Annotated in this window: 57 protein-coding genes; 36 read left to right on the top strand and 21 right to left on the bottom strand. The window is 51.9% G+C overall.

Annotated elements, in window-relative coordinates; all coding sequences use genetic code 11:
- Positions 1-426: 426 nt before the first annotated feature.
- Genes PsW64_RS13415 through PsW64_RS13405 form a run of 3 tightly spaced genes read left to right on the top strand, consistent with a single transcriptional unit; the run spans position 427 to position 2,344 of the window.
- A complete protein-coding gene (locus tag PsW64_RS13415; protein WP_063303932.1) occupies positions 427-1,158 on the top strand; it encodes an energy-coupling factor ABC transporter ATP-binding protein in 732 nt (243 codons plus the stop codon).
- The gene (locus PsW64_RS13410; RefSeq protein ID WP_063303931.1) at positions 1,155-1,772 is read left to right on the top strand and encodes an energy-coupling factor transporter transmembrane component T family protein; all 618 of its coding nucleotides are present in this window, start codon (positions 1,155-1,157) and stop codon (positions 1,770-1,772) included. Before PsW64_RS13415 ends, PsW64_RS13410 begins: the two co-directional genes overlap by 4 nt.
- 5 nt (positions 1,773-1,777) lie before the next feature.
- Complete coding sequence (locus tag PsW64_RS13405) at positions 1,778-2,344, top strand: biotin transporter BioY (RefSeq protein ID WP_063303930.1); 567 nt, start codon at positions 1,778-1,780, stop codon at positions 2,342-2,344.
- Between the two features lie 99 nt (positions 2,345-2,443).
- Here PsW64_RS13405 and PsW64_RS13400 read toward each other — a convergent pair whose 3' ends face one another.
- Both PsW64_RS13400 and PsW64_RS13395 read right to left on the bottom strand, forming a co-directional pair.
- Positions 2,444-3,652 carry an ROK family protein gene (locus tag PsW64_RS13400; RefSeq protein WP_057460836.1) on the bottom strand — a complete coding sequence of 403 codons (1,209 nt, stop codon included), beginning with the start codon at positions 3,650-3,652 and terminating at the stop codon, positions 2,444-2,446.
- 198 nt (positions 3,653-3,850) lie between these two features.
- Complete coding sequence (locus PsW64_RS13395) at positions 3,851-5,089, bottom strand: MFS transporter (protein WP_063290400.1); 1,239 nt, start codon at positions 5,087-5,089, stop codon at positions 3,851-3,853.
- A 129-nt stretch (positions 5,090-5,218) separates the two neighbouring features.
- Here PsW64_RS13395 and PsW64_RS13390 point away from each other — a divergent pair, with 129 nt between their 5' ends.
- The 4 genes from PsW64_RS13390 to PsW64_RS13380 all read left to right on the top strand — a co-directional run bounded on the left by PsW64_RS13390 (position 5,219) and on the right by PsW64_RS13380 (position 7,950).
- The gene (locus PsW64_RS13390) at positions 5,219-6,487 is read left to right on the top strand and encodes an SLC13 family permease (RefSeq protein ID WP_063303929.1); all 1,269 of its coding nucleotides are present in this window, start codon (positions 5,219-5,221) and stop codon (positions 6,485-6,487) included.
- A gap of 215 nt (positions 6,488-6,702) precedes the next feature.
- A complete protein-coding gene (locus PsW64_RS27615) occupies positions 6,703-6,840 on the top strand; it encodes a hypothetical protein (protein WP_193757803.1) in 138 nt (45 codons plus the stop codon).
- Between the two features lie 30 nt (positions 6,841-6,870).
- A complete protein-coding gene (locus tag PsW64_RS13385; protein ID WP_063291818.1) occupies positions 6,871-7,467 on the top strand; it encodes a hypothetical protein in 597 nt (198 codons plus the stop codon).
- 69 nt (positions 7,468-7,536) lie between these two features.
- Positions 7,537-7,950 carry a hypothetical protein gene (locus tag PsW64_RS13380; RefSeq protein ID WP_063291817.1) on the top strand — a complete coding sequence of 138 codons (414 nt, stop codon included), beginning with the start codon at positions 7,537-7,539 and terminating at the stop codon, positions 7,948-7,950.
- Between the two features lie 75 nt (positions 7,951-8,025).
- Here the strand turns inward: PsW64_RS13380 and hppD are convergent, their stop codons facing one another.
- Positions 8,026-9,138 (bottom strand): 4-hydroxyphenylpyruvate dioxygenase, encoded by a 1,113-nt coding sequence (gene hppD, locus PsW64_RS13375; RefSeq protein ID WP_063303928.1) that lies wholly within the window; start codon positions 9,136-9,138, stop codon positions 8,026-8,028.
- 233 nt (positions 9,139-9,371) lie between these two features.
- Here hppD and PsW64_RS13370 point away from each other — a divergent pair, with 233 nt between their 5' ends.
- From PsW64_RS13370 to PsW64_RS13350, 5 genes are all read left to right on the top strand, one after another.
- Positions 9,372-9,836: an Lrp/AsnC family transcriptional regulator gene (locus tag PsW64_RS13370; protein ID WP_063291815.1), complete on the top strand. Its 465-nt coding sequence runs from the start codon at positions 9,372-9,374 to the stop codon at positions 9,834-9,836.
- Positions 9,837-10,022: 186 nt separating this feature from the next.
- On the top strand, positions 10,023-10,805 hold the full coding sequence (locus PsW64_RS13365; RefSeq protein ID WP_063300306.1) for a tellurite resistance TerB family protein: 783 nt from the start codon (positions 10,023-10,025) through the stop codon (positions 10,803-10,805).
- Positions 10,806-10,890: 85 nt separating this feature from the next.
- Entirely contained in the window at positions 10,891-11,358 is a 468-nt protein-coding gene (locus tag PsW64_RS13360) for a DUF1203 domain-containing protein (RefSeq protein ID WP_063303927.1), read from the top strand.
- A gap of 83 nt (positions 11,359-11,441) precedes the next feature.
- Positions 11,442-13,052: a GMC family oxidoreductase gene (locus PsW64_RS13355; protein WP_063303926.1), complete on the top strand. Its 1,611-nt coding sequence runs from the start codon at positions 11,442-11,444 to the stop codon at positions 13,050-13,052.
- A 29-nt stretch (positions 13,053-13,081) separates the two neighbouring features.
- Positions 13,082-13,720 carry a VOC family protein gene (locus tag PsW64_RS13350; protein ID WP_063303925.1) on the top strand — a complete coding sequence of 213 codons (639 nt, stop codon included), beginning with the start codon at positions 13,082-13,084 and terminating at the stop codon, positions 13,718-13,720.
- A gap of 128 nt (positions 13,721-13,848) precedes the next feature.
- On the opposite strand, the gene PsW64_RS13345 is transcribed toward PsW64_RS13350, so the two are convergent.
- The gene (locus PsW64_RS13345; RefSeq protein WP_063303924.1) at positions 13,849-14,535 is read right to left on the bottom strand and encodes a helix-turn-helix transcriptional regulator; all 687 of its coding nucleotides are present in this window, start codon (positions 14,533-14,535) and stop codon (positions 13,849-13,851) included.
- Positions 14,536-14,679: 144 nt separating this feature from the next.
- Between PsW64_RS13345 and PsW64_RS13340 the strand changes: the two genes are divergently transcribed.
- Entirely contained in the window at positions 14,680-15,168 is a 489-nt protein-coding gene (locus tag PsW64_RS13340) for a RidA family protein (RefSeq protein ID WP_153042374.1), read from the top strand.
- Between the two features lie 170 nt (positions 15,169-15,338).
- Here the strand turns inward: PsW64_RS13340 and PsW64_RS13335 are convergent, their stop codons facing one another.
- From PsW64_RS13335 to PsW64_RS13325, 3 genes are read right to left on the bottom strand one after another with little or no spacing between them, the layout of a single operon-like run.
- Positions 15,339-15,740: a GFA family protein gene (locus PsW64_RS13335; RefSeq protein ID WP_063303922.1), complete on the bottom strand. Its 402-nt coding sequence runs from the start codon at positions 15,738-15,740 to the stop codon at positions 15,339-15,341.
- On the bottom strand, positions 15,737-16,201 hold the full coding sequence (locus tag PsW64_RS13330; RefSeq protein WP_063303921.1) for an SRPBCC family protein: 465 nt from the start codon (positions 16,199-16,201) through the stop codon (positions 15,737-15,739). Before PsW64_RS13330 ends, PsW64_RS13335 begins: the two co-directional genes overlap by 4 nt.
- Positions 16,185-16,520 carry an ArsR/SmtB family transcription factor gene (locus PsW64_RS13325; protein WP_063303920.1) on the bottom strand — a complete coding sequence of 112 codons (336 nt, stop codon included), beginning with the start codon at positions 16,518-16,520 and terminating at the stop codon, positions 16,185-16,187. Before PsW64_RS13325 ends, PsW64_RS13330 begins: the two co-directional genes overlap by 17 nt.
- A gap of 174 nt (positions 16,521-16,694) precedes the next feature.
- Here PsW64_RS13325 and modA point away from each other — a divergent pair, with 174 nt between their 5' ends.
- From modA to PsW64_RS13260, 13 genes are all read left to right on the top strand, one after another.
- Positions 16,695-17,480 (top strand): molybdate ABC transporter substrate-binding protein, encoded by a 786-nt coding sequence (gene modA / locus PsW64_RS13320; RefSeq protein WP_063303919.1) that lies wholly within the window; start codon positions 16,695-16,697, stop codon positions 17,478-17,480.
- Positions 17,477-18,181 carry a molybdate ABC transporter permease subunit gene (gene modB / locus PsW64_RS13315; protein ID WP_063303918.1) on the top strand — a complete coding sequence of 235 codons (705 nt, stop codon included), beginning with the start codon at positions 17,477-17,479 and terminating at the stop codon, positions 18,179-18,181. The genes modA and modB overlap by 4 nt, the downstream gene beginning before the upstream one ends.
- Entirely contained in the window at positions 18,174-19,241 is a 1,068-nt protein-coding gene (gene modC, locus PsW64_RS13310; RefSeq protein WP_063303917.1) for a molybdenum ABC transporter ATP-binding protein, read from the top strand. The genes modB and modC overlap by 8 nt, the downstream gene beginning before the upstream one ends.
- Positions 19,242-19,334: 93 nt before the next feature.
- The gene (locus PsW64_RS13305) at positions 19,335-21,164 is read left to right on the top strand and encodes a sensor histidine kinase (RefSeq protein WP_063303916.1); all 1,830 of its coding nucleotides are present in this window, start codon (positions 19,335-19,337) and stop codon (positions 21,162-21,164) included.
- A 1-nt stretch (position 21,165) separates the two neighbouring features.
- On the top strand, positions 21,166-22,533 hold the full coding sequence (locus tag PsW64_RS13300) for a sigma-54-dependent transcriptional regulator (protein ID WP_063303915.1): 1,368 nt from the start codon (positions 21,166-21,168) through the stop codon (positions 22,531-22,533).
- 179 nt (positions 22,534-22,712) lie between these two features.
- Complete coding sequence (locus PsW64_RS13295; RefSeq protein WP_063303914.1) at positions 22,713-23,714, top strand: DctP family TRAP transporter solute-binding subunit; 1,002 nt, start codon at positions 22,713-22,715, stop codon at positions 23,712-23,714.
- A gap of 121 nt (positions 23,715-23,835) precedes the next feature.
- A complete protein-coding gene (locus tag PsW64_RS13290) occupies positions 23,836-24,468 on the top strand; it encodes a TRAP transporter small permease (protein ID WP_063290431.1) in 633 nt (210 codons plus the stop codon).
- Positions 24,469-24,473: 5 nt separating this feature from the next.
- On the top strand, positions 24,474-25,874 hold the full coding sequence (locus PsW64_RS13285) for a TRAP transporter large permease (protein ID WP_057460816.1): 1,401 nt from the start codon (positions 24,474-24,476) through the stop codon (positions 25,872-25,874).
- A 152-nt stretch (positions 25,875-26,026) separates the two neighbouring features.
- A complete protein-coding gene (locus PsW64_RS13280) occupies positions 26,027-27,040 on the top strand; it encodes a DctP family TRAP transporter solute-binding subunit (protein WP_063303913.1) in 1,014 nt (337 codons plus the stop codon).
- 82 nt (positions 27,041-27,122) lie between these two features.
- Positions 27,123-28,307, top strand: a complete 1,185-nt coding sequence (locus PsW64_RS13275) for a citrate/2-methylcitrate synthase (protein WP_063303912.1) — start codon at positions 27,123-27,125, stop codon at positions 28,305-28,307.
- A gap of 346 nt (positions 28,308-28,653) precedes the next feature.
- Entirely contained in the window at positions 28,654-29,586 is a 933-nt protein-coding gene (locus PsW64_RS13270; protein ID WP_063291799.1) for a LysR substrate-binding domain-containing protein, read from the top strand.
- A 331-nt stretch (positions 29,587-29,917) separates the two neighbouring features.
- Positions 29,918-31,564: a U32 family peptidase gene (locus PsW64_RS13265; RefSeq protein WP_063303911.1), complete on the top strand. Its 1,647-nt coding sequence runs from the start codon at positions 29,918-29,920 to the stop codon at positions 31,562-31,564.
- Positions 31,565-31,912: 348 nt separating this feature from the next.
- Entirely contained in the window at positions 31,913-33,292 is a 1,380-nt protein-coding gene (locus PsW64_RS13260; protein WP_063303910.1) for a methyl-accepting chemotaxis protein, read from the top strand.
- Between the two features lie 140 nt (positions 33,293-33,432).
- Here the strand turns inward: PsW64_RS13260 and PsW64_RS13255 are convergent, their stop codons facing one another.
- On the bottom strand, positions 33,433-34,515 hold the full coding sequence (locus PsW64_RS13255; RefSeq protein WP_063303909.1) for a MaoC family dehydratase: 1,083 nt from the start codon (positions 34,513-34,515) through the stop codon (positions 33,433-33,435).
- Positions 34,516-35,047: 532 nt separating this feature from the next.
- Between PsW64_RS13255 and PsW64_RS13250 the strand changes: the two genes are divergently transcribed.
- The 3 genes from PsW64_RS13250 (at position 35,048) to PsW64_RS13240 (ending at position 36,559) form a co-directional block, all read left to right on the top strand.
- Positions 35,048-35,239: a hypothetical protein gene (locus tag PsW64_RS13250; protein ID WP_057460807.1), complete on the top strand. Its 192-nt coding sequence runs from the start codon at positions 35,048-35,050 to the stop codon at positions 35,237-35,239.
- Between the two features lie 109 nt (positions 35,240-35,348).
- The gene (locus PsW64_RS13245; RefSeq protein ID WP_063303908.1) at positions 35,349-35,732 is read left to right on the top strand and encodes a RidA family protein; all 384 of its coding nucleotides are present in this window, start codon (positions 35,349-35,351) and stop codon (positions 35,730-35,732) included.
- Positions 35,733-35,881: 149 nt separating this feature from the next.
- Positions 35,882-36,559: a carbonic anhydrase gene (locus tag PsW64_RS13240; RefSeq protein WP_063303907.1), complete on the top strand. Its 678-nt coding sequence runs from the start codon at positions 35,882-35,884 to the stop codon at positions 36,557-36,559.
- Between the two features lie 63 nt (positions 36,560-36,622).
- On the opposite strand, the gene PsW64_RS13235 is transcribed toward PsW64_RS13240, so the two are convergent.
- From PsW64_RS13235 to PsW64_RS13220, 4 genes are all read right to left on the bottom strand, one after another.
- Positions 36,623-38,062, bottom strand: coding sequence for an APC family permease (locus tag PsW64_RS13235; protein WP_063303906.1), 1,440 nt, complete (start codon positions 38,060-38,062; stop codon positions 36,623-36,625).
- Complete coding sequence (locus PsW64_RS13230; RefSeq protein WP_063303905.1) at positions 38,062-39,492, bottom strand: amino acid permease; 1,431 nt, start codon at positions 39,490-39,492, stop codon at positions 38,062-38,064. Before PsW64_RS13230 ends, PsW64_RS13235 begins: the two co-directional genes overlap by 1 nt.
- Before the next feature lie 119 nt (positions 39,493-39,611).
- Positions 39,612-39,947, bottom strand: a complete 336-nt coding sequence (locus PsW64_RS13225; protein ID WP_063303904.1) for a VOC family protein — start codon at positions 39,945-39,947, stop codon at positions 39,612-39,614.
- On the bottom strand, positions 39,944-40,285 hold the full coding sequence (locus tag PsW64_RS13220) for a winged helix-turn-helix transcriptional regulator (RefSeq protein ID WP_063303903.1): 342 nt from the start codon (positions 40,283-40,285) through the stop codon (positions 39,944-39,946). Before PsW64_RS13220 ends, PsW64_RS13225 begins: the two co-directional genes overlap by 4 nt.
- An 82-nt stretch (positions 40,286-40,367) precedes the next feature.
- Between PsW64_RS13220 and PsW64_RS13215 the strand changes: the two genes are divergently transcribed.
- Positions 40,368-41,258: a DMT family transporter gene (locus tag PsW64_RS13215; RefSeq protein WP_063303902.1), complete on the top strand. Its 891-nt coding sequence runs from the start codon at positions 40,368-40,370 to the stop codon at positions 41,256-41,258.
- 47 nt (positions 41,259-41,305) lie between these two features.
- Here the strand turns inward: PsW64_RS13215 and PsW64_RS13210 are convergent, their stop codons facing one another.
- The 3 genes from PsW64_RS13210 to PsW64_RS13200 all read right to left on the bottom strand — a co-directional run bounded on the left by PsW64_RS13210 (position 41,306) and on the right by PsW64_RS13200 (position 45,179).
- On the bottom strand, positions 41,306-43,123 hold the full coding sequence (locus tag PsW64_RS13210; RefSeq protein WP_063303901.1) for a hypothetical protein: 1,818 nt from the start codon (positions 43,121-43,123) through the stop codon (positions 41,306-41,308).
- Entirely contained in the window at positions 43,120-43,599 is a 480-nt protein-coding gene (locus PsW64_RS13205; protein WP_063303900.1) for a type III secretion system chaperone, read from the bottom strand. Before PsW64_RS13205 ends, PsW64_RS13210 begins: the two co-directional genes overlap by 4 nt.
- 200 nt (positions 43,600-43,799) lie before the next feature.
- A complete protein-coding gene (locus PsW64_RS13200; RefSeq protein ID WP_063303899.1) occupies positions 43,800-45,179 on the bottom strand; it encodes an MATE family efflux transporter in 1,380 nt (459 codons plus the stop codon).
- A 305-nt stretch (positions 45,180-45,484) separates the two neighbouring features.
- Between PsW64_RS13200 and PsW64_RS13195 the strand changes: the two genes are divergently transcribed.
- The gene (locus PsW64_RS13195; RefSeq protein WP_063303898.1) at positions 45,485-45,880 is read left to right on the top strand and encodes a VOC family protein; all 396 of its coding nucleotides are present in this window, start codon (positions 45,485-45,487) and stop codon (positions 45,878-45,880) included.
- Between the two features lie 12 nt (positions 45,881-45,892).
- On the opposite strand, the gene PsW64_RS13190 is transcribed toward PsW64_RS13195, so the two are convergent.
- Entirely contained in the window at positions 45,893-46,816 is a 924-nt protein-coding gene (locus PsW64_RS13190; protein WP_082831106.1) for an NAD-dependent epimerase/dehydratase family protein, read from the bottom strand.
- A gap of 189 nt (positions 46,817-47,005) precedes the next feature.
- Here PsW64_RS13190 and leuB point away from each other — a divergent pair, with 189 nt between their 5' ends.
- A complete protein-coding gene (gene leuB / locus PsW64_RS13185) occupies positions 47,006-48,127 on the top strand; it encodes a 3-isopropylmalate dehydrogenase (protein WP_063291788.1) in 1,122 nt (373 codons plus the stop codon).
- 62 nt (positions 48,128-48,189) lie between these two features.
- Here the strand turns inward: leuB and PsW64_RS13180 are convergent, their stop codons facing one another.
- A complete protein-coding gene (locus PsW64_RS13180) occupies positions 48,190-49,314 on the bottom strand; it encodes a linear amide C-N hydrolase (protein WP_063303897.1) in 1,125 nt (374 codons plus the stop codon).
- A 217-nt stretch (positions 49,315-49,531) separates the two neighbouring features.
- On the opposite strand from PsW64_RS13180, the gene PsW64_RS13175 reads away from it, so the two are divergent.
- Positions 49,532-49,948 carry a hypothetical protein gene (locus PsW64_RS13175; protein ID WP_063290359.1) on the top strand — a complete coding sequence of 139 codons (417 nt, stop codon included), beginning with the start codon at positions 49,532-49,534 and terminating at the stop codon, positions 49,946-49,948.
- Between the two features lie 73 nt (positions 49,949-50,021).
- On the top strand, positions 50,022-50,516 hold the full coding sequence (locus PsW64_RS13170) for a hypothetical protein (protein ID WP_063303896.1): 495 nt from the start codon (positions 50,022-50,024) through the stop codon (positions 50,514-50,516).
- A gap of 18 nt (positions 50,517-50,534) precedes the next feature.
- Here PsW64_RS13170 and PsW64_RS13165 read toward each other — a convergent pair whose 3' ends face one another.
- The 3 genes from PsW64_RS13165 to PsW64_RS13155 all read right to left on the bottom strand — a co-directional run bounded on the left by PsW64_RS13165 (position 50,535) and on the right by PsW64_RS13155 (position 52,573).
- On the bottom strand, positions 50,535-51,044 hold the full coding sequence (locus PsW64_RS13165; RefSeq protein ID WP_063303895.1) for a GNAT family N-acetyltransferase: 510 nt from the start codon (positions 51,042-51,044) through the stop codon (positions 50,535-50,537).
- 70 nt (positions 51,045-51,114) lie between these two features.
- Positions 51,115-51,612, bottom strand: coding sequence for a hypothetical protein (locus PsW64_RS13160; protein ID WP_208980767.1), 498 nt, complete (start codon positions 51,610-51,612; stop codon positions 51,115-51,117).
- Positions 51,613-51,811: 199 nt separating this feature from the next.
- Positions 51,812-52,573: a L,D-transpeptidase family protein gene (locus tag PsW64_RS13155; RefSeq protein ID WP_153042372.1), complete on the bottom strand. Its 762-nt coding sequence runs from the start codon at positions 52,571-52,573 to the stop codon at positions 51,812-51,814.
- Positions 52,574-52,636: 63 nt separating this feature from the next.
- On the opposite strand from PsW64_RS13155, the gene PsW64_RS13150 reads away from it, so the two are divergent.
- Positions 52,637-53,347, top strand: a complete 711-nt coding sequence (locus PsW64_RS13150; RefSeq protein WP_063303893.1) for a 2-phosphosulfolactate phosphatase — start codon at positions 52,637-52,639, stop codon at positions 53,345-53,347.
- A gap of 44 nt (positions 53,348-53,391) precedes the next feature.
- On the opposite strand, the gene PsW64_RS13145 is transcribed toward PsW64_RS13150, so the two are convergent.
- Positions 53,392-54,096, bottom strand: a complete 705-nt coding sequence (locus tag PsW64_RS13145; protein WP_057465111.1) for a DUF7424 family protein — start codon at positions 54,094-54,096, stop codon at positions 53,392-53,394.
- Between the two features lie 612 nt (positions 54,097-54,708).
- Between PsW64_RS13145 and PsW64_RS13140 the strand changes: the two genes are divergently transcribed.
- Positions 54,709-55,746, top strand: coding sequence for an aspartate-semialdehyde dehydrogenase (locus PsW64_RS13140; RefSeq protein WP_057465112.1), 1,038 nt, complete (start codon positions 54,709-54,711; stop codon positions 55,744-55,746).
- Positions 55,747-55,959: the final 213 nt, after the last annotated feature.

The following is a 55,959-nucleotide window of genomic DNA, read 5'->3' as shown; positions in this document are numbered from 1 at the left end:
AGAGTTATGATTTCCTGCATGTTCTTCAATTGAACTCCAATACGAGCAATATAGCATGCAACCTGATATCGCATCAGCGCACTAGCTGCGATTGACCGCTTTGTCCGCGTTTAAGCCCTCGTCAGTATGAAATTTTATTATTGAGTTTGAGAGCTTATTCCTCTCCCTCAAATGCAGGAGATGGAAACAGGTTCCGGTAGGCATCCAGACCGGCATTTGCGTCTTTTTCAATTGATCTGCGTTTTGGTTCCAATGGTTGGCAACAAGGGTATTGGTGAACTGCTTTGCTGAAAAGGTTGCGGACATGACACATAGGACCAGGCTTACCGAGCTGTGATGGTCAGCCCTGATCTCTTAGATTTCCGTGGTGTTGGCATGCTGCATTGTGTATAGGAGTGCAACTCCTTTGGCAGGTGATATTGCGGCGTGAACGACACTTCAAAAACAATCAATTTTGACCATGTTTCCATTGAACGGAGCGGTTCGACGATCATTCGTGACCTGTCTGTTGCGCTGCCGGATCAGCGGGTTGGGATTATTGGTCGGAACGGGTCTGGTAAGTCTACGCTTGTGCGCAGCCTGAATGGTTTGCTGCCGGTGAGTGCTGGATCTTTGCTGGTTCATGGTGTTTCTGCTGAGGAAGGGGCCAAGAAGCTGGCACGAGTGACGGGGTTTGTGTTCCAGAATCCGGACCATCAGCTGATCTTTCCGACCGCTCTGGAAGAGCTGAGCTTTGGCCTGCGCCAGATTGGGGTGGGCAAAGCGGATGCAAAGGTACAGAGCCTCGCGCTGTTGAGAGACCATGGCATTGAGCAGCTGGGAGAGCGTCCGGTTCATGAGCTTTCTGAAGGTCAAAAGCAGCTGATCTGTATTTTGGCCGTGCTCATCATGGAGCCGAAACTGCTGGTGTTGGATGAGCCGTTTTCCAGTCTGGATTTGCGGACACGAGTGGCACTGCGGCGGAAGCTGGAGAAGCTGGATCAGCAGATCCTCTTTGTCAGCCATGAGCTGGATGCGCTGAGTGACTATGACAAAGTGCTCTGGATTGAAGACGGTAAGCTCAAGCAGTTTGGTGTGCCTGCGGATGTGCTGGCAGACTATCAGGCGCATGAGCTTTCTGGCGTGGACCTTCATTTTGAAGGGGTAGCGCGCGCATGATCTCCCTTTACATGGCGGGCAACAGTTGGGCGCATAAGCTTCCTGCCAGAGTGAAGCTGATCTTTTTGTTTGTGCTGAGCCTGCTGATTATCCCGTTCAATACGCTTTGGTTCTCTGCTGCACTGCTGGTGTTTGTAGTGGTGCTTTATGCAACGCTTGGCCGGCAGGGGCTGGAGAAGGTGAAGGTGGTTCGCCCACTGCTCTGGATGATGGGGATCATCTTTCTGGTGCATGTGTTTTTAGGCGATATTGAGCAGGGCATCATTGCTGTGTTGCGTCTATTGGCGATGGTGCTCCTTGCCAACTTTATTAGTATAACAACGCATATGGAGGCCTTGATGGATGCGGTTGAACCGTTGTTCCGGCCTCTGCGTGTGTTTGGCATCTCCCCAAGACGCGTCTCGCTGGCAGTCGCTTTGGTTATCCGGTTTGTTCCGGTGCTGCTCGCGGTTTATGCGTCGCTGCAAGAAGCGTATAAAGCCAGAACAGCCCACGCCAACAGCTGGCGCTTGCTTGCCCCATTTGCGTTACACGCGATTAAAATGACAGATCATGTTGCCGAAGCTTTGACAGCCCGAGGTGGGGCTGACGGCTTTGACCGTGATAAGAAATAGATAGGATGACTATGTCTAGCGATCGTTCTCTTGTTCAGATTGCATTTTATGCGGCGCTGATTGCTGCTCTGGGTTTGGTGCCCAAGATTGAGCTGGGTCTTGCTGGCGGAATTCCAATTACTGCACAGTCGCTTGGTGTGATGCTGGCTGGCATGATGCTTGGTCCGGTGCGTGGTGGGCTTGCGGTTGCTTTGCTGCTGTTTCTGGTGGCGCTTGGCCTGCCGTTTCTGGCTGGTGGCCGTGGTGGCATTGGCGTGTTTTATGGCGCGACAGCTGGCTATCTGGCAGGCTACTTTGTTGGCGCGATTGTCACTGGTGCGATCATGAAAGCCATGCGCAACATGAACGTGGTGTTTGGTGCGGTTGTATCTGGCGTCGTTGGCGGCATTGTTGTGGTGCATGCGCTCGGTGTGCCGGTGCTGGCTTACAAAGCTGGTATGACCATGGAGAAAGCCATCATGGTTGGCAGCTTGCCGTTTCTTCCGGGTGACCTGATCAAGGTTGCTCTTGCTGCTGTTGTTGCGCACACAATTGCACGCGGCTTGCCTTCTGCAATGCTGTCCCGCAACTAAGCGTGCTCACGCGAGTTTTGAGAAAGCCGGTTCCTTTGGGGCCGGCTTTTTCGTGTGCACGCTTATCCGAAAACCGGAGCCACTGTTCGGGAGTACGCCTTAATGGATCAGTGCCTCGTCCAGGTGCTTCAGGGCTTTGATGAGCAGGCCCTGGAGGATGAAGTCTTCGTCCCATGGCAGTACTTCAAGGTTCACTGAATCCAGCAGAGGCGCTAGCAGGCCGCTTTCCAGACCCTTATTCATGCCGTGCTTGAAAAGGTCGTAGGCTTGCATGGCTTTGCCGGTGAGGACGATGCGGCTTGGGTCCAGCAATGAGATTGTGCGGGCGAGGCTGACGCCCAATGCAAAACCTGCATCTGTGAAGACCTTTTGCGCCTGCGCTTCACCTATGCGGGCTCTGGCGCGTAGGTTCTGAATGTACTCCGGTCCGTAGAACATGGCGGAGGGAGAGGTTTCCTTGGGCAGCTTCTGGGCTTCACGGTAGAGCGCATAGTCGGCGATGTAGGCTTCCAGACAGCCCTTCTTGCCACATCTGCATGCCGCTCCTTCTGGCGTAAAGGGGGAGTGGCCGTATTCAGCGGCGGCTCCGGTTTCGCCACGGTAGAGCGCGTTTTTGATGAAGATGCCCATGCCAACGCCGCGGTCGATATACACTACGACAAAATTGCCGCTGTATTTCTCAGCGTCCTGCCGGTGCAGGGCTTCGGCGATCATGTTGGTGTCGTTGTAAAGCGTGCAGGTGATGCCGAGGGTTTTGGAGAGCTTGGCCGTGAGTTCCACCTGTCGCTCTGCGATGGTGGGTGACCAGATGATGGAGCCGTTGCGTTTGCCGACGATGCCTTGCGTTGCCACGGTGATTTCCATGACGCTGCGGGCGCGAAGGGGCTCTGTTTTCATCAGCGCTTTAATGTGGCGGGCGAGCAGAGCGATGAATGCTTCGCCGCCCATATCGGAGGATTCCACCATGAACTTGGCTTCGGCATGCTGGTGGCCGGTATAGTCCACCAGAGCAAGCGAAACGCGGTCTACCGAGAGCTTGACCGTGACCACATGGGCGACATCATCACGCAGACGCAGATAGGTGCGCGGGCGGCCACGGGTGTTGGCATCCGGATTGGGTTGCTCTTCCACCTCTGTGATCAGACCGCGATCCTTCAGATCTGCGGTGATGGAGGTGACGGCGGCTAGAGAAAGACCTGTTAACCGGCCAAGGTCGACACGGGCCAGAGTGGTATGACGCCGCAACGTGGACAACACCACGAACCGGTTTTGGCGACGAACCTGCTCTCTACTGGCTTTTTCGATCATTCGAGTACTGGCCTGCACTGTGTGTTCAAAACATGTCCGCGTTCATTTGTATTCACGCCTTAGGCCCTGAACATTTGTTTTCTAGCGCATTCTTTTATCTGCGAGATAAGCATAAGTATTTGAGGACCAGTAAATAAAGAGAGTAATCGTATAAATCAGCGTTTTCACCCGAAAGTTGAGATGACCTAATCGTAAGTCCTAGCTCGTTTGTTGAGGTGCTGTTCCGTCATCTTCATCTGTTTGAGCCGGCAAAGTTTCCGGCATCAGGAACAGGTACATGGTGCCGCCAATGAAGGCCAGAACCGCAAGGGTGATGAAGGCGGGAGAATAGCCGAAAAACTGGACGATTTCTTCAGCAAGCAGGTTGGATGCAGCCGAACCAATGCCAACCACGGCGGCGAGGGCGCCTTGCACCAGATTGAAGCGGCCTGTGCCTCGGGTCAGATCCGCAGCGATGAGCAGGATAATCACGCCGAAGATGCCGTTGGCGATGCCATCCAGTGACTGCACGGAGATGAGTGCGACGGGGTCTTCCAGCCACATGAACAGCATGCCACGAATGGGCAGAATGAAGAAGGCGAGCAGGAAGAGTGGCTTGCGGCCCCATATATCGGCTCTGGCAGCGCAGATGATGGACATGATGGTCATCCAGAACTGTGCCACGACGATGCAGGTTGCCGCGAAGGCGACGCCGATGTTGACGTTGGAATTGACTGAGAGCTTCTGCCCGACCAGCGGCAGCATGGCAGCATTGGCGAAATGGAACATGAACACGCAGAGCACCAGTGTGAGCAGGCGTTTGTCTGCCAGGATGGTGCTGACGGTGGACGGTTCATCGCCATCGTTGGGAGTGTGGTGCAAGCCGCCTCGGGCTGCGTTGTGGTTGATGGCCGAGCCGCTGACCATGCCGATGCTGATGGCCATGCCGACGGCCATGAGGGCAACGAGCCAGAATACGCCTTCTGCCGAGATCCACAGTGCGAGACCTGCGCCCAGAATGGCGGCAAACACATTGCCGGAATGGTTAGCGGCCTGATTGGCGCCCATTTGCACAGTGAAGTGGTCTGGTCCTGATATGCCCAAAGTTATGGCGGCGATGCAGGGGCCGACAAAGGCGACGGCAATGCCCATGAAGATCTGCGCGATGTAAATCACGGCAGGATACTGCGAGAACAGCAGGATTGAGATGGTTGCGAAGCCGATGAGCAAGGCGCAAGAGGCGAGGAGTAGACGTTTTTTGCGGGTGCTGTCGATGAAGGCGCCAGCTGGTGTTTGCAAGGCGACGGTTGTCAGCGAGCCAATGGCGAGGACCATGCCGATGTTGCCGGGGGACCACTGCAGGCCCGTGAGCAGGTAGATTGCAAGATAAGGTCCAATTCCACCCACGACATCGCCGGCGAAGAAGTTCGTCGAAAGCATTGCCTTGTTGAGTTTCATGGAGACCCTGGATTGTTGCGTGATCTGCGTTGAGAATAGGTGAGAGTTCTCTCCAAGCCCCCAAAGATTTTGGTCTATTGTCGAAGTGGCGGTTAAGCTGCTGTCAAACCACGGTGGCTACGGTGGGGCATGTCGGTTTCTCTTGCTGTTTCCGCCCTCATTTTCCTCGGAATTGCCGTACGCCAATGGCTTCCGCCCATGGTGCGGATCTGGCACATCATGCTGGCGGGCGCGATTGTGCTGTTGGTGCTGGGGGAGATCAGGCCTGTGGCTGCGTTTCATGCGGTGGACTGGCAACTGATCTTCTATCTGTTTGCCGTGTTCAGCATTGCTTCGTCGCTGTATGACACCGGCCTTTCGCAGGAAATCGCGGATATGCTGCTGAAGCGGGCAAATGCTGGCCTCGTGTTGCTGTGGTTCATTGTGGCCTCAGCGATTTGTGCGGCGGTGCTGACCAATGATGCGGCGGCGGTGATTGGTGTACCCATCGCGATTATTTTAAGCCGTGCGTTCAAGTGGAAGCTGGCGGTGGTTCTGGTGGCGTTGTGTGCGGCGGTAACGGTGGGCTCCATGGTGTCTCCCGTGGGCAATCCGCAGAACATTCTGGTGGTGAATGCAGCCAATTTTCCAAACATGCTGGCCACGTTTATCGTGTGGGCTCTGGTGCCCGGGGTGATTTGCCTTGTGGCTGTGTTCTTCCGCTTCCACCAGTTGGTGAAGAAGAATGGATCAGATGAGAGTGCACTGGTTTCACAGGATGTGGAGACGCAGGCCGAGGCGGTTGAAGTGAGCCGTCGGCAATGGCCTGCGATGATTTCTGCCCTGCTGTTGGTGGGCATCATCACGGGCGACAGTTTGGGGCGGACGTACTTTCACCTTGGCCCGCTGCCGTTTGGCTGGGTTGGGCTGTTGTCCTGCCTGCCGATCTATCTGGCAGGAGATGAGCGCCTGCGGGTGTTCAAGGAGGTGGACTGGGCGACGCTGATCTTCTTTGTGGCCATGTTTATCGTCACTGGCTCACTCTACCAATCCGGCTCCCTGCAATACCTGCTTGGCTCCTTGCAAGGGGAGTTGGCAGACCTGACGATAACTGCTGTGGTGAGCTTCTGGGCCAGCCAGCTATTCTCCAACGTGCCAGTGGTGGAACTTTACCTGAAGCTGCTGGATGGTGGCAGCACGGGCACCTTCATGATGCTCTCCACCATCTCCACCGTGGCCGGAAACCTCTTCATCATCTCCGCTGCCAGCAACGTTATCGTGGTCCAGCAAGCCGAGAAGTTCGGAGCCACCCCCTTCACCTTCTGGCAATTCTGCTGGTGGATGCTCCCGATAACGGTGTTCTGCGTGCTGGTGAGCTACGGATGGATTGTGGGGCTGACGTGGTTGGGTGTGGGGTGAGTTTTGGAGATGTACAGCTTAAGATTGTGATTTAATGTAGTTTCCAATAGTCTGACATCTGTACTTATATTGCTACTAATTTGCCCTAGTTTGTTGAGGGTACATTGCTTTAAACGTAGTTCGCTGACGAAGATAGTTCAGCTTGTTTCCAGCAAATTTGTTAAGCCGGATGACCGCCAGAAAATTTTGAAAGATTGGGTAAAATAGAAACTGGCATGAGAATACTTTACGCTGTTGTTTACAGCGTCGTCGGGTTTACCCTGATTGAGTTAAGTGGTTTCGGTATGCTCTGGCCGATTGTTATTCCGTTCGCTGTTGGTTTCGCATGGTTGACGCAATTCCTACGCGAATAGATTTTTACTCTTTGCAGAAAGCATCGAAAGATGACCCATCCCTTAAAGTTAATTGATTATCGCGTAAACGAGCGTGGTGATGTCTCAGGTGTTTTGTTCGAGAACCCACGGGTTAGCGTTCGGCGGAATCTTTATTGGTCTGCTTGTATTGAGTTATCCCGATTCACTTATTTTGGAGAAGACTGGAAAACGATCTTAAGTTTTGAGTGGCTGGTATTGCCCTCAGAGAAAACATCCTTTGAGATATCTGACCAGAATATCGATGGCGTGGAGTGCTCATGGTACTTCATTTATCAGCACATCGCTGCGAAGTCGGGAACTCTTACGTTGGAACCAGTAGACGAGTATCGCGCTTTTGAGATCTCATTCTCAGTAGTTGTCGACTCCCCCGGATGGGACGATGATCCATGTCAAGATATTGAAATCGCAGGTACAGTGAAACTCCCTTGTTCCGGGATATCACTCATGCGGAACAGTTTTTTCCCTAAACCCAACTCAGAGATTGAGGCTCGAGAGATGATTGCACCTTTCTTTCCTAAGATTGCTGATTTCACCCTTAAACAGCAGGAAGATGAAGACGGCTGGCCAATCCAAGAGAAAACTAAGTTTCATTTTGTTCCGCAATAAGTGTTTTGCTAATTTCTATCTCTGGATTGAGCGTAAGTTGATGTCGTTGAGGTTCGTGTTTGAGGGACTATGCTTCAGTTGGTTAAAATCCTCGTCAGAAGTGTTCTAGCAATAACTATTGTTTCCGGAATTACATTTTACATTCTTGTAAATCATTCCACAGATGCCATGAATCTTACCTGCAAAGGAAAATGGCTGCAGTCTGGCAAAGGTGAAACTCTGTTTGCTGCCTTTGAATTTTATCGCCCTTGGATTTTGTGGGCTGAAGCAGATGGAAATGTTAGAGTAGAAACGGCCCAATTCCCATTATCTTCATACTTTTCTGAAGTAAAAACTATCGGACGAGAACCGCTGCGATTGTTTGAAATTACAGATTCTTATCGAGCAGGGATGATCGGGGGGTATCGTGAAGCTAGCAAAGAAATTGCGATAAACTTCTCAAAAGGTCTTACTTTTACGGGGAACTGTCGAGACGGGATTTGATTATCAATCCTACACAAAAAAGACCGAAAGCGCCCCCGTCGCTTTCGGTCTTTTTTCTAGCAGGTGTACTGCTAGTTATTCGGCTGCGTCGTGTTTTATGACGCCGCGTTGGATTTGGTCTTCTTCTATGCTCTCAAAAAGGGCACGGAAGTTGCCTTCGCCGAAGCCTTCGTCGCCTTTGCGTTGGATGAATTCGAAGAAGATTGGGCCGATGACAGTTTTGGAGAAGATCTGTAGCAGGATCTTTGTCATGCCGCCGCCAATGACGCCTTCGCCATCAATGAGGATGCCGTGTTTGGCTATGCGGTCGAGCGGCTCGGTGTGGCCGTGTACACGCTCGGTACTGCGGTCGTAATAGGTCTGTGGTGGGCCGGGCATGAACTTGAGGCCGTCTTCTGCCAGTTTGTCGGTGGCTTCATAGATGTCGTCGGTGCCCACAGCGATGTGCTGGATGCCTTCGCCTTTGTACTTCTTCAGGTACTCTTCGATCTGGCTGGTGTCGTCCTTGGACTCGTTCAGCGGAATGCGGATTTTGCCACATGGGGATGTGATCGCGCGGCTGACGAGGCCGGTGATGCGGCCATCAATGTCGAAGAAGTGGATCTGCTTGAAGTTGAAGAGCTCGCGGTAGAACGTCCACCACTTGTCCATGTTGCCGCGATAGACGTTGTGGGTCAGGTGGTCGAGGTAATAGAAGCTCTTGCCCGCTGGTTTGGGGTCTGCTTCGCCCAGCCAGTCGAACTCTTCTGAGTACGCAGAGCCTTTGTCGCCGTACTTATCGATGAAGTAAAGCAGGGAGCCGCCGATGCCTTTGATTGCGGGTGCATCAAGGGTTTTGTCGGAGCCGGTGTAGGCTTCTGCCCCGCGGTTGATGGCATGCTCAAAGGTCTGCTGTGCATCCACAACGCGCCATGCCATAGACGGGGCACATGGGCCGTGCTCGTCAATGAAGCGGGAGGCGAAGTTGTTTGGCTCTGCATTGAGGATGTAGTTCACATCACCCTGACGATAGAGCGTGATGTTCTTGCTCTTATGCTTTGCAACAGGTGCAAAGCCCATGCGGCGGAAGAGGACGTCCAGCTTTTCCGGCTCTGGGTGGGCAAATTCAACGAACTCGAAGCCGTCGGTGCCAGCAGGGTTTTCTGCTGTAATCTCAGCTGGTCCTGCATCGTGCGGAAATGGGCCCATTTGTTCCTCCTCAAACAAGGCGATGAAGGCTGTTTGTCATCGTTTGATACGATGAAAACTGCCTTCCTATTCGTTCTGCGTATCTTTGTCCGAAAACCGGTTCCCACTTTTCGGCGATACACTGCAATTTAGAGCCATTCTGAAATATCTGTGGCGCGACAGGTTTGCATTCTTACGTAAAATCACGCAGTATATGCACAAATTGTGCGTCATATATTGATTTGGTGCGAATGATGATTGAGCTAGACCAGTTTGACCTTAAGTTACTTGCAGCGCTGCAGGAAGATGCCAGCCAGACCAATCAGGAGTTGGGGGAGGTGATTCACCTTTCTGCCTCGCAGGTTTCGCGGCGGCGGACACGGTTGGAGCAGGAGCGGGTGATCCGTCGCTATAAGGCTGATCTTTCACCGGAGTATCTGGGGCTGGATGTGATGGCGTTTGTTGGAGTGGCGCTGGCTACGCACAACAAGGAGAACGCCAGGTTGTTTCGTGATCTGGTGCGCACCATTCCCAGCGTGCAGGAAGCCTACGCCATGACGGGGGACATGGATTACATGCTCAAGATCCGGGTGAAAGATCTGAAGGCCTTGAGTGAGGTGATCAACAATGATCTGCTGCCTCATGAGGCGGTGCAGAACGTGCGCAGCTCCATCGCGATGGACACGCTAAGGGACGACAATCATTTGCCGCTTGGGTAGTAGATTAACTGATGCGTACTCTAATCCGAAAACCGGTGTCCACTTTTCGGGAGTACGCTGTCAAACATTACAATTTTGTCAGGTTGTGTTTTTGCGGGATGGGGCATCTTGAAGTGAAAACTTTGGGTTCCCATCTCCATAGAGATTTGACGGGTAACGTCCAAAAGCAAAGGGATAGGTTTACAGATGTTCGACAGCAAGGCACTTCTTGATCAGTTCTTGGGTTCCAACGGTGGCAATCAGGCCCGTGGTGCCTTGGACAAAGGGCAGTCGTACATCAAAAACAATGCCGGCGGACTTGCTGGCGGTGCCGTTGCTGGTGGATTGGCCGGATACCTTCTTGGCAGCAAGAAGGGCAAGAAACTTGGCAAAAAGGCCGTGAAATACGGTGGCATGGCGCTGGTTGGCGGCCTTGCCTACAAAGCATTCCAGACATGGCAAGACGGTAAGAACAATGGCGGCGGCGGTGCAGCTGCGCCTCATGGTTCTGCGCAGACGCAAGCTCAGGCTCAGGCGGCTCCCGCAACTGTTGTACCGGTGCCGGAACCGCTCGCCCTGCCGGACCCGACTGGCACTGCGTTTGACCCGGATGCAGGGAACGGTGATGCCAAAGAGTTTGCTATGGCGCTGATCGTTGCGATGATCCAGGCGGCCAAAGCGGATGGCACTGTGGACGGTGATGAGATGCAGCGCATCTTTGAAAAGCTGGATGAGTTGGGTCTGGGCGCTGAAGAAAAAGCGTTCGTTTTGGATGAGATGCGCGCACCGCTGGACATTGACCGTGTGGTGGCGTTTGCGACCTGTCCGGAAACGGCTGCTGAAATTTACACTGCATCACGCCTTGCGATTGACCCGAACCTACCTGCCGAGCAGGCCTATCTGATGATGCTTGCCGCACGGTTGGAGCTGGATAGTGGTTTGGTTACGGAGTTGGACAAGGCGATTGCGGCGGCTCAAGCGCAGGCCTGAATGCGCTGATATTTGAATTGCTCGCAAATCGGGTGGTTACGGTTTGCGGAAGGCCATAGGTTGCTCCCAACTTGAGGAGTGACCTATGGCTTTTTTTATTTCCGGATTGAAATCCAACGAGTTTGACGCGCTGAACGGCCTGAGCGAAGAACAACTGGCAGAGCGTAATGTGGTTGTTTATGTGGCTGATGAGAAGCCGGGCTTTCCGTGCCGTGTCACACTGGATGATGCCGAGGTTGGGGAGCGGGTGTTTTTACTGAACTATGCCTACCAGCCCAATGACACGCCCTACAAAGCGTCCCATGCGATTTTTGTGCGCGAGAATGCAGCGGATGCAATGCCCTATGAGAATGAGGTTCCGGTGTCGCTGTCCTCGCGGTTGTTGTCTCTGCGCGGGTTTGATGCAAACCACATGATGATTGAAGCGGATATCGCGCAAGGGGCTGACATCAAACCGATGCTGGAGGGCTTCTTTGAGAACCCGGATGTCTCTTATATTCAAATGCATTATGCACGGCGTGGGTGCTTTGCAGCGGTGGCTCATCGTGGGTGATCTAAACATATCTTACTAGTGCAAACCTTCCGCTCAGTTTCTATCCTAGGCTGCATCGAGACTTAGGGCTTGGGAGGGCCGGCATGCGCGCATTGGGAACCTGGGATTACATCGTGGTTGGGGCTGGCTCCGCGGGCTGTGTTGTTGCAAACCGACTTTCTCAGGACCCGGATGTGAAGGTGCTTCTGCTGGAAGCTGGTGGGAACGATAAGCATCCGTGGGTGCATATCCCTGTTGGCTATCTGTACTGCATGGGTAATCCGCGTATGGACTGGGGTTTCCAGACCGAGGCCGAACCGGGGTTGAATGGCCGCAAGCTGAACTATCCGCGCGGCAAACTGCTGGGTGGGTGCTCTTCCATCAACGGCATGCTGTATCTGCGCGGACAGGCGCAGGATTATGACAACTGGCGCCAGTTGGGTCTGACTGGCTGGGGCTGGGATGATGTGCTGCCGTACTTTCTGAAGTCAGAGGACCATTATGCAGGGTCTTCGGAGGTGCATGGGGAAGGTGGTGAATGGCGCGTTGAAGAGCAGCGTTTGTCGTGGCCGATCCTTGACCGTTTCCGTGATGCTTGCGAGGAAGTGGGCATTCCGAAAATTGACGACTTCAACGGCGGTGACAACTTCGGCTCCTCATATTTTCAGGTGAACCAGCGCAAGGGCGTGCGGTGGAGTACGTCCAAGGGGTTTTTGAAGCCTGCTGAGAACAGAGGAAACCTGAAGGTTCTGACGAATGCGCAGGCGACTGCGCTCGTGTTTGGCGGGCGCCGCGCGACTGGTGTTTGCATGATGGTGAACGGGGAAATGACTTCTGCTGCCTGTACAGGGGAGATTATCCTGAGTGCAGGGGCCATTGGATCGCCGCAAATTTTGGAACTGTCCGGCATTGGGTCTGGTGAGCGATTGACCCAGCATGGCATCGATATGGTGCTCGATCAGCCTCAGGTGGGGGAGAACCTGCAGGACCATCTGCAGATCCGCAGCATCTATAAGGTTCAAAACACCGTTACGCTGAACCAGCGAGCCAACTCGTTGATTGGCAAAGCGAAGATAGCGGCTGAGTATGCGCTGAGCCGGTCTGGTCCAATGTCCATGGCGCCCAGTCAGCTTGGGGTGTTTACGCGCTCTGACAGCTCCTATGAAACGCCGAATATCGAGTATCACATTCAGCCGTTGTCGCTGGATAAGTTTGGCGATCCGCTACACGAGTTTCCGGCGATTACTGCGAGTGTTTGTAATTTGCGGCCAGAGTCTCGCGGCAGTGTTCATATAGGGTCTGGCAATGCAATTGCACATCCGAAGATCCAGCCGAACTATCTTTCTGCCGAGAGTGATCGCCGCGTGGCGGCAGACAGTTTGCGCCTGACACGGACAATCATGGAAACCAAGGCGATGGCTGAGTTTTCGCCGGAGGAGTATCTGCCGGGTGCGCATGTCGTCAGTGATGAAGACCTTGCTATTGCAGCGGGAGACATCGGCACCACCATCTTCCATCCTGTGGGGACGTGTTCCATGGGGGCTGTGGTTGATGAGCGGCTGAAGGTGAAAGGCGTTGAGGGCCTGCGCGTTGTTGACGCTTCCATCATGCCTCGCATCGTCTCCGGCAACACCAATTCTCCGACAATTATGATTGCGGAGAAGGCATCGGATATGATCCGCGAGGACAGGAAAAACGCGGTGGTTGCCTGTTAGAGAGTTCACTGGAATGGAGAGGTCTGGATTTGTTGAAACTTGACCACATAACCGTCATTGCACCAACCTTGAAGGAGGGGGTGTCTCATGTCCGGAGTTGTCTTGATCTGGATGTACCGTTTGGGACGCGCCACACTTATATGGGGACGCATAATCACAGGCTTCAGCTTGGAGAGAGTGTTTATCTGGAGATCGTTGCGCTTGATCCGAATGGAGTTAAGCCGAACCGGGCGCGATGGTTTGGCCTTGATGATCAGGAAAAAGTGCGAGCGGACTGGGAGGAAGGCCGACGTCTTCGGGGCTGGGTCGCAAGTTCGGAAGATATCGGCGGAGTTTCATCTAAATACGCTGGGATCTTTGGTGATGAAGTTTCGCTTCCTTTTGTCGATCCTGAATTTGCATTTTCGATCCCCAAGGATGGTTCCCTGCCGCTAGATGGGGCTTTGCCTTCGCTGATTGACCACCGGGGCGTGCCAACTTCCATGTCGGAAATTCCAGATATGGGTGCACGACTGCAAAGTCTGACAGTAGAGCATTCTGATCCAACTGAGATCGAAAGGCTCTACAACGAATTTGCCTTAGACCGTCCACCGTTGGTCACTGAAGGGCCAAAAGTGCGTTATCGGGCGCAAATCGAGACGTCTACTGGTGTTAAAGAGCTGAGTTAGCAAACAAAGGAGAAGCTGCCGGTGTTTTGGTCTCCATTGGTTTTGTGCAGTGGGAGAGATCAGCCCCAAGGTGTAAGGACCAGAAGAATGTGGCGGCGGCTTAGATGTGGTCTGATTGGGCCCTGTGGTTACTCGCATTCTTTTTCGCGCTCGAAGTAATCGCGCAGCAAGCCTACTCGTTTGGGGCGGAAGGATTCTTCCAGAAACTCGACTGACTGGATCCGGTCCAGCCGGAACATGCGGAAATCTTCTCGTAAACAACACCAGGAGATCAGAGCCTGCACTTCGCTGAAGAAGTAGATGGTGAGCGGCCAGACTTTGCGTTTTGACAGGCTGTCCTTCAGGTCCAGATAATTCAGAGACACCGCTTGCTCATTCCAAATTGCTTCGCGAAGACCGGGGAAGTCTGCCTCGGATGTGGGCGTGTTGCGCAAGATGTGGCTGCCGACGGTTGCATGCCGCAATCGCTGGCGCATGCTTTGCGGAAGGCTTGCTTCCAGCTTCACCAAAGCATTTTGTGCTGCATACGTGAATTCTATGTTGCCGAGTTTGGCGACGGTATGCAGGCCAAGAGCCAGCGCTTCCACCTCGTCAGCTTCAAAATGCATTGGCGGCAATGAGGGGTCTTCTGTCAGCGTATAGCCAAAGCCTGCCTCCCCATCGATGATTGCGCCGGAGGACCGAAGGCTTTGAATGTCTCGGTAGATGCTGCGCTGGGAGACTTCCATTTCCAAAGCCAGCCTTGATGCCGTCACTGGTGAGGGCAATCGCCGCAAGACTTGCATCAGGCGAATTAGGCGGTCAGAGCGGCTCACGAACAGTCTCCAGTTTCAACAGGTCTACGCATGATTGAGTTTAAGTATAACCATGCTGACAAAAATTGTCAGGAGCCCTTTCGTATTCAGGTGCAGCACAGAGCTAACACATCAAGTTCCAGGAAACTGGCTATGGAGACGGGCATGTTGCACCTAAAAAATATTTTTGTAATTGGAGGACTCCTCGCAATGTCTACTAGTTTTTCAACCAGCATTTCAGCCGCTGCAACTGCGGATAAACTTAGTATCGTCAATCCCCAGAGCCTTTATGACCCATCTGCCCATGGCTACAGCGTGTCCGTGGTTGCGCCAGCTGGTGCACGGATTGCTTATGTCTCCGGGCAAGGTGGGGCTGATGATAAAGGCGCTTATTCGCCCGAGTTTTCGGTACAGGTTAAACAGGCTTATGCCAATTTGAAAAAAGTACTTGATGCGCTTGATGCCACGCCAGCTCAGGTTGCCAAGCTCACCGTCTATGTGGTGGAGCATGATCCATCTAAGCTTGGCGTGCTGACTCAGAATGTCATGGAGATGTTTGGAAAAACGCTGCCGGCACAAACGCTGGTTCCTGTTCCTAAGCTGGCAATTGACCCAATGCTGTTTGAAGTGGAGGCGGTTGTTATTCTTCCATAGTTTTTGCCAGGCTCGGGTTTCCTTTGGGATGCGTGCGCAGCTGCGATGATGCTCTCTGTTTCCTCGCGCTCCACATTCGGTGGTATTTGCCGTTGGGGATAGTGGCTGGCCGGAATGCCGGTGCATCGGTCGTTGACTGAACCGGAGATATAGTGCGGGCCGGGCCGGACTCACTTTGGCGCGGCTTCAAGGTTTTTCATCGGTGGGTCCCAGGGCTGAGCGGCTTCTTCGAAGACGATGACACTGGGGGAGAAGTGGCTTGGGTCGTCCAATGTGGCAGCGTGGATGTAGATGCGGTTCGGAAAGCGCTCTGTGCGGCTGGTGAGTGGGGAACCGCAGGTTGGGCAAAAGCCGGAGTAGGTTGCAGCGCCGTTGTCGCTTATGGCTTTGTGTTCGCGGACTTCCCCTTGAAACTGGATACCTGCGATATCTATTGCGAAGGCTGAGGAGTGGCCGGTTCCGGTGGAACGCTGGCATTTACGGCAGTGGCAGTTGAAGGAAAACTCGATTTCGCCGTTTGCTTCATAACGGACGGCACCGCAGGCACATCCGCCAGTGAGTTGCTCTGTCATTCTTCCAGTCTCCTTAGCCATTCGCCAAAACAGGTGATGCCGCGGCCCCAGCCGTAGGTGAGAGCTTGGGCTGCTTCCTGTGTTGGCAGTTGTTCGTGAAGGATGGTGATGCGGACGCCGCCGGCTTCTTCGGTGAATGTCACAGTTACCAGTGTGTCGCGTCCGTTTGTGAGGTGTTTGTCTTCCTCACTTTCCCACGTGAAGATCAGCGTGTTCGGGCGAGAAATTTCAACATATCGGCCTGAGTGATGAGAGGGCATGCCAGTGTTTGGCACCATGCGAAAGCGCCAGCGACCGCCGGGGGTAAGGTTTAGCTCCAGAACTTCGGCGGTATAGCCGGGTGGGCCGAACCAGCTTGTGATGGCTTTGGGATCTGTCCAGCCGGTGAATGCGGTTTCCAGATCAGTGGCAAACCACATGCTCTCGTTGACGCTGAAACTGATGTCAGCTGCATTCGCCATCATCATCTCCCTGCTTGTTGAGATAAGCGCTGAAAGAGGTCAGCTTCTGCTGCCAGAAGGCTTTGTGGCGATCTGTCCACTCCAAAACTGGATCGAGACCAGCGGTGGCGAGTTCGCAGTGGTGTTCACGGCCTTTGACTACGCGCCTGATCAGCTGAGCTTCTTCGAGAACCTTCAGGTGCTGTGATATTGCGCCCGGTGTCATGTCGTGATTAGTGCTGAGTTGCTTGACGGTTTTATTGCCGTGAAGCAGATCGTCCAGCATCTGGCGACGGACTGGATTGGCAAGAGCGGCGAATGTGGTATTCAGGTTTGTCATGGTTTAGCTATTTCTATACTGTTTAGTCATATCTAAACTATATATCTCTCAGGTCAAGACCCCGATTGATTAACCGCTTGACGAAACCCACGTGGGCCTTGATATGAGTCAGTGGTTCGGGTGGGTTAGGTCCTTATAGTTCAAGCCGGACTCGCGAAATGGAGTATTCTGGCTGTGACTGGTTTCTGGCGTTTTCTTTCTGCTGCTGTTGTAAGCTTCGCGCTGGTTGTTGGCAGTGGGGCTGCATCGTTTGCGCAGGAGCCGGAGCGTATTCTGGTGTTTGCAGCTTCCAGCCTGAAAGATGTGTTGGAAGATGCCGGTGCACAGTTTGATCAGACCCATAACACCCAAACAGAGTTCTCCTTTGGTGGGTCTCAGAGTATTACACGCCATGTTGTTGCCGGTGCGCCTGCTGATTTGCTGGTGACAGCGGATGATGAGTGGATGGCGTATGCCGTGAAGAATGGCGTGCTGGTGGAGGGCAGTGTTGTGGAGCTGGCCTCCAACGGGCTTGTGCTGGTTGGCTCTGAAATGCTGGGCGCTGAAGAGGTTGAGCTGAAGCCGGAAGCGTTGCAAGCTGCATTGGCGGATGGGCGTTTGGCGATGGGGGAGCCGGAGACGGTGCCTGCCGGGCGCTATGGCAAAGAGGCGCTGATTAATCTCGGTTTGTGGGAGAGTGTTGCTCAGCGTGTGGCGCCGATGGAGAATGTACGCATTGCTCTGGCCGCTGCTGCACGGGGGGAAGTGCCTTTGGCGCTGGTCTACTCTTCTGACGCGAAAGTGGAGCAAGGTGTGCGGGTGCTTGCGGAAATACCGCAGGACAGTCATCGTGCTATTGTGATTCCGGGAGCCTTGACCTTAACGCACTCCAAGAGTAGCGGAGAGTTCATGGCGTTTTTGAAGAGTGCTGAGGGGCGCAAGATCTTTCAGGCTCATGGTTTCAAAGTGAGCGGCGATTGAGCTTTTATCTGACGGATGCAGAATGGGCAGCTATCCAGCTGTCGCTGCAGGTTGCAAGCCTTGCAATTGCGATTGCGCTGCCACCCGCGGTTCTGCTCGGCTATGCTCTCGCGCGCTGGAAGTTTCCCGGTTATACGCTGGTGAATGCCTTGGTTCATTTGCCGATTGTGCTGCCGCCTGTGGTGACAGGTTATGTGCTGCTGGTGCTGTTTGGGCGGCAGGGCATGCTGGGCAGCTTTTTTGCCGATGTATTCGGCATCGTGTTTGCCTTCCGCTGGACAGGGGCTGCGCTGGCGGCGGGGATCATGGCGTTTCCGCTGATCATTCGGCCTGTAAAGCTTTCCTTTGAGTTGTCAGATGGCCAGCTGGAAGAAGCGGCGCATTCGCTGGGCACGTCTCGGCTCAAAACCTTTTTGCTGATCACGCTGCCGCTGGCACTGCCGGGTATCCTGAGCGGTGCGATCCTCGGGTTTGCAAAAGCGATGGGTGAGTTTGGGGCGACAATTACGTTTGTTTCCAATATTCCCGGAGAGACACGGACGCTGTCACTTGCGCTTTATACTGAGATGCAAAGCCTTTCCGGAGATGCGGGGGCGATCCGCCTGACTGTGATTGCGGTTGTGGTTTCCATCGGTGCTTTGGTGTTCTCCGAGGTGATCTCGCGGCGGCTTTCCCGCAGGTTGGGAGGTCAGCATGATTGATGTTGATGTTGCCAGCCGGTTGGGTGATTTCTCGCTTTCCGCCAAGTTTGCGGTGAACAGCGGGATAACGGCAATCTTCGGCAAGTCCGGTGCTGGCAAGTCCTCGTTGATCCGCATGATTGCGGGCTTGAGCGCGCCGGATAGTGGACGCATTGCGCTGGGCGAGCGTGTTGTGTTTGATCGGGCAGCTTCCATCAATATGCCAATTCAGCACCGCGGTGTGGGCATGGTGTTTCAGGATTCCCGCCTGTTTCCGCATATGAATGTGGAGCGGAACCTGCTCTATAGCCAATGGGCAGCGGGGCGTAAGTCTGCTGTCAGTCTGGGTGAAATTGCAGAGCTGCTGGGGATCTCTCACTTGCTGAAGCGGCGACCTCATGGGCTTTCCGGCGGCGAAAAGCAACGGGTGGCGATTGGGCGAGCATTGCTTTCCAATCCGCAGCTGCTTGTGCTGGATGAGCCGCTGGCCTCGCTGGATGCCTCGCGCAAAGCGGAGATCCTGCCGTATCTTCTTAAGCTGAAGAACGAGTTCGGCATTCCGATGCTGTATGTGAGCCATAGCCTTGGTGAGATTGAGCAGCTGGCGGATACGCTGGTGTTGCTAGACGCTGGCAATGTGGTTGCGCATGGACCGATTGCGCAGATGCTGAGCAATTTGGAACTGCCGCAACTGGCAAGCGGGCCGGATGCCGGCTCACTGCTGTTTGCCACGCTGAACACCTATGATGAGCAGTGGCAGATCACCGAGTTTGGTCTGGAGGGGCAGACGTTGCAGCTTCCGGGGTTGCTCGGCCAGGCGGGGCAGGATGCGCGTGTTCGCATCAAGGCCAAGGATGTTGCTCTTGCGCGTAAAGCGCCAGATGCAGCTTCCATCCGCAATGTACTTTCTGTCGTGATTGAAGGCATTACGGAGACCTCCGGCCCATATGCCGAGGTGGATTGCCGGGTTGGAGAGCAGCATTTGCGGGCGCGACTGACACGCCATTCTGTACACGAGTTGCAGTTGGCTGCCGGACAACAGGTATTTGCTTTGATCAAAAGTGTTGCGCTAGACCAGTGAACGAACACGGGTTACACCGTAAGTGATTAAGCGCATTTGGTGATGCCTTGAGAGGCATTGCGGCTAGCTTCTAAGTTAAATCGGACAAGCGACGTGAACAGGACAAGCAGATCTGAGCGATGGCAGCGGGTCTCCAGTGTTGCACTGGTGACGTTTGCTATATTTGCGCTCGTGGTTGCCTGGGTCGCGATGCAGTTGAGTAGTCAGTTTTATATGGCTGACTTGCAAACGCGTGGGCAGGCGACCTTATCTGTGCAGGCCGCTGGGCTTGAGAAGTATCTCGATAAGTACCGCTTGTTGCCGCCACTGCTGGCGCGGCGCTCTGATATTGTGCAGATCCTTGCCAATAATGAACATGAGCGCGGGCAGAATGTTGCCAAGGTGATTGCAGGTATGTCTGGTGCGCAGGAAGTTTGGTTCCAAAAACCGGATGGCCAGATTGTTGCTTCCAACCTGGTTGATAACGCCAGTATGGCGGAGCAGGGCATGTCCTCTTATGCGGATGCGTTGCAAGCGGCGCGGCAAGGGCGGCTTGGGCGGCAATTGGTGCTATCGCGCAGTGGCGGACCAGCCAGCTATGTGTTTATCGCTCCGGTTCGGCAGGGGGAGCACGACTACGGCTTTATTGCGGTTCGTGTGAGCCTTGAAGGGGTTGAGCAATCCTGGGCGCTTTCAAAGGATCGCCTTGTTGCTGTTGATCAAAACGGTATTGTGGTTGCCACCAACCAATCTAGTTGGCGTGGAGAGCGGTTGTTTGCACAGCGTACAACGCGACGCGGACGGGTGTCCGCTACTCTCAATGGGGTGATTGAGCAGCGTTGGTATGATCTGGATTTCCAGCTTGTGCGATTAAGCCCACCTTTCAACAAACCCAACTTCCAGATGATTGAGCAGGAGCTGCCTGTGCTGAACTGGAAGGTGGTGTTGTTTGCCGATACCTCTCAGGTTCGACAACAGTCCATCTGGGCGGCGCTGGTGGCTTTGCTGCTGTGTGTTGTGAGTGGTGGTCTGTTCTGGATGGCGGGTGAGCGGCGACGCCGGTTGCTCGAGCGTATCCGGCAGGACAAGGTTTATGCGGCGCGGCTGGAAGAGCGCGTGCATGAGCGTACCCGTGAGCTTTCCACCATGAACGCCTTGCTGGCGCAGGAAGTGAAAGAACGTGAGGCTGCAGAAAAAGGCTTGCAACAGGCGCAGGCCAGTCTGGTGCAGTCTGCCAAACTGGCAACACTGGGCGAAATGTCTGCTGCGCTTTCTCACGAATTTAACCAGCCACTGGGCGCGATCCGCACGCACTCAGAAAATGCGCAGGTGTTGATTGAGACGGGTAAGTCAGACCGGGCGTTGAAGAGCCTTGGCAAGATTGTTGCTATGGTGGAGCGCATGGCGGCGATCAGCCAAATCCTGAAAGGGTTCACCCGTAAAGCGGGGCGTGATCTTACTCCGGTGAAGGTTTCTGCCGTTGTTGGCGAGGTGCTGATGCTGACGGGCCCCCGTTGCAAACAGATGGGCGTGCACACTGAGGTGGTGCAGGACGACAAATCCATTGAGGTTCTGGCTGGGCAAGTGCGTCTTGCGCAGGTGCTGATGAACCTGATGAGCAATGCGCTGGATGCCATGAAGGAGCAAGCTGAGCCGTGTATCCGGATTTTGGTTTCTCGCCATGAGCAGCAAGTGATTATCCGCTTTGAGGACAACGGTCCCGGTGTACCAGATGATGTTGTTGCGAGCATTTTCGACCCGTTCTTCACTACAAAGGATGTGGGTGAAGGATTGGGGCTTGGCCTTTCCATTGCCTATAAGATAATCGAGGATCTTGAAGGGCAGCTGCGCTATGAGCAATCTGAGCTTGGTGGTGCATGTTTTGTGATTGTGCTGAAGGATGCCACGGAGACTTCCGGCGATCTTGAGGAAGAAGAAGTTTAGTATGGACGTATGGGCGATCGATAAAGCCACCATTCTTCTGGTCGATGACGACGAAGATATGCGTGAAGCGCTGGTGGAAGGGCTAGAACTGGCAGACTATCACGTGGTGTCGTTTTCTCGCGCTGAAGAAGCGTTGGAGCACATCACGCATGAGTTCTATGGCGTTCTGGTCAGCGATATCCGTATGCCCAAGATGGGTGGCTTTGATCTGATGAAAGCTGCCTTCGAGATCGACAGTGCGTTGCCTGTGGTGCTGATTACGGGCCATGGTGATGTACCGCTGGCGGTGGAAGCCATGCGCGCCGGGGCCTATGATTTTAAAGAGAAGCCGTTTCCGGTTAGTGGGCTGGTTGCCGTTGTGGAGCGTGGGCTGGAAAAGCGCCGTTTGACGCTGGAAAACCGCGTGCTGCGTGAGGAGCTGGGCAAGCTCTCAGGTCTGGAAGAGCGCATTGTTGGCAAATCCCCGTCCATGGAAGAGCTGCGGAGTACGATTACCGCGCTGTCTGGCACGGATGCGGATGTGCTTATTCTGGGTGAGACAGGTTCTGGCAAAGAAGTGGTTGCGCGTGCTTTGCATGAGGAAGGTTTGCGTAAAGATGGACCGTTTGTGGCGTTGAACTGCGGAGCGCTGCCTGCTGATATCATCGAGAGTGAGCTTTTTGGGCATGAGAAAGGCGCTTTTACCGGTGCAAGTGGCTTGCGGATTGGCAAGCTGGAGCATGCGCATGGCGGGACGGTGTTTCTGGATGAGATTGAGTCCATGCCGCTCGACTTGCAGGTGAAGTTGCTGCGAGTTTTTGAGACGCGGACGATTGAGCGTCTTGGGTCGAACAAATCTATTCCGCTGGACCTGCGTTTTGTGGCAGCGACCAAAGAAGATCTGGAAGCGGCCTCCAACCAAGGGCGGTTCCGGAAGGATTTGTTTTACCGCCTCAACGTGATCACACTGGCTATTCCGCCGCTGCGAGAACGGCTGGAGGATATTCCGGTGCTGTTCCATTACCTCACCCGTGGGGCGCGGGCGCGTTACCGGAAAGAAGTGCCGGAGATTTCGCGAGAGTTTCTCGGTGAACTGATGCAGCGGGAGTGGCCGGGCAATGTGCGCGAACTGCGCAACGTGGCAGACCGGTTTGTGCTGGGGCTGGAAGGTCAGCCAAAGGCAGCTGGTGCGGCGGCTGCCGTTTCGGGCTCGCAGAGCGGTACGCTGGCTGAGCGCGTAAGTACCTATGAACGCGATATTATTGCTGCCGAGCTTGAGAAGAACGACGGCAAGATTAAGCCGACGTATGAAGCGCTGTCCGTCTCCCGCAAGGCGCTTTATGAAAAGATGAAGAAGTACGGGCTTGGCAAGGACGAGATTGGTGAATAGAAATGTGTCGAATTCGACACATCTTTGAGTAGTCAATGTTACTTATTCGTAACAAATGTAATTCGAATAATTAGGTAAATATCCGTAAGTATCTGAAAATACTAATAGTATTAAAACTGGCACGCAGATTGCTTTTGGTATCGCGAGGAGCTTCGCTCCGTTCCATCTGGGAGGATACTATGAAGAAATTGGTTACTGCTGCCACAGTTGCAGCTGGCATGTTCATCGCTACTCAAGCCGTTGCTGCTGAAGCGTGTGATCCGGGTGAAGTTGTTATCAAGTTCAGTCACGTTGTGTCTGCGACCGGCCACCCAAAGGGTGACTTTGCGACTGCATTGGCAGAGCGTATCAACACTGAGATGAATGGTAAGGCCTGTATGCAGGTTTTCCCAAGCTCCCAGCTGTTTGATGATGACAAAGTGATGGAAGCTCTGCTGCTCGGCGATGTTCAGATCGCTGCGCCTTCTCTTGCTAAGTTCGAAGCTTACACACTCAAGTACCGTGTGTTTGACCTTCCGTTCCTGTTCTCCGACATGGATGCAGTGAACAACTTCACACAGGGTGAAAAGGGTCAGGAACTGCTGGGCGCGATGTCTGACATCGGCTTTGTTGGTCTCGGCTACGTTTACAACGGCATCAAGCACTTCTCCGCCAACAAGCCTTTGCTGACACCTGCTGATGCTGCTGGCCTGAAATTCCGCGTTCAGACCTCTGATGTTGCTGTTGCGATGATTGAAGCAATGGAAGCAAACGCGCAGAAGCTTGCGTTTAAAGAAGTATACGGCGCACTGCAGACCGGCGTTGTTGATGGTCAGGAAAACACCTGGTCCAACATCTACACCAAGAAGTTCTTTGAAGTTCAGGACGGTATTACAGAAACCAGCCACCAGCTGCTGTCTTACCTTGCTGTGACCTCTCAGGAATGGCTCGATAGCCTTGATCCAGAAGTTCGCGACCAGTTCATCACTATCTTCACCGAAGTGACCAACGATGCGAACGCTCGCTCTTCCGCTATCAACGAAGCGAACAAGCAGAAGATCATTGAATCTGGTGTAGAAGTTCGCAGTTTGACACCTGAGCAGCGTCAGCAGTGGGTTGACGTGATGAAGCCTGTATGGGGCAAGTTTGCTGATGACATCGGTCAGGATGTGATCGACGCTGCCGTCGCAGCAAACAACTAATCCAATACATCTTGATAGGTCTGTCCGGCTATTGGTCGGGCAGACCCTGAAAAACCACAATGGTTTCTTTTTCGGTGCCGCAACACACTGAGAAATGAGAGTGCTGTTGGGGGAGGGCGCTTTGTCTCGACTAAATAAAATAATAGATGCTTTCGAAGAAGGCTTTATCGCCACCATCCTTGCGGTGATGACGCTGGTCACCTTCTGGCAGGTCGTCATGCGGTACGGCTTTAACTCGGGTTGGGGTGGCGCGCTACAGTTCACCCGCGTGCTGTTTGCATGGCTTATTCTCTTCGGCATGAGCTACGGCCTGAAAATTGGCTCGCACCTTGGCGTTGATGCTTTCATCCGCTTGTTTCCGAAACCGGTCTTCCGCACCTTCGGGCTGATTGGTGCGCTGGTGACGTTGCTGTATGCGGCGCTGCTGTTTGATGCAGACTGGTTTGGCTGGTTGCTTGGGCTTGATAACCGCGGGTCTTCCGGCGGTGCATTCGACTACGTGGCGAAATACTACAAGCTTCCAATCGGCATGGAAGATCTGAAGTTTCCTGAGTGGTATCAGGAGATGTTTGGCGTGAAAGAGCGTGTTCCACGGTGGTGGGGCTATGTCATCCTGCCAATCGGTCTTGCCCTTCTGGCTTTCCGGTCGCTGCAAATGTGCTGGTTCATTCTGACTGGCCAACGCGACACGATGATTGCCGCGCACGAAGCTGAAGAGCTCGTTGAAGAAAACAAAGACGTGCTGAAGGACTAAGCCCAATGGAAACCGCTGTTCTCTTTTTGCTGCTCTTTGGGCTGCTTCTTATCGGGGCACCAATCGCGATTGCGCTTGGCTTGTCTTCCGTTCTCTACATCGCGCTGTTCTCTCATGACTCTATGAGCTCTGTGACCATTCAGATGTTCAATGCGTCGCAGAACTTTACACTGCTCGCGATCCCGTTCTTCATTCTGGCTTCCAGCTTCATGTCCACTGGTGGGGTTGCCCGTCGTATCGTGAACTTTGCTGTCGCTACTGTTGGCTGGGTGCGTGGTGGTCTGGCTATGGCTGGCGTGCTGGCCTGTATGATCTTTGCTGCGCTTTCTGGTTCGTCTCCAGCGACTGTGGTTGCGATTGGTACCATCGCGATTGCTGCGATGCGTCAGGCTGGTTACTCCAAGGAATTTGCTGCAGGCATTATCGCCAATGCTGGTACGCTGGGAATTCTGATCCCGCCTTCCATCGTGATGGTTGTTTATGCGGCTGCAACCAACGTTTCTGTTGGGCGCATGTTCCTGGCGGGTGTTATTCCGGGCATTGTTGCTGGTCTGATGCTGATGGTGACGATCTACATCATCGCCCGCAAGAAAAACCTGCCTGCGCAACCGTTCCCAAGCATCAGGGTGCTGTGGTCCACGTTTGCTGAAGCTGCGTTTGGTATGTTCCTGATTGTGATCATTCTTGGCGGTATTTACGCAGGTGTGTTTACACCAACAGAAGCTGCGGCTGTGGCAGCTGTGTATGCGTGTCTGATTGCTCTGTTCATCTATCGTGACATGGGGCCGCTGAAGGACAAGAAATGGCGTAAGTCTGGTGAAGGACTGCTTGAGGCAATTGTCCGTAATATTGGATTGAGTGTTCTTTACTTCTTCCCTGCTTTCTTCCACCGGGATACCCGCAAGGTGCTGGTTGAGAGTAGTAAGACCACGATTATGTTGATGTTCATCATCGTGAATGCGCTGCTCTTTGCTCACACACTCACTGCAGAGCGTATCCCGCAGGTCATTACCGACTGGATGTTAGGTGCAGGTTTCAACTGGTTCACCTTCCTGATTGCCGTCAATATTATCCTGCTGATTGGTGGTCAGTTCATGGAACCATCCGGTTTGCTGCTGATTGTGGCGCCTGTGGTGTTCCCGATTGCTGTGGAGCTGGGCGTTGATCCAATTCACCTGGGTATCATCATGGTGGTGAACATGGAGATTGGCATGATCACACCGCCTATCGGGCTCAATCTGTTTGTGACCTCGGGCATAACGGGTATGAGTCTGGTGCAGGTGGTGCGTGCCGCTGCACCGTTTGTGATGGTTCTGCTGGTGTTCCTCGTATTGGTTACGTACTTGCCATGGCTCTCCACGGCGCTGCCGACCTATATGATGGGGCCAGAGGTTATCGTCAGGTAGCTGGCACCAAGATATGTTTTGAAAGGCCGGGGCATTTGCTCCGGCTTTTTTGTTGCGGCTTATTCGAGGCAAATGCAGAGCAATAGCTTAGGCGGATTTTGGTGAGAAACTGCGATAATAGGCGGGTACCGTAATGTTGTCGTGAGGAGCTGATGAGGAGAGCGTTCACCGCTGTAATTCTTGCTCTGGGCGTTGTTTTCGCCACACCTGCGTTCGCCCAGATTGACTGTAAGCCTGGCGAAGTTGTTATCAAGTTCAGCCATGTTGTGCCGCCGAGAGGCCATCCTAAGGGTGACTTTGCGCGGATGCTGGCGGAGCGGGTGAACACCGAGATGGACGGTGTGGCCTGCATGCAGGTGTTTCCCTTTTCCCAGCTTTATGATGATGAGAAGGTGATGGAGGCCCTGATACTGGGTGATGTGCAGCTGGCGGCGCCTTCTCTTTCAAAACTGGAAGTTTACACCAACAAGTTCCGACTCTTTGATCTGCCTTTCCTGTTTGAGGACATGGATGCAGTACAGCGTTTTACTGCCAGCGAGAAGGGGCAGGAACTGCTTGATGTCATGTCTGATTTCGGGGTTGTTGGACTTGGGTACCTCTATGATGGATTAAAGCACTTTTCTGCCGATAAGCCGTTGCTCGTGCCTCCTGACGGGGCAGGGCTGAAGTTTCGGGTGCAGAATTCTGATGTAGCCGTTGCGATGATTGAGGCGATGGGAGCGAGTGCGCAGAAATTGGCGTTTAAAGAGGTCTATGGGGCTTTGCAGTTGGGGGTTGTTGATGGTCAGGAGAACAGCTGGTCCAACATCTTCACATCGAGGTTCTTTGAGGTTCAGGACGGGATTACTGAGACCAACCATCAATTGCTGGCTTATGTTGTGTTTGCGCCCAAGGAGTGGTTGGAAAGCTTGAAGCCTGATGTGCGAGAGCAGTTTCTGACGATCTTCAAAGAAACGCTGACCAAGGCTAATGCGCAAGCTGCGCAGACGAGCGACGAGAACCGGCAACGGATTGTCGATGCTGGTTATACTGTGCGTGAGTTGACGCCAGAACAGCGCCAGCAATGGGCGGATGTGATGCGACCTGTTTGGGGTGAGTTTGAAGATGAGATCGGCAAGGATCTGATTGCTGCTGCTGAGGCCTCTAATGCGACCAAGGGCAACTGACAGTCTTCTGATTGAACATCTATAGTATTGCGTGTGCCTGCCTTATTCGTATGATCAACGTTGATCATGTAATAGGTGCGCCATGTCTGAAGTTATTTATCTTTCCGCTAAAGAAGCTGCCAATGAGTTGGGGGTGCGCCCGGCCACGCTGTATGCCTATGTGAGCCGTGGGTTGGTCCGCTCGGTTCAAGGGCCGGGGAGGACGCGGCTCTATGATGCTTCAGATATCCGCTTCCTGCGAAGTCGTCGGGCTGGAGAAGGCTCTGAGGAACGGGATGGGCAGTCCCGCAATGCTGCTGCAAAGGGCGTGCTTGAGACCAAGCTGACGCTTTTGACAGATGAGGGGCATTACTACCGCGGTCAGTCTGCACTGGAACTTGCAAAGGCTGGTACGCTTGAAAGTGTCGCCACGCTGCTGTGGGATTGTGAGAATGACCCGTTTGCTCAGCCTGCGCCTCATGCCGTCGAGGTGATGAGCGGGCACCAGAGGCCCGCTGAGCGGGCGATTGTGGCGCTCTGTTCCTGGCCGGAACAAGACAGCGCGGCCTATACGCTGTCTCAGGAGCTGCTCAAGCGAAAAGGGGCGTGCCTCATTCGCCTTGCAGCCAGTGCGCTACTGATGCAAGCGCCGAGCACTGACCCGATGCACCGACAGATTGCTCAAGCCTGGGGCGTGAAGAATGAAAAGGCTATCGATCTGATCCGTGCGACGCTTGTTTTGTGTGCTGACCATGAGCTTAATACCAGCGCATATGCGGTGAGATGTGCGGCTTCGACACGGGCGCCGCTGCATGCTGTTCTTGTTTCCGGGCTTGGAGCGTTTATGGGCCCCAGACATGGAACAAACGCAGAGCGCGTGCTGAGTTGGCTGAAGCATATTCATGTAGCTGACGATATAGAGAACGTGTTGCAAGAGCGATGTATGAACGGCGAATATCTGCCGGGACTTGGGCATTCCGTATACGGCGGGCCTGATCCAAGGGGCGAATTTCTATTAGGCAAACTCATGCAAAGTGAGCTGGATCACCCGCTTGTTGCACTGATTCCACCATTACTGGAAAGATCTCAGGAGCTTTTCGGAAAGCACATGAATGTGGATTTTCCACTAGCACTTTTGGAGCAGATTTTGGGCTTACCAAAAAATTCTGCCGGAATTTTGTTTTGTATTTCAAGAATTAGCGGCTGGATCGCTCAGGCGCTCGAACAATATCAAATGCAAGAACAAATACGTCCGCGTGCTGCATATGTTGGTATTCGTCCGACCTGAAGCAGGCGTCAGTTGAATAGTTAATTTTTTTGATCTTTAACCTAGGCGTGTATCCCGACCCTATTCTATGATCTCCTAGCGTAAAATTGATATTGTTATGTTCTTTCTCTGTAATGAATTTTATATCGATTATTTATACTGAATATCAAAAAGTATTCCGTAGATTATCAATAATTGAGTAGTTTGTGTGTGGTGTTATCTATTGTGGAAATGTGCTCTTTTACATAACTTTTGACGTGACCTAGTTGATTTGAGGGTGTTCAAATTGGGGAGGCGCTATGTTACGTCTACATCATTAATCGGAATATTGGTTGTATCTCTCACTCTATCAAGAATAAGGCATTTCATGAATCGTTTGCCCCCTTTGAATGCTTTGGTCGCGTTTCGTGCAGTTATGGAAACTGGGAGTTTGGTTTCGGCGGCCCAAAAGCTAGCAATTACCGCTAGTGCGGTCAGTCACCGGCTCAAAGCGCTGGAGGATCACCTCGGACTGGAGCTGTTTGAGCGCCGTTCCAGAGCGGTTTTCCCGACTGCAGCGGCCTATCGATATGCCTCGGAGATTGCCGAGGCATTTGACAGAATCTCAACTGCGACGCGCACTATCGAAGCCGTCGGGAACAGGGATACCTTGAGTATCCATTGTTCTTCAAGCTTCGCCAGCAATTGGTTGCTGCGCCGTCTTCGTTCGTTTACTGCGCATAACTCAGAGATCACCGTGACTGTTTCCAGCAGTGGCTCTGATCAGAATATTGAAGGCGGGCTTTATGACCTTGTCTTCACGCGCCAGTCCAATACTCCAGAAGAGTTTCAGGAGATCTCTTTGGGACGCGAGAAGTTTCGTCCGCTGATTTCACCTGAACTGCTGGACAATCTTGGCTACCCGAAAAAGCCGAATGAGCTGTTGAAGCTGCCGATTATTCGCAGTGAAGGTGCCACGGTTTCCTGGGAGACATGGCTGTCTGAAGCTGGTGTTCCAAACCCGATCGTCAACGAGATGATGGTGTTTGAGAATGCGGCTCTTTCTCTTGACGCTGCCGAAAAGGGGTTCGGCATTGTTCTAGAGTCCAATCTGCTGAGTGCCGAAGCTGAAACCGCCGGACGCCTTGTTCCGATCTTCCCTGAATATCAGCGGGATGGTCGTGAACATAAGTTGATGTGGCGTGAGAAGCGTGGAGCTGAGCCAAAAATTCGCAGCTTCCGTGATTGGTTTGAAAATCAGTTGCGCTACGATTTCGTAGATGAAGAAGCTTATGAACCAGTGGCTGCGCTCGTCGATTAAGCGAGTGTTGCTGTTTGTAGTTGACGGCGGGGGCAATTAACCGTCAGCTTACATGAGTGTTCTTATGATTTGGGTGGGTACTTAGGTATCCGCCCATTTCTTTGTAAGCATAGTTATACGGATTTGTTGGAGTGGTGTGTTGCTGAGCGATGGAATTGCAGGAGCCCATCAAACTGGGTGAGACAAAATTGTTCTGTTCATCCTTGATGAAATCCCTTAGAAGCACCCCTAAATACGCGCCCTTTTGCTGTTTCCCAAAGACACTGCCGAGGCGCTGGTCAATAGCTCGACAACAGAGCTTTAGAAAACACCAGAGAATTTGGTCGCCACTATGAGAACTTCAGAACTCCTGATGCCTGCGGGCAACCTTCAGAAGCTAAAGATTGCTGTGCTTTATGGAGCAGATGCGATCTACCTTGGTACGCCAGATATGTCCCTGCGTACGAAGGCAGAGTTTACGCTTGAGCAGGTTGTTGAGGGGATTGAATTTGCGCATAAGCATGGCAAGCGTGTTTATCTGACGCTGAACCTGTTTTCTCATAACAAAGATGTTCCTAAACTGAAGGAATATGCTGAGACCATTCGCGATATTAATCCGGATGGGTTGATCATTGCTGATCCAGGTGTGTTCCAGTTTATGCGTAAAGAGCTGCCAAATGTGCCGCTGCATATTTCCACGCAGGCGAACGTTTGTTCGTGGCTTTCGGTTGATTTCTGGAAAGAGCAGGGCGCTGATCTGGTTGTGTTGGCGCGTGAAGTGTCCTTTCCTGAGCTTTCTGAAATTCGTGAGAAGTGCCCGGACATCCGTCTGGAAGCATTTGTTCATGGTGCGATGTGCATGACCTATTCTGGTCGCTGCCTGCTTTCCAACTTTATGGCAGAGCGTGGCGCGAACCAAGGGAACTGTGCAAACTCCTGTCGTTGGAATTACAAAGTGCGCATGCGCATGAAAGATGGCACGATCAACGAGCTTGAGCTGAACGAAGACAACATGGACATGTTTGAGTTCTTGCTGGAAGAGGGGTGCCGCCCTGGCGAGTTAATGCCAATTTTGGAAGATGGTCGTGGTTCTTACATTCTGAACTCCAAAGACCTGTGTCTGATGCCGAAGCTGAATGACTTCCTGCGCATTGGCGTGGATTCTCTGAAGATCGAAGGGCGTGGCAAGTCCATGTACTACGTTGCGGTTGTTGCACGTGCCTACCGCATGGCGATTGATGATTACTATCGTGACCCTGAGAACTGGAACCCGCAGAAGTACATGGATGAGATGTATAGTGTTGCCAATCGTGGCTACACCACTGCGTTCCATGAAGGCCGTTTGAACAACTATGCCCATAACTATGAAGACACACACTCTATTGGTGAGTGGGAATTCGCTGGTATTGTTGAGAAGGTGACTGACGAAGCGTTCTACATGAAAGTGAAGAACAAGATCGTTGCCGGGGAAGTGCTGGAATTCCTACAACCCCTGTCTGACGATAGTGTCTTGCTGCGTATCTATGAATTTGAAAATGCGAAGTCTGGTGAGATTACGCAGGAAGTACACGCTGGCAAGCAGCCATTGGTGCGAATCCCGTTCTCCTTGTTCGACAAAGACGATGCAGCGGACTTTAATGATCGCTTCCCGGTGAACACTGTGGTGCGTAAAGAGCGTCCGTTGACACCAGAGCAGTGGAGCCGCCTGAAGCTGGACCGGACTGCAGAGCGTATTGAAGCGCGTGGTGAAGCGACGAATGCGCAGCAGAACAAGTATGAGAGCCAGCGCGATCGATTGATTGATGCGATTGCTGAGGGAAGTCAGGATCGTAAACCAAAATCTCCTCGTCTTGGCTTGGAAGGTTGTTGTGGGCGTGGCTGTAACGGTTGCATGATCTTCTGGGAAGATCCGAAGTTTGAGAAGGCTCGCGAGATCCTGAAGACCAAAAAGCAGGGTGTGATGCTGGCGCGGAATGCGTTGAAGCACGAAGTGAGCTGATAGCTTAGTTAGATTGATGCATTCAAAGCCCCGGTCCGAAAAGTCGGGGCTTTTATTTTGTCTGACCCTTATGAGAACCCATTGAATCTCAAAGCTAAAACCATGCTTATTAGGCCAGTAAGCTATTATTAGTAATAATTTATGTATGTTTTAAGCATGAGTCTTTCAAGCTCATGAGTTTGACGTTGGGATAGTTGCACTTGTTGTCTTGAATGACCTGTTGTGGGGTACGTAAATACGCTGATCTTACTTGCTCAGTCTCTCGTGACTTGGCTGGGTTGTGGTGGTGAAAGATTGGCGTCTAGGGAATTATCTGCACTGAATGTGCAGTTTGGAAGGTAATTCAAGATGAACTGGTCCGGAATGTTGAAGAGCGCACCTAAAGCTCAGGGATCACATCAGGCAGATGTGGGCGGCATCAATCGTGAAGGAATTGATGCACTTCTGTTGGCTTTGATGGAAGATCGTCCACTTCCCGAAGTGGAAGGAGTTCCAGCAGATCTTTATGAGCGCTTTGAATCGCTGAAGCAGAAGCTTGATGATCAAGATGAGCGTACCCTTGGTCAAACGGTCGAGTACTCCCTGCAAGCCAGTGAAACGATGGCCGCGATCTCCCAAATCACATGGCATATCCGCAAAACGGATGAAGGTGCGCAGACAATTGCGACTGGTGTTGAAGAGCTGAACGTTTCGTTTTCTGAAATCGCCTCCAGCGCTCAAGGAGCTGCGGATGCGGTGGAATCTGCAAATGAGGCCATGCAGCAGGGAGAAACAGCAACTCGAGAATCTGCAGATGCAAGCCAGCATATTGGCCGGTTCTTTGAGAGTATGACTGCTGCTGCAAATGAGCTGACAACTGCCGCTGTTCAGATTGGGACCTTTGTCGGTACGATTGAGGGATTGGCCAAGCAAACAAATCTGCTGGCCCTGAACGCGACGATTGAAGCCGCGCGTGCTGGCGAAGCAGGCAAGGGCTTTGCTGTTGTGGCTTCCGAGGTGAAGGATCTCTCCGGTCAAACACAGCAGGCAACGGATGATATTCGTTGCCGGATTGAGACCTTGCAGGCTCACGTGAACGATGTGAACTCAGCTGTGAATGATGCGCAATCTCTGGTCAGCAAGAGTATTGATAACTCACAGAATGCAGAGAGTTTGATCTCTGAAGTGCTGCGCGATGTAGGAGTTGCGAGTACGCAGATGCGTGAAATTGCACGCCAGCTGACCCAGCAGGAAGAGGCAACAAGCGAAATCAATCGCGGTGTCCATGCAATTGCAGGGCATGCACGCGATGTGAATGAGCGGATTGAATATGTGATCCACACGGTTGCTCAATCTGAATCCATCGTGGAGGAGCAGTTTACTGAGTTTGATAAGCGAGGCGTACCGAACTTTATTCTACATCGTGCTAAGGCTGATCACATAATCTGGAAGAAGCACCTTGCCGAAATGTCAGTTGGCCTCAGTCATTTGCAGGTGAGTGAGCTTTCAGATCATCATCAGTGCCGTCTTGGCAAGTGGTATGACAAGGTAGATGATGCTCGTGTTCGCGATAGCCTGGCGTTTAAGAAACTGTTGCCTGTTCATGCTGAAGTTCACGAACAAGGCAAGGAATGCGCACGCCTTCTGGGAATAGCAGATCATGCAGGCGCAGACGCTGCTTACAAACGCATGGAAGACGCTTCTGCTGAGGTACTGCGCTATCTGGACGAGTTGTTGACCGAGCGGTGAGGTGAATTCCTGGAACTGATTGAAAATCAGAAAAGCCCGGGCAGGTGATGCGCCGGGCTTTCTTTTTGTGTTGTTTTATTTTTGTCGTTTGGCCGTATCCGTTCTTGAGAGGTTTTGGCTTCTCAAGGATACGATGAAGATCAAACCGGAATGACGACCCAGTAATCCAGATCAAGGATCACGCCGTCTTGGTACTTCCCGTCTTCATTCTTGTATGGGAAATCTCCGCAAATAAGATCTTTTGTTGCAACGAGGCGCAGGCGTAGTGCTGCGATATCGCTTCTTCCTTCAATCCGTTTTTTATCCAGAACCTCAGACCATGCATAAACGGTGTCACCCGCGAAGAGCGGTGCAACGTGTCGTCCTGCATTGATGCCTGTGATATGAAAAGCATTGCCTAGTCCGTTGAAAGACAAAGCACGCGCAAGCGAGATGACATGGCCACCATAGATCAGGCGTTTGCCAAAGCGGCTGTTTTTCTCGCTGTGATGATTGAAGTGGACTTTCGCTGTGTTCTGGTAAAGACGTGTTGCGAGCTGGTGTTCAGCTTCTTCCACGGTCATACCGTCGACGTGATCGATCTTTTCACCCACTTCGTAGTCATCGAAGCGGAATGGTGAACCGGACAGGTCGAAGTCCCAATCATCGATTGAAAGCTCTGGAACGGCTTGCCCCAGGCAGTCCTCCGAAATTCCGTCTGGCAGATCCGGCAGGGTGGTTTCTGGTGCAGACGCATTTTCATCGCGCTTTTTCACCATGACCCAGCGGGTGTATTCCAGAACCTTTTCAGGATTCCCTGGCTCTTTGTGGCGATAGCCAGTAGAGCGCACATAAACAACACCGGTTTTGCCGTTTGAATTTTCTTTCAGTCCGATGACTTCTGACGTGGCGGAGACTGTATCTCCGGCATAGACAGGCATCAGGAAACGGCAGTCGGAATACCCCAGGTTTGCGACGGCGTTCAGTGAGATATCTCCCACTGTTTTACCGAAGACCACATGGAAGACTAGCAGGTCATCCAATGGGTAATACGGGTATCCAATGTTTTCTGCAAAAGCAGTTCCCGACTGTACCGCAAATCGAGATCCGTATAATGCAGTATAAAGAGCTGTATCTCCTTCGTTTATTGTCTTTGGTGTTCCATGTCTTATGACCTGACCCACGTGAAAATCTTCAAAAAAGTTACCGCAAGACGTTTTTGTCTTAACCGCAGTTAACGTCATGTATGTAGTCCCCCAACAACAACACGGCAGGCATTGAATAAGAAGTATTTTTAGTTATCAAGCAACACCTTAGAAGGTTGACACTTCGCATAGTATGTGTCGCTTTTGATCTTTTTTCTCGTGCCCTTGTATTTTCCTTGGTTGTCCAATTGACTTGTTTAATTGAACAAATTCAATAGGTTGACGGATAATGTGGTGGTTTCCGCAATCCGTGCTCCAGATGATCGACAAAAATACTCGAGAGAAACAAGCAAGCTTTCTGTCCGTTTGAGATCCTTTATATCTCAGAATCAGTAGGAATGAGCAAATTAAATGTAGATTATGATTAGGTAATTGTGTCTTGTTTTTAGCTAAACCTACATCCTGACGTTGAAATTGTAGGATTGTGCAAGCGAATCAGTAAAAATGTTAGCAAATCTCGACTGATTCACTTTGAGTGAGTGTGCTGAGTTGTTCACTGTTTGGCCCCCTAAAACCGTAGGTTTTTCTTCAAGATCAAAGCGTTACTATGAGTGGTAGGAGGTTTTCGCCCATGGTGAGCTTTTTCTGGCGGATTGTAGGTGTTGTTTTGCTGGCGTGGGTCGCGTGGGATCTCTATGCGGGATACACGCTTCTTTATGATGTCATCTACAGAACTGAAGACCCGCTGATGTACTGGATTGGCATCGCTTTATGGACCGCACTTGGGCTGAGCTGCTTTTTCTCATCAAGTCGTCAGGAATAAGGCGCCAATTTCTCAATTGATCTGAGCTGTCCCGGTTGTATCCTACAAACACTAAATGCTGTTGGTGGTTCTGCCACAGCGTGTTGAGTTGTAGTCGAGGGAGGTTGTTATGTCGGAGAGAACCTTAATTTCGTCAGGATCACCCTTTGAAAAGACCGCTGGATATTCTCGTGCAGTTGTAGATGGTGACTTCGTCCATGTTTCTGGCACGACCGGATATGACTATTCGACGATGAAAATGCCAGAGGATGTGGGCGCACAGGCCGTTAATGCGCTGGAAACGATCAAAGACGCGCTTGGCGAAGCTGGTTGTTCGCTTAAGGATGTGGTTCGTGCGCGCTATTATGTGACTGACCGGAGTAACGTTGAGGCGGTTTTTGCCGTACTTGGTGAGTATTTTGGTGAAATCCGTCCTGCTGCGACCATGGTTATTTGCGCTCTCATTAAGGAAGAGATGAAGGTCGAAATAGAAGTCATGGCTCGAAGGAGCTAATCTGACTTTTGACTTTCGAGAAACTGGCAAAGTACATTGTGGGCGTGTATGCAGAGAAACTTTTAAGTTTCTGGTCTTTTCGCCAGTTGAAAGATCGTTTGCCTTAGCTATATAGGCAGACAATACCGACACTAACGAAATGGCGACGCATGACTGATTTTCCGAAAGAACTGCTGACTGGATACGGCCTTTATAAAGAGCGGATTTATCGCCAGTTTGAAGAGGAATATCAAAACCTCGCCATCTATGGCCAAGAACCTGAAGTGATGGTGATTTCCTGCTGTGATAGCCGGGTTACACCTGAAGGTATCTTCCATGCGCAGCCGGGTGAACTCTTTGTGGTTCGTAACGTGGCGAACCTGGTGCCTCCATTTATCCAAGGCGGTGGCACGCACGGTACCAGTGCAGCGCTTGAGTATGCAGTGACTGGCTTGAAGGTGAAGCATCTTGTTGTGCTGGGCCATTGCAAGTGTGGTGGTGTTCAGGCTTTCCGCGAAAGTAATGGCAAACTCAGCAAGACTGGTCAGTTTGTTGGACCGTGGATAAAGATGTTGGAACCAGCTGCGATCACGCTGGCTTGTACTCCTGTCGATAAACATGAAGATCCGCAACTTGCGCTGGAATATGCTGGTATTCGCCAGAGCCTGAAGAACCTGATGACGTTCCCGTTTATTGAAAAGCTTGTCACACAGGGAAATTTAGACATTCACGGTGCGTGGTTTGATATTGGCTCCGGTTCTTTGCGGGTTATGAACAAGGAAACCGAGATCTTTGAAGATGCGCAGGATCTGCGTGCGCGTTTGAAAGAGGAAAAAGCTGAGGACTAAGCCTTTGTAGGGCAAGAGGGCCAATCAGAGTGTTGGTTTGATAGAGTTTTGGAGGGTCGCGTTCTATGGTGTAGGGCGCGGCTTTTTTGTTTGTTTACTGGCTTTCCAATTGGGGCGGCGCACCTTCCAGAGAATGAACGGAATACTGAGTGTGAGGAACACGCCGGGGATGATGATTGCCAGATAAGTTGTTGCCGGAAAATCGGGTTCGTCGGGAGGTCGGAAGCCAATCATGAAGGCAATGAGTGAGATGCTGAAGCCGATACTGCCCAACACCCAGATGCCCCAGTTGCCGAACGGGACCTTATAGGTCCGCGGAACATTGGGGTATTTGTATCGGAGCCGGATTGCGGTGCTGTAGAGCAGCAAATACATGACGGAGTAAAGCAGGACGGCTGTTGAGGTGAGGTACAAAAACACCTCGTTGGTCTTCACGTGAAGCAGGAAAGCGGTTGCGATGAGTGTGGCGATGGTGGCCTGCACCAACATGAGTGGCACTGGCATATCGTGAGTGTTTGAGCCATGCAGGAATTTGGGAAGCATGCCATCGCGCCCGGCGACTGCGAGGCTTTTTACTGGTCCAGCAATCCAAGTGCTGACTTGTCCGGCAGCGCCAACAGCGATGAACATGGCTGCAATGGGTAAGATGTTCGGCACACCATAATGATCCAGCAGTATTGTGAAGGTTTGCAGGACGCCAAGGGTGTTTGAGATCTCGGTTGCCGGGATGATCATAGCGATGGTCAAACCACCCAGAAGAGAAATTGAAAAGCCGATGAATGCTGCGATGAGGATTGCGATTGGGTAGGTGCGTCGAACGTTCTGAACCTCTGTCGCATGGCCCGCTGAAACTTCCATTCCAATAAAACCAAAGAGGAAACTGAGGAAGAGGAACAAGGTTGAGGTTTGTGAGAGGGATGGGATGATATTGGCTGTGGTGAGGCTGATATCAATGGCGGGTTGGGCAGGCCCCGTCACGTAGAGCAGGCCCAGTATGATCATGGTGAGGGATGGAAAGATGGTTCCCGCTAGCAGGCAAATGCCAGCAATACGTTTTGTGATGCGAGTACCTTTGAAGTTTGCGAAGGTTGCGCCCCAGTAGATGATGATGACACCCGTGAACATGAGCCATGGGTTTTCATCAAGTGGACGATCAAACACAAATGCGAGGGCTGCAGTGGTGTAGGCAACGGTTGCGACCATGGCGAAAATGGCCTGAAACCACTGCAGGAAGATTGCCATGAAACCGAATGGGGCACCGAAAGCTTCCTGCACCCAGGTGTAGACACCATGCTTGGGCCAACCTGTTGCCAATTCTGCTGAAATGAGGGCGACTGGCAGGATGTAGCAAAGGATCACTGCTGTGTTGAAGAACAGGATCTTCATGCCGGTTTGTGCCATGAGCGGCATATTCAGCATAGTCATGAAGAGCGCTGTGGTCATAAACACCAAGTGCCAAAGGGTGATGTGATGCTTTGGCTGATTGCGTGGTGTTTTGGCCATCACTCTTGTCCTCTACTTTTCGAGGCGCGCGAGATTTTCTTGCGGCGCAGGAACCATATGCTGAGTGGAACCAGCAGGGCGAGTACAACAGCCACAACCATGAGACCTTCAAAGCTCTCTATTGAGAATGGCAGGGATGGTGGGGGAATGAAGCCGATCGCAAAGCAGCTTATGGCAGTCAACATGCCGATGATACCGAGCAGCCAGATGCCCCAATTGCCGCCGGGCACTCTGTAAGGGCGCGGGATATGCGGATGAGTGTAACGCAGGCGAATGGCTGCTACGAACATCAGCAGGTACATCAATGAGTAAAGCAGTACTGCTGTTGAGGTGAGGACGAGGAACACCAGATTGACGTTCTCGAAGAGGATGAAGCTCAGGGCAATGAATGAAATGAGAGATGCCTGCAGGATCAGAAGTGCTGTGGGGACGTTGTTTTTATTGGCTTTAGCAAAGTGTGCTGGCAGTAACCCCTTTCTGCTGGCGGCCCACATGCCTTTTACCGGACCAACTATCCAGGTGCTGACCTGACCGGCTGCCCCGACTGCGACCAGCAGCGCGATGAAGGGCGTCAGAATGGAGAGGCCATAAGCATTCAGATAAGCGGAGAAAGCCTGAAGGGCGCCGTTGATGTTGGAGATATTGCCTTTTTCGAGGATGAGTGAGACAGCAAGTCCACCCGCAAGGGTGATGACAAAGCCTGCGATCGCTGCTGTGAAAATTGCACGCGGATAGTTCTTTTGCGGGTTTTCTACTTCGTTTGCATGGCAGGCGGACACTTCGATGCCGACAAAGCCGAACACGAAGCTCATGAAGAAGACGAGGCTGGTGGTGTCGGAAAGTGATGGAACCCAGTTTGAGAGTGTTGCTGAGGTGTCGAGTGCAATGGTTTCGCCAACAAACAGATAGTAGATGCCAAAAAGGATCAGCAGGGCTGAGGGAAAGAAGACACCGATGGAGACAGCGTAACCTGAGATCTTCTCTGAGGTTTCTGTTCCTCTGAAATTGATCAGTGTTGCAGCCCAATAGAGGGCGAGCACCGAGAAGGTGATGTAGTAGCGATTTGAGCCCAGCTCCGGATCAAAGGCATATGTGAGTGTAGCTGTGGCATAGGCGACGATTGATGTGACGCCGAAGATGGACTGTATCCATTGCAGAAACACGGCCACGAAGCCGACGGGCGTGCCGAAAGCTGCTTCGACCCAATGGAACACACCGTTTTGCGGCCAGCCTGTTGCAAGTTCTGCTGAGATTAATGCTGTTGGAATGAGGAAAGCAAACACGGTGATGGCGTTGAGTAGGACCATTTGCATACCGGTCTCTGCCATCATTGGCATGTTTCGCAGGGTCATAAACAGTGCTGTGGTGATCAGCACCAAAGGGATGAATGCGATTTTGTGTTCAGCGCTGGGCGGTTTTTCCTGCTGCATGGGCCACCGGCATAGTCTTTGATGCTCTAAATTTTAAATTGAGGGCCTGAAAAAAGACTGAGAGTGCAGGTGGGAAGCGACTTGGTGGCATTAAGTTGCTGTTAGGTGTGAGCGCTGGGCTAGATGTCTTCCTTGCAGATGGTACGATCAACTTCCATCAGCTCAACAGGTGCCCCATTTACCTCGATAAAGGCCACGGTTAGTCCGTCGATGGGGGAGTTGGGTTCTATGATAACCTTCTGGTCTTTCAGCGCCTCTTCCAAATCGTCAACTTCAAAAGCCACGTGTGCCACTGTCTTCACGATCTCAGGGTAGGGCGCATCTTCGTCATAGCGTTGCCACTGGATGCCGAAGGGATTGTTTTTGTGGTCGCTGACGGTCATGTGCAGGTGAGGCAGCGGAATCTCTTCCTCGAAGTATCCCTTGGTTGGAATGCCGATATGGTTGAATTTCATTGGTCATCTTTCAGTTTGGCTGCATGGGACCATGTTTGAGACCAGTGGCCTAAGGGTTGCAGGTAGGTGAACAGGTCTTCGCCTTCTGCTGTCAGTTCGTAGCCGTTTTCTCCATTCATGACGATCCCGCATTCTCGTAGTTCTTTCAAACGGGTATTGAGCACAGTGGGTGAGACTGAGTCGCAATTGGACTGGAGAGTGCGGAAGGTTTGCGGGCCGGTTGAAAGGTTCCAGATGATGCCAAGAGCCCATCGTCTGCCCAGCAAATCAAAGAGAACCATGATTGGTTTGCCGGATTTTGAGCCGCGAACCGGGGTTCCTGCCTTAGGTATTTTCACAGATATAGGGCTTTCTTTTTTGCTAGGTTTGTTATAGCGATATGTTGCTACAGATATTGTAGCATATTTGGAGAGTTTTGCTATGGTTGTTTTCGCGGTGTCGTCTGCTCTGGCGGCATCATTAGGGTGGGCATGTGGATCAATGTTGGCCCACCGACCGCTACAACGTGTTGGCGTTTTTGAATTTACGCGCATTCAACTGCTAACATCCGGCGCTATCCTGTGTGTGCTTTGCTCTGTGTTGGGGTACTGGCAAACAGTTGATTGGAGCCAATGGCCTTCCTTCGTGGTGAGCGTTTTTGTCAGCGTGATTATTGGAAACCTGGCTTTGATGGCGTGTTTGCGCCGAGCTGGGCCGCGGCAAACAGAGTTGTTGCTCTCTCTCAAAACGCCGATCGTTGCTGTGCTTGCCTTCGCGTTTCTTGGTGAGGAGCTGAGCTTTACAGAAATTGTTGGCATCGCAATCGCTCTGTTCGGCATTTGCCTGGCGATTTTGTTTGGAAGTTCTGATCAGGAAACAGAAGCTACTCGCCGCAGTGGCGGGTTGGTTGTGATTGTGTTGCTGGCGCTTGTTGCAGCTGCTTCGCAAGGGATTGGAATGCTTGTCCTGAAACCATTGCTTGTTTCTGGGACCGAGCCTCTGGCAGCTTCAGCTGTGCGGGTTACCGGCGCTGCGTTTATTGTGGCGCTGGTTGGATTGATGCCTGTCTCTGCGGTTCAGGCCTCAACAGAGATGAGCTGGATGCTGTTGTTTCGCGTCGTGCTGCCCGGGTTCATTGGATATGGCATATCTGTTTCGCTGCTGCTTTATGCCTACGCTCATTATGATGCAGCTGTTGCCAGCATTCTTGGCTCTCTGTCGCCTGTCTTTATTCTGCCATTGCTCTGGATGCGAACAGGAAACATGCCAAGACCTCTGGCCTGGGGTGGTGCGCTGCTATCGCTTGGCGGAACAGCAGTGATTTTGCTGTAACAGGACTGGTGCCAGCAGTTGGATATTTGCTGGCACGCTTTGCTAGATCAGAAGTCGAGCTGAAGATTGTGCTTCTTGAAGATGCTGTCGAAGTGTTTCACGAGTCCGTTTGCAACATCAGCTGTTTGCTCAGGCTGCTCATCTGGCAAGGAAAACTCATCTAAGACCAAGTTTTTTTCTTCCATGAATTCTTCTTCAGACATCTGGTCGGCTTCAGGCAGGCTCAAAGCGTCCAAAACTGGGTTAAACAGTTGTTTGAAAGGCCCCTCAAGCGTGGCAATTAGCTCTGCATGATGTGCTTGAGCTTCAGCTTTGCTTCGACCAACTTGTTGTACCCGTACTTCTAGTAGTTTCAATGAGACTTCTGAAACTCGCTGGATACCTGCACCAATCAGTTGGAGATTAAGGCGAAGTTTGTCTGAGTAGAAAGCCTCGTTCAACTTGGTTTTCATTTCTGGGTGGTCATTGAATATTTTCGTAAAATGGCGTGCTGAAGAAGACTTATTTGTATCTCCTCCAAAGGCGCTCGCATTTTTTGAGTATTCTGCGGCATAAGCGAGTGTCGACTCGACATCGAGGTTTTCAGAGGCAAGTTGCTCAACAAAGCCCTTGATTGTGTAGTTGGTTGCATTTGCAGATTCAATTTGCCTACCCAGTTCGGTGACTGCTGCGTTGAGGATGCCTCCTTGCTCCTCAAAATGATTGCCTACCTTCAATTGCTCGACAATTTCCTGAGCAGCGAGACTAGGTAGCCATTTTTGTGCAGCGCTGATTTCTTTGGGTGTTCCCTCAGGAACAAATGGAGTGATTTGTGCGCTAAACTCATCTGTTTGGGCGATTTCACTCAGTGTTGATTTTAATACGCCCTGAACAGCGCAGTTGGTGATTGTCTTTTTGACAATCGCCTCGATCTGGTCAGTAAGGTCGTTCGTGCCTTCTGGGCCAGACCATGTTTTGAACTCGCCGTTCAATACCGATGCGATTAATCCAAATGCGCTTGGGGCCACCTTCTCAGCAGGCAAGTCCAATTCAGCGAAGACCTGCTTAAGGGCTGTTCCGCCTGCGCTTGCTGATTGAAGCGCTTCGATGGCGCGAAGCTGGTTGTTTACGGCCTGTTGAATGTGTTCATCCTTCAAGCTGCTGCGAATAGAAGAGTTTGATTTGTCTGATCTGGATTGATTTTCCAGTTTGCCTTGAACGTTTTCCTGCAGTTTTGTGATCTGCTCAGGGGAGACATTGTCCCAGTCGATCTGGATGCCAGCCTCTGAAGCAGCTGCTGCCAGGTATTCACGGTCGCCCAGTTTCTCGATGTGCTGAGTGATGCTGGCGTCTATTGCTTCCAAATTCTTCGCAACATCCACTGCAATCTGTGAGACAATTGGCTTTATTTGCTCAGGATCGGTTCCGGCATTTGCAAACTCGCTTGAGCCTTCCAGCAATTTGGTGACATTGGCTGCTACCTCTGCACCATGCGTTTTGGTGACGCTTGTGAGGATAGCCGCTTGTGTCGTTACATTGAGCTCTTCGGCTTTATTTTCCTGAGTTGTGAGTGCGAACTCAACTGTGTCCAGTACCTGTGCTTTGGTCAAGCTGTGGGCTTTCCCATCACCTGGCGCGAAAGCCTTGTAAGCGGCTTCACCGACGTCTTTGCCGAATTCTGTTTTTAATGCTTCCTGAAAACGGGTCTGGTCTGCAGATTTCTGGCCATCTCCAGTGATATGGAGCTTGGCCCAGGAAAGCACTTTTCCGCCAACCGATGTATGAGAAGTGCGTTGTGTAACGGTCTCTTGCGTGGTGTGCAGTTTGTCCAGACCGTTGTCGAATTGGGCTGCAGTTACAAAACTAGAGAGTTCAATGGTGCTCATACTCTTGCTCCAAAATCTGCGAAGTTATCGGTCTGGCAGGGGTTGGCGTGGCTTGGGTTATCCCAATTCGGGCTGAGCCCTTCTGGATTCTTGAGACGCTCGTGCCAGGAGGCAGCTGTGCGGATGAACATGTCCAGCTTGTTGTGCAGGGCAAAGGAGGATCTGTCGGAGATTGTCACCACCATGGAGAGGTTTATGCAGCTTGCTTTTGGGCTGATGTTAAACGCCATGGCATGACTGTCTGCAAACACGCAATTTGCCTGCATCAAAGCCTGAAGGACATGCGGGTTGCTGGTGTCGCGCTTGCTGACAACTGCATTGAAAAGGAGAGTCTGGCTTTCATCTCGCCAGACAATGCTCATGGTGAGGTCCTGATCAAGACCGAGGAAAATCTGGTCGTCTTCGTTCAGGGAGAAGTTGTCAAAGCCAATTCTGTTGCCGAGTTCGATCAGCAGTGCGTTTACTAAATCAGTCATGCAGTCTCGCGCGCCTCACCATAGAACGTGTATGCCGTTGATGCTGTTTCTTGCAATAAAGACGGTTCGTCTGTTGCAAGTGGATGCATCCATGAGACTAGATTTAGCGAGGGTGAGGAAAGGCTGCTGTCTTGTTTGGTACAGGTTGCCGACAAACTTGTGCCCCTCGCATATCGTAAAGAGTATGCGAGGGGTGTTGGTTATGTGTTTGCGAGAACTGTGGTCGGAGTCGCTGCTCGTTTATGAGCCAGCACGACGACAAAGGTGAGGCCCAGTAGCAGAACTTCTGAGAACACACTGGCGTACCAAATACCGGCTTCTCCCATTGCATAGGGCAGGATGAGGGTAAGCGGGACTGCGAACAGGTAGGTTTTAGCCAGCATCAGAATGCCTGCGCGGGCGGCATCGCCGATCGCCTGAAAGAATGTGCCCACCATCATCAACGGACCAGAGAGGAAGAACATCATGGAGACGATTGGTATGATGCGCTCTACGTCTGCGATTGTGGCTGCGTCATCGACAAAGATAGCGCCCAGCTGGGAGCTGAACAGGAAGTAGATTGCCTGAACACCGCCACAGTAGATGAGCGAGATTATGATCGCGATCTTCAAGGTTTGTGCGGTTCTGTCGTGCTTTTGGGCGCCGTAGTTGTTTCCTGAAATGGATTGTAGCGCCATGCTGAGACCCAGCAGAGGCAGGAACGTGAAGGTCATCATTCTGGTGATAATGCCATAGGCACCTGCGGTGACTTCATAGTTGCTTCCGGCCCAAAGCTGAATTGCAAACAGAGTGACGGCAGCAGCCAGTGAGACGCCCGTGTAGCCAAGGCTTTGGGGAACACCAAGGGCAATAAGAGACTTCCATTGGAAGCTCACTGGCCGCCAGTTCAGGAAGGAAAGTTCTCTGCGCTTGGATGTGTAATAGACGATCAACGCCACCAATGAGATCAGCTGTGCAGTCAATGTCCCATAGGCAGAGCCTGCTACGCCCCAGCCGAACTGAACTACATAGAGCCAATCGAAGAAGATGTTCAGGAACGCGGAGCTCAGGGTAATGACTGTCATGAGAGGCAGTAATCCCTCACAACGCAGCCTGTCGATGTTGATGGAAAGAACAAACCCCAGCGGCGAGCCCAAAATGAGGATCGCCATGTATTGATAGCCAATTCCAGCTAGCTCGTCAGAGCCGTTGGTCAGGAACAGGGCAAGTTGAAATCCTGCTATCAGAAACCCCAGAATGAGGATGCCGCAGACGATCAGGGCAAGGGCGATTGCGCTGTCGATGATCTTCTTTGCGATGCGGTGGTTGTTGGCGCCAAAGGCCCTTGCATAGATGCTGGCGAAGCCGTTGGACACGAGCGTGAACAGGGAAACCAGAATCATGAAGAGAGGGAACATGAGGGTGACGCCAGTCAGCGCTTGTGTACCCACATAGGTTCCCAGAAAATAGGCGTCGACGACGGTGTGTAAGCCATTGACCATCATGACAAGGCTGAGGGGTATTGCGGTTTTTGCAAAGAGAATAGGTATGGAGCCGGACAGAAAAATATTGTCCGGTTTGGAAGAAGAAACGTCAGACATCAAAACTGCTTTCAGTTCAGAAGCGGGAAAGTGCTGGAGCTCGCGTTGCCAGTAAACCGCTGAAATTATGCGGTTTGATGTAGAGAAGATGGAGCTTCACCAGAGCGGTATGCTTGCGAGCGGCGGGTGTCCGAACCACGCTGCGATCTTAGGTGGCGTGCATTGTTACTGCAAGTGGCCCAGCTCAATTGAGCAAGATTTGTGAACTGGTAAAGGGCAGTTCGGATATGTGTCATGTTGCGGTTGACGACGGTGGCTTGTGCGACCTACTCCTTTTGCAGTCAATTCTGCTGAGAGGTCCTTCCATGGCAAAAGCAATTCACATGATGATCCGGGTTCTGGATGAAGAGCGTTCGCTTACGTTTTATCGTAGGGCGTTTGGTCTGGAAGTTGCCGAGCGGCTGGATTTTGACAGCTTTACGCTGGTTTATCTGCGCAATGCGGAGAATGATTTTGAGGTTGAGCTCACAGTCAACAAAGACCGCAGCGAGCCATACTCATTAGGTGACGGGTACGGGCACATCGCGTTCTGTGTGGATGGGCTGGCTGCTGAACATAAGCGTTTTCAGGAGGAAGGGCTTGCTCCTGAGGACATCAAAGAGTTTTTCGTGGAAGGTACTCTGCTGGCACGGTTCTTCTTTGTGACTGATCCCGATGGATATCGAATCGAGATGTTGGAGCGGCACGGGCGATACCAGTAGCCGCTTCCCAACTTAGTACTCGATCGCCTTTTCAGCCAGTGTAGGAGGGGAGCTTTTGGCGAGCTCCTCTTTGCTGTGGCTTTTGAAGGTGTGCGTGAAGCCATCACGTAGTTTGTAATGCGGTTGCCAGTCGAAGTTTTCCAGATATCTGGTCACATCGAGTGCGCAATCGTAATCGCGGAAGGGGAAATACTCGCGGGCTGGGATGCTGGGCGCCATGTCATTGCCGTAGAGAATTTCTGGTTCGACCTCTGCAATATCGCAGAGCATCTTCACCCATTTTTCGATGGTGAGGATGTGCGGGTCAGCCAGATTGATAGCTTCGGTCGGCATGGCATGCATAGCCAGCAGATAGAGGATGAAGCTTGCGAGATCTTCTTCGTGCAAAAACTGCAGTTTAGTCTGGCCATCACCGGGCAGGATGATCGGGCGTTCTGTTAAAGCACGCGCCCAGACAAATTGCTCTCGGTCGATATCATTGTTGGGGCCATATAGATAAGGCGGGCGGATGGCGACGGCTGGTGTGTGTTCCTGATTTAGCAGGAAGTGGTCTGCTTCAGATTTATCTCTGCCATAAACACCCCAAACGGAAGCTCCGCCGATCGGGTCTTTCTCGCTCGGTAAGTGCCCTTTGGTTTCTTTGTAAACCGCTGCGCTGGAGAGATGAATCCACTTTTTGGCATGAATGCCGAAGGTGTTGAATGCGACCCTCGACTGCTCTCGCGTATAAGCGCTTGTATCGATTACCGCTTCGAATTTATCAGTGATCTGCTGCATGGCAAAAGGATCGTTTCTGTCTGCAACCAACTGCTTGGTTCCCGGAACCGGGCGTGTGCCTCTGTTGAGCAGGGTTACATTATATCCCTTCGAAAGTAAGGCCGGGATGAGAGATGCGCCCACAAAGCCCGATCCACCTATGACTAACAAGTTATGCATATTTTGCAGTGCCTTAGAACTGTCCACTCTCAGTTTGAAAAATCTAGCATAGTGGGATTAAAGAAACCTGTCTGTGTGGCAATAGTTGAGGACCCATCCATTTTCGTTGAAATATTGAACCTTGCAATGAGTGAGGCGAGGCGGCACAAATGGTCAACTTCAATTTGCAGAAAACGGGGATATTGACCCATGGCATCCAACAAGCTCCTGCTTCTTCCTGGTGATGGAATTGGTCCTGAAATCATGGAGGAGGTGAAAAAGGTTATCGCCTGGCTCAACGAGCAGGGCGAAGATACTTACGAGTATGACGAAGGCCTTGTTGGTGGCAGTGCCTACGATGCACACGGCGTTTCCATCTCTGAAGAAGATATGGCGAAAGCACAGGCAGCTGATGCTGTTATTTTCGGTGCTGTTGGCGGTCCTAAATGGGATGACGTTCCTTATGAGGTTCGCCCGGAAGCTGGCCTGCTGCGTCTTCGTAAAGACCTTGGCCTGTTTGCAAACCTTCGCCCTGCGATTTGCTATCCAGCGCTGGCTGATGCGTCTTCTTTGAAGCCGGACGTCATTGAAGGATTGGATATTCTGATCGTTCGCGAACTGACTGGTGGTGTTTACTTCGGTGAGCCGAAAGAGATCATCGATCTGGACAACGGCCAGAAGCGCGGTATCGACACGCAGGTTTACGACAGCTACGAAATTGAGCGTATTGCTGGCGTTGCATTTGATCTTGCGCGCACCCGTGACAACAAAGTTTGCTCCATGGAAAAGCGCAATGTGATGAAATCCGGCGTGCTTTGGAACGAAGTTGTGACTGCCACACACAAAGCAAATTACGCAGATGTTGAGCTGGACCACATGCTGGCAGACGCTGGCGGCATGCAGCTGGTGCGTTGGCCAAAGCAGTTTGACGTTATTGTAACCGACAACCTGTTTGGTGACATGCTGTCTGATGTTGCGGCGATGCTGACTGGTTCTCTGGGTATGCTGCCGTCTGCTTCTCTTGGTGCGCCTGATGACGCAACCGGCAAGCGCAAAGCCCTCTATGAGCCAGTGCACGGTTCTGCTCCTGACATCTCTGGCACAGGTGCTGCTAACCCAATTGCAATGATCGCAAGTTTTGCAATGGCGCTGCGCTACTCCTTCCAGAAGATTGCAGAGGCCGACATGGTTGAAAAAGCAATCTCCAACGCACTGGACAAAGGTCTGCGCACAAAAGACATCGCGAAGGATGGTGAAGCAACCATCACCACCGCACAGATGGGTGATGCCATTGTTGCCGAGCTGACTGCTCTTGCAGGTGTTTCAGCATAAGCTGGCAGTTCAGAGTTTAGAGATTTAAAACAGGGCTTCCGTTGGTTCGGGAGCCCTGTTTTTTATTGCATAGGTGGAAGCAGCGGCTGTGTGGGTTTGGGACTTGGCAGATTCACGAACTGTATCTGTGACCCTGTGACATCGAAGTCTTCAAAACTCACGCCATGCAGCGTTGGGTTCTCGTAGGTTTTGATGAAGTACTTTCTGTTTTCAATGTCAGCAATGGTCGACCACTGGGTGTAGTCGTTGGCTTCTTGTTCCTGCTCAACTGGCGAAATTGCAGGCCTTACAAACCCTTTTGGAATGTCGAAGTTGTTGAGCACGTGCTCCATAGTGACAAGCCGGTTCTTGTTTAGCTCAGCAGCATCAATGGTGGAGATTAAACCCAGAGCGCGGATAAACCGGGAAGGTGGAGTTGGGTCACCCGGGATGCCAAGCAAGCCAGAACCCTGACCGAAGGGGGTTAGTTCCTGTCCCATGATCTCAGTAGAGCCAATGTTGAATGGAGAGAGGAACAGGTAGTTGCGGATGTTCTGGACATGCCACTCGAAGTCTGGCGAGTTGGTGAGCACGGTGTAAGGATTGTCGTAGACTTTCAACTCGCCATTTATGGGCTCTATGACGATGGAAAAGCCAGCTGCATCATGCAGGGTGTAGTGAAGCGGCGGGATCTCATCCATGCTCTCGTAGAAGGTTCCGACTAATGAGACCTGATCCAGATTGACTTTGATTTCTTCGACTGTTTTGAAGGTTGAAAGCATCCAGACGAGGAAGTCTATCTGATTGATTTCCTTGGTGCGCTGCGCTTCATCATCTGACGGGTTTTTGTAGGCTGCAGAGCCGGGGAAGTAGAGGGCGCCGCCGGACAGACCGTATTCGTTCATGCCATCAACCAAGGCGGGGCTGTCGAAGATGCTGGCGCCAATCACAGCAATTTTGCCGGTCCAGCTGTGGCCCGCTTCATCATTGATTTGAGATTGGAACTTGTAACCGCGTGGGATGAGCCCAATTTTAGTGGGGATCTGCTTGCCGAATTCCATCGTGCGGCCATACGTTTTGATGTTGTCGACGGTGGACAGGACGAAGCTGGTGCAGGCATTTGCGGCTATTGGCTGAAGAACAAAAGCGAGTAGGGCTAAGCTGATCTTGAACAAGGCAATCGGGTGGATGGCAAAGCGCTTGAGCATGAGGCCTCCGGAGTGAGTTCTTTTGCTTGTGATTGTCAGCGAAGAGCACAAAAGTTCCGTTAGATGTGCCTGCTGCTTTAAGATTGGTTTTTTGGAAGTTTGGCGACTGGATGTTAATCACGGGAGTTAGCCGTGTGATTTGGTTGCGCGAAAAACCCCTGTGCGGCATAAGCCTGAGCCAAGACAAATTTTGAGAAGCATTGCTGAAAGACAGAGCATGGATGAACGTTTAAGACCCTTCCTCGGAACCTGGATTCTGGATCCTGACGCCTCAAACTATGAGCAGGGTTCTGTGCCTTGGGGTGGCAGTTTGAAAATTGTCGAGAAGAATGGCGAGATCGGTTTCTTCATGAAAACCGTTGAAGGCGAGGGCGAGACCGTTGAGGCCAACTTCTCAGGCATTCCTGATGGGGAAGATCGCCCTATGCCGCAAAACCCGTTTGCGGATACGCTTTCCCTCTCTTTGAACACGGATGGTGATCTGGTTTCTGAAGCAAAGCGCGGCGGCCTTAGCATTATGGTTGCCAAGCGCGAGCTGAATGAAGACGGCTCTCAGCTCACGGTTTATCAAACTGTACACCTGTTGGATGCCGGTTCGTTTACCAACGAAGCGGTCTATATGAGAGCACAGTGAGTGGTTTAAACCTGCATTAGCTTGTCTTTGTTGAACTTGGTTGTGTGATTTAAAAACGTAACAGGACACAACCATGTTCAATCGAAACAGGCTCGCCGGAGCCTGCGCAATACTGGCGGTTTGTGGTGCATCGAGCGCCAATGCCCTGGTGTTTGATGGGATTCCTTACATGGATGACCGCAGCACACCCCAAGCGGTGGTTGAAAGCTATTATAATGCCATCAACCGCAAGGAGTATGTGCAGGCGTATAGCTACTTCAACACCCCACCTAAGAACTTTCAGGAGTGGAAGGAAGGGTTTCGAACAACGGAGTCTGTGCAGCTGCGCTATGGGCCTACCCAGCCAGATGCAGGCATGAGCCAGCTCTATTGGCCGCTTCCGGTAGCGATTGAAACGCACCTTTCCGACGGCACTTCGCAGGTTTATGCGGGCTGCTATGTTTTACATATGGTTGTGCCGGGTACGATTACCGATCCGCCTTACTCACCCATTGCGATTAACAAGGCTGAGTTGAAGCCAACGGATAAGCCTTTGAGCCGGGCCTTGCCCGACAAATGTGATGAGTAGCCGTAATTCTTCATCATATTAGCTTGCTGCGAAGGCCCCGGAATAAGCGAGGGTGCCTGTTGGTGTCTCTCCCTCAAAGGTATGCTGCATAAAGTACTGCGCTGGCACGCCGGGGAAGACGAGGTCTTCTGTTTGTTGAAAGCCGAAGCGGCTGTAATAGTCCGGCTCCCCAAGCAAAACGACACCTTTGGCACCAATCTGCTTGATTTGCTGCATTCCCTCCATGATCAGGGCGGAGCCAAAGCCCTTGCCCTGATGTTTCGGAGTAACAGCCACTGGGCCAAGGCCATACCAACCTTTGTCCACACCATCGATTGTTACAGGAGAGAAAGCGATATGGCCTACCATGCCGCCAGCTTGCCCTCCGATGAGTGACAGTGTCAGCTCACCGCTGGCACGCAATTGGTCGATGATCAGGTGCTCTGTTGGCTTTGCGCTGGGTTCATGGTGTGGGTGGTTTTCGAAAGCTGCATAAACGAGATTGCGGATTGCTTCGACATCAGATGGTAGCTCTGTGCGGATGATCATCGGTTTTGTCCGTTCTGTTTAGCTTAGCTTTTGTGCCACGAAGAATAGGAAAGCTCACTGACTTATCGGACTAGAGATACCCGAACATTCTCCCGCAGATCAGGACACCGAGCCAGCTGAACAGCGAGATGAAGCCAGCGGATTTGAAGCGGGAGATGGTTCCGCGGGAGTCGACTTGTGCCAGATAGCGCCACGGTTTGTTAAAGCGCAGGAACAATGCGTTGAGCAGGGCGAGTGTGAAAAAGCCTGACTTGGCCCAGAATATGGGCGCGTTGACGTATACTTGTGCTTTGACTGAAAGCAGGAAGATGCCAGTCGTGATCGCGATCAGGCCGCCCAGAAGGGCAATGCGGGTGAGGGGACGTGCAAGGTCGTACAATGGTATGGACCGCCACATGCCCATCATGCGCAGATCAAGCGGGACAAGGGAGCCGAATAGCATTGCTAATCCGACGATGTGGCCGGTGTTGATTGCCGGATAGACCCACCATGCATACTTGAAGACCTCTGGCAGCTGAGAGCGTTCGAGATCGGCAGCAAGTGCTTGCAATTGAGAAAGGAGGTCCATCATTATTCCGTTGTGACTTTTGATCGCTCTGTTCAAACTGAGTGCAGACGCGATGCCATGCAAGGATTGATTGGCCCACTTTTTCCGGTGCCCACGGTTTTATCATTTTGAGGTTGTTTATGGCTGACTTTGTGCATTTGGAATGGGGACGGAACGCAAGCAGTGATGGCTTTGCTGTGGCTGAAGGCGTTGGTAGCATTCATTGAAAGGCGTATGACCTTGCCGCAACTGAAACTCTCGGTGGGACGCCTCTATCATTGAAATGAGAATATCCTTCTCGCAAGTTTCTCCAGAAGGGTAACCAACGGCTGTTGGCATGGATAGCCATGTTGGTCTCTGTCATATGGAATGGGAAGATGTGAACGTCCACGGAAGCTTGACCACTTAGCAGGGCATTTTCGACCAGTAAGTAAATTTCCTCCATTCCTTTGTCAGTCATTGCATAACAACCTGCTGATAAGCAGTTGCCGTGAACCATTAGGAATGATCCAGTCCGACTATTAGATTTGTCAAAGGCGTTTGGGAAACCAAGATTGAATGCAAGGTGATTTACGCTTTTAGGATTTAGCTGACGTGTTGTTACTTGATAAAATCCTTCAGGCGCTTGCCTATCACCTTCTTTTAGTTTGGGTCCTAATCCTCCAGAAAACGAGCAAATATCGTAGGTTTTGAAGAGTTCATAATCACCGTTTTTTTGCTTCCAGACTTCTAACTGAGCCTCTTCTTTGAAAATACGAAGAAAAACAGGCTGTTTGAGGCTCAAATTCTTCTCTCTCAGTTCTGCTACAAGATATGGAGTGAGAGTCTTTCTTACGTCTTTGATGTTCGCTGATTTGGCAAACCAATAGGATTCTGACGAGAAGTAGGGCTGTGAGGAGTCATATCTAGTTACGATTGTGACTGATAGTACAGTGACGATGGCAACCATACTGATAGCGATCAGGTATTTAACGAAACGCATTGAGAAATCTTTCAAAAGAAATTTATAGAGAAACGAAAAAAATATATCACCTAGAGGTTGTTTATGGCTGACTTTGTGCATTTGGAATGGGGACGGAACGCAAGCAGTGATGGCTTTGCGGCGACTGTGATTGTTGATTGCCTGAGCTTCTCGACAGCGACTTCTGTTGCTTGTGGCAGGGGAGCGAGGGTGGTGCCCGTTGCTGACCGTGATGAGGGGAAAGCGCTGGCTGTTGAGATTGGCGGAGTTTGTGCCGGGAAGCGCCGGGAGGGTGGCTTCTCATTGTCTCCACCAACGCTCATGGGGCTCTCTGCTAGCGATGTGTTGGTCCTGCCCAGCCCCAACGGTGCGACGCTTTCTGCTTTGCCGAGAGAAGGGCGGGTGTTTGCTGCTGCACTTCGGAATGCAGCAGCGGTGGCGGCTTATCTTAAGGTGATTTCCGGCAAAGTCTTACTGGTTGCTGCGGGTGAGAAGTGGCCGGATCGCAGTTTGCGGCCTGCCTTCGAGGATCAACTGGCCTGCGGTGCACTCGCGCATATGCTGGACTGCCCGATGTCGCCAGAAGCCTCGATTGCTCGGGCGGGTTATCTTTCGTGTGCCGATGATTTGCTCGGTGCGCTAAAGGGCTGCGTGAGTGGGCAGGAACTGACACACCGAGGTTACACAGTTGATGTGGAGTGGGCAGCTGAACTGGATTCGGAAAGCTGCGTGCCTGAACTGCGGCAAATTGAGCTTGGCGGGCGCTTGGTGAATGCGTTTGGAGATGTGGTTTAGAGGCATCCATGGATGCCTCTAAAATCGGCTGATGAATGAAGCGTTTATTTTGGCTCGAAGTCGATTGTACCGATTACATCGGAGCCTTTTGTGAAGAGATATTGAGCACCAGCATCTGAAAGTTTTACCTTGATGTTAGCGCGTTTCGTCATCGCAAGATTTACTAAAACATTTCCGTATGGAGTTCCGTTTACGAAGAAGTTGCTGCCACTAAACGTGATTTTCTGGGGCATGTCATTATGAAGTTCGAGTGTGATTCCTGCCCCGTCTTTGGACATTTTTGAGCCAGGGAGTGCATTGTCGAGTTCTTTTGCAAAATAATCGTAGCTTGCGCCTTTGATGAACATGACCTTCTTTATATTTGGGATTTCTTGCTCGTAAGCCACGAGCAGCCCATATGCTCCCTTAAACTCGCTTGAGCCGATTTTGTCTTCCCATGAGCCGACATAAGCGGGCACGCTTGCACTAAATGTGACTGTACGATCGATGCCGTCTGGCGCTTTTGCGCAACCTTTGAACTCTGCGTTTTGAAATGAGCGTTGGACCGCTGGTTCGACCTTGCCGCGAATTTTCTCACAGTCGTCTTCTGAGAATGTTCCTTTGCCCACGAGCGTGACTGGAGCGAGGATTGGTTTGCCTTCTGTGTCTTTCGTCAAGTCACTCGCATATAGGCTAACTTCAGTCTCGTAGTTACACGCGGTTACAGTCAGGCCAATAATCAAGGCTGATAAAATCTTAGAGTACTTCATTGTTTTTTCTGCGTCGCCAGTTGTAGTTTAGATTTGCTCATGACTATGCAGCTCAAGAGCAAGCGATCCGGAAGATTAAATTGTGTTTAAAATATTATTAGTTGCTGCATGTGATGTGTGCAAGTAATGGTTGATGCGACTTTTAGGACAGCTCTAGATTACATTTGCGGCGCAGATAACGCTCATTTTTGAGATTATGTCAGTCTTACTTCGGTGATTGTTAAGTGTTTCTCTGAAAACTGGCTGAAATCCTTGGTTTCCCTGTGTGCTGGGGCGACAGATGATTGCGTACTTTAATTTGCGTGAGATATGCCTGTTGACAAATGATGTGGTTATAGGCAGTTTCTGCGCGATCAATTTTGAAGGTAGTGTTTAGCAGCATGATGTTTGCGATGACCAACATGAAGACAACCATGAAACGTGCGATGACCGCGCGCATGGCTTCTGTTGCGCTTAAAACGACTACCAAGACAATCACCACGAAAACGACAAAGACCACCGTCTAAGGTGCCTCTCTTTCCCGCGCTCTCCCCGGGACGGAGGGCGCCAGAGGGCTCACCGGGCGCAGTCAGCCTCCGGAAGCCAGCGGGGGAGACGAAGAGGACAAAACCAATGGGTTATAAGATTGCGATTGCAGGTGCTACCGGCAATGTGGGTGCGGAAATGCTGGATATTCTGGCAGAGCGTGGTTTCCCAGCTGATGAAGTGATTGCATTGGCATCTCGCCGCTCTCAGGGCAAAGAAATCTCCTTTGGTGACAAGACGCTGAAAGTTAAAGCGATGGAGAATTTTGATTTCTCCGATGTTGACATCTGTTTGATGTCTGCTGGCGGTACCATCGCGAAAGAGTGGGCTCCGAAGATTGCTGCCAAGGGCTGTGTTGTCATCGATAACTCTTCTGCATGGCGCTATGATCAGGATGTTCCGCTGATCGTGCCTGAAGTGAACGCAGATGATATTGTTGACTTCAAAAAGAAGAACATCATCGCGAACCCGAATTGCTCCACTGCACAGTTGGTTGTTGCTCTTAAGCCAATTCACGAAAAAGCTGGTATCAAGCGCCTCGTTGTCTCCACTTACCAGTCCGTTTCCGGTGGTGGCAAAGATGCGATGGACGAGTTGTTTAATCAGACCCGCGCTGTTTTCGTAAACGACCCGATTGAGCCTCAGCAGTTCACCAAACGCATTGCGTTTAATGTGATCCCGCATATCGATGAATTCATGGAAGATGGTTACACTAAGGAAGAGTGGAAGGTTCTTGCTGAGACCAAGAAGATGCTCGATCCAACCATCAAGGTAACCTGTACTGCTGTTCGCGTGCCTGTGTTTGTTGGTCATGCCGAGTCCGTGAACATGGAACTGGACAGCCCACTTTCTCCTGAAGAAGCTCAGGACCTGCTGCGCGAAGCGCCGGGTATTCTGGTTGTCGATAAGCGTGAAGACGGCGGCTATGTCACTCCTTACGAGTGTGCTGGCGAAGATGCGACTTACGTTTCCCGTATTCGTGAAGACGCGACCGTTGAGAACGGCCTGAACATGTGGGTTGTTTCCGATAACCTGCGTAAAGGCGCTGCGCTGAACACAGTTCAGATTGCTGAGGTTCTGGTGAACCGCGGCCTGATTAAGCCAAAAGCAGAAGCTGCTGCATAAGCTTTTCAGCTACTGATGAGATTAGGGAGGGCACCTTTTAGGGTGCCCTTTTTTGTTAGAGGTGAAAGAGTGTTACTGCTTCATTCGGAGAGAATGAGAATGCTCTGGTCACAAAACTTATCCCCCTCCTCAATTCCTTCGATACTCTGTGTCTATGCCTACGTAGCGGGCTGCTGGCGGAGCGACCGTCAGTTTGTCGTAGGTTGGGTTGGG

The sequence above is a fragment of the Pseudovibrio sp. W64 genome, from assembly GCF_001623145.1.
Lineage (GTDB): Bacteria > Pseudomonadota > Alphaproteobacteria > Rhizobiales > Stappiaceae > Pseudovibrio.
Note: the sequence above shows the minus strand (reverse complement) of the source record. Positions and strands in the feature narration are given on the sequence as shown.

Coding starts and splice junctions, on each gene's coding strand:
- PsW64_RS13325 (WP_063303920.1), bottom strand. CDS start 16,520: ATGACAAACCTGAATACCACATTCGCCGCTCTTGCCAATCCAGTCCGT.
- PsW64_RS13160 (WP_208980767.1), bottom strand. CDS start 51,612: ATGGACCTCCTTTCTCAATTGCAAGCACTTGCTGCCGATCTCGAACGC.
- PsW64_RS13200 (WP_063303899.1), bottom strand. CDS start 45,179: ATGTCTGACGTTTCTTCTTCCAAACCGGACAATATTTTTCTGTCCGGC.
- PsW64_RS13270 (WP_063291799.1), top strand. CDS start 28,654: ATGAATCGTTTGCCCCCTTTGAATGCTTTGGTCGCGTTTCGTGCAGTT.
- PsW64_RS13240 (WP_063303907.1), top strand. CDS start 35,882: ATGACTGATTTTCCGAAAGAACTGCTGACTGGATACGGCCTTTATAAA.
- PsW64_RS13410 (WP_063303931.1), top strand. CDS start 1,155: ATGATCTCCCTTTACATGGCGGGCAACAGTTGGGCGCATAAGCTTCCT.
- PsW64_RS13260 (WP_063303910.1), top strand. CDS start 31,913: ATGAACTGGTCCGGAATGTTGAAGAGCGCACCTAAAGCTCAGGGATCA.
- PsW64_RS13250 (WP_057460807.1), top strand. CDS start 35,048: ATGGTGAGCTTTTTCTGGCGGATTGTAGGTGTTGTTTTGCTGGCGTGG.
- PsW64_RS13165 (WP_063303895.1), bottom strand. CDS start 51,044: ATGATCATCCGCACAGAGCTACCATCTGATGTCGAAGCAATCCGCAAT.
- hppD (WP_063303928.1), bottom strand. CDS start 9,138: ATGGGCCCATTTCCGCACGATGCAGGACCAGCTGAGATTACAGCAGAA.
- PsW64_RS13235 (WP_063303906.1), bottom strand. CDS start 38,062: ATGGCCAAAACACCACGCAATCAGCCAAAGCATCACATCACCCTTTGG.
- modC (WP_063303917.1), top strand. CDS start 18,174: ATGATTGATGTTGATGTTGCCAGCCGGTTGGGTGATTTCTCGCTTTCC.
- PsW64_RS13395 (WP_063290400.1), bottom strand. CDS start 5,089: ATGAAACTCAACAAGGCAATGCTTTCGACGAACTTCTTCGCCGGCGAT.
- PsW64_RS13210 (WP_063303901.1), bottom strand. CDS start 43,123: ATGAGCACCATTGAACTCTCTAGTTTTGTAACTGCAGCCCAATTCGAC.
- PsW64_RS13360 (WP_063303927.1), top strand. CDS start 10,891: ATGGCTTTTTTTATTTCCGGATTGAAATCCAACGAGTTTGACGCGCTG.
- PsW64_RS13335 (WP_063303922.1), bottom strand. CDS start 15,740: ATGACAGAGCAACTCACTGGCGGATGTGCCTGCGGTGCCGTCCGTTAT.
- PsW64_RS13295 (WP_063303914.1), top strand. CDS start 22,713: ATGAAGAAATTGGTTACTGCTGCCACAGTTGCAGCTGGCATGTTCATC.
- PsW64_RS13155 (WP_153042372.1), bottom strand. CDS start 52,573: ATGCGTTTCGTTAAATACCTGATCGCTATCAGTATGGTTGCCATCGTC.
- PsW64_RS13330 (WP_063303921.1), bottom strand. CDS start 16,201: ATGGCGAATGCAGCTGACATCAGTTTCAGCGTCAACGAGAGCATGTGG.
- PsW64_RS13225 (WP_063303904.1), bottom strand. CDS start 39,947: ATGAAATTCAACCATATCGGCATTCCAACCAAGGGATACTTCGAGGAA.
- PsW64_RS13280 (WP_063303913.1), top strand. CDS start 26,027: ATGAGGAGAGCGTTCACCGCTGTAATTCTTGCTCTGGGCGTTGTTTTC.
- PsW64_RS13380 (WP_063291817.1), top strand. CDS start 7,537: ATGCTTCAGTTGGTTAAAATCCTCGTCAGAAGTGTTCTAGCAATAACT.
- PsW64_RS13245 (WP_063303908.1), top strand. CDS start 35,349: ATGTCGGAGAGAACCTTAATTTCGTCAGGATCACCCTTTGAAAAGACC.
- PsW64_RS13285 (WP_057460816.1), top strand. CDS start 24,474: ATGGAAACCGCTGTTCTCTTTTTGCTGCTCTTTGGGCTGCTTCTTATC.
- PsW64_RS13195 (WP_063303898.1), top strand. CDS start 45,485: ATGGCAAAAGCAATTCACATGATGATCCGGGTTCTGGATGAAGAGCGT.
- PsW64_RS13175 (WP_063290359.1), top strand. CDS start 49,532: ATGGATGAACGTTTAAGACCCTTCCTCGGAACCTGGATTCTGGATCCT.
- PsW64_RS13340 (WP_153042374.1), top strand. CDS start 14,680: ATGTTGCACCTAAAAAATATTTTTGTAATTGGAGGACTCCTCGCAATG.
- PsW64_RS27615 (WP_193757803.1), top strand. CDS start 6,703: ATGAGAATACTTTACGCTGTTGTTTACAGCGTCGTCGGGTTTACCCTG.
- PsW64_RS13150 (WP_063303893.1), top strand. CDS start 52,637: ATGGCTGACTTTGTGCATTTGGAATGGGGACGGAACGCAAGCAGTGAT.
- PsW64_RS13140 (WP_057465112.1), top strand. CDS start 54,709: ATGGGTTATAAGATTGCGATTGCAGGTGCTACCGGCAATGTGGGTGCG.
- PsW64_RS13365 (WP_063300306.1), top strand. CDS start 10,023: ATGTTCGACAGCAAGGCACTTCTTGATCAGTTCTTGGGTTCCAACGGT.
- PsW64_RS13300 (WP_063303915.1), top strand. CDS start 21,166: ATGGACGTATGGGCGATCGATAAAGCCACCATTCTTCTGGTCGATGAC.
- PsW64_RS13390 (WP_063303929.1), top strand. CDS start 5,219: ATGTCGGTTTCTCTTGCTGTTTCCGCCCTCATTTTCCTCGGAATTGCC.
- PsW64_RS13230 (WP_063303905.1), bottom strand. CDS start 39,492: ATGCAGCAGGAAAAACCGCCCAGCGCTGAACACAAAATCGCATTCATC.
- PsW64_RS13145 (WP_057465111.1), bottom strand. CDS start 54,096: ATGAAGTACTCTAAGATTTTATCAGCCTTGATTATTGGCCTGACTGTA.
- PsW64_RS13170 (WP_063303896.1), top strand. CDS start 50,022: ATGTTCAATCGAAACAGGCTCGCCGGAGCCTGCGCAATACTGGCGGTT.
- PsW64_RS13190 (WP_082831106.1), bottom strand. CDS start 46,816: ATGCATAACTTGTTAGTCATAGGTGGATCGGGCTTTGTGGGCGCATCT.
- PsW64_RS13205 (WP_063303900.1), bottom strand. CDS start 43,599: ATGACTGATTTAGTAAACGCACTGCTGATCGAACTCGGCAACAGAATT.
- PsW64_RS13385 (WP_063291818.1), top strand. CDS start 6,871: ATGACCCATCCCTTAAAGTTAATTGATTATCGCGTAAACGAGCGTGGT.
- PsW64_RS13265 (WP_063303911.1), top strand. CDS start 29,918: ATGAGAACTTCAGAACTCCTGATGCCTGCGGGCAACCTTCAGAAGCTA.
- PsW64_RS13255 (WP_063303909.1), bottom strand. CDS start 34,515: ATGACGTTAACTGCGGTTAAGACAAAAACGTCTTGCGGTAACTTTTTT.
- PsW64_RS13355 (WP_063303926.1), top strand. CDS start 11,442: ATGCGCGCATTGGGAACCTGGGATTACATCGTGGTTGGGGCTGGCTCC.
- PsW64_RS13180 (WP_063303897.1), bottom strand. CDS start 49,314: ATGCTCAAGCGCTTTGCCATCCACCCGATTGCCTTGTTCAAGATCAGC.
- PsW64_RS13215 (WP_063303902.1), top strand. CDS start 40,368: ATGGTTGTTTTCGCGGTGTCGTCTGCTCTGGCGGCATCATTAGGGTGG.
- leuB (WP_063291788.1), top strand. CDS start 47,006: ATGGCATCCAACAAGCTCCTGCTTCTTCCTGGTGATGGAATTGGTCCT.
- PsW64_RS13400 (WP_057460836.1), bottom strand. CDS start 3,652: ATGATCGAAAAAGCCAGTAGAGAGCAGGTTCGTCGCCAAAACCGGTTC.
- PsW64_RS13405 (WP_063303930.1), top strand. CDS start 1,778: ATGACTATGTCTAGCGATCGTTCTCTTGTTCAGATTGCATTTTATGCG.
- PsW64_RS13275 (WP_063303912.1), top strand. CDS start 27,123: ATGTCTGAAGTTATTTATCTTTCCGCTAAAGAAGCTGCCAATGAGTTG.
- PsW64_RS13370 (WP_063291815.1), top strand. CDS start 9,372: ATGATTGAGCTAGACCAGTTTGACCTTAAGTTACTTGCAGCGCTGCAG.